Below are 42,207 nucleotides of genomic sequence, written 5' to 3'. Positions count from 1 at the left end.
AGCGCGGCCTCGGCGAAGGCCCGGCCGACGGCCGACGCGACCCGGCGCAACGAGGGATCTCGGCGCGCGATCCTGTCCGCCGCCTTCGAGCTGGCGGGCGAGATCGGCTACGACAAGCTGACCATCGAGGCGATCGCCGCCAGGGCCGGCGTCGGCAAGCAGACGATCTACCGGTGGTGGCCGTCCAAGGGCGCCGTCCTGCTCGACGCCTTCCTGATGCTCAGCGAGACCGGCGACGACGCGACACCCGGTCTGCCGAACACCGGCGACCTGGAAGCGGATCTGAAACTCGTCCTGCGCGCCACCGTCGCCGAACTGGCCGACCCCCGCTTCGATCTCCCCCTGCGCGGCCTGACCAGCGCCATCATGCACGACACCGCCCTGGCCGCGACTTACGTCGAACGACTCCAGGGCCCCGTCGACGACCTGAAACGCCGACGGCTGGCCGCCGCGCAGACCGCGGGCCAGATCGCCGCCGACATCGACCTCGACGTGGCCATCGCGATGATCTGAGGCCCACTGATGGACCGATGGCTACTGCGCACGGGCACACTGAACACCGACTTCGCCGATCGTGTGGTGGAGACCGCCCTGCGCGGCCTACGCGGCTGAATTCACGGAACAGGCTGTCCGGCAGGGATATTCGGCCGACTGGGCCGGGCCGACGAACGAGAGATCGCGTATTACCCGCGTAGCGACGCGGGCAGCGGGGAACGGTCGCCCGCGCCGGGGCCGTCCACCGGCTTCAGATCGCGGCCGTGGACCCGCTCCCCGCAATGCGAGCACACCGGCTCGATCGTGGCGACGTGGCCGCAGCCGCGATGCAGCGCCTCGACCGGGGCGCCGTTCGGGGCAGCCCATTCGTCGCCCCACTGACGCATCGCGGTCACCACCTGCCACAGGGAGCGACCCTTGGCGGTCAGGCGGTAGTCGTAGCGGACGGGATTGTCCTGGTAGGGCTCCCTGGTCATGATCCCGTGTTCGACCAGGCCCTCGAGGCGTTGGGTGAGCACATTGCGGGCGATGCCGAGCCGGTCACGGAAGTCGTCGAACCGGGTTACGCCGAAGAGGGCGTCGCGCACGATCAGCAACGTCCACCACTCCCCGACCACCTCCAGGCACTGGGCCATGGAGCAGTTCATGTCTTCGAAGCTGGTGCGCCGCATGACCCCAGCATAGTCGGTTGCATGAAAGAACTCACCGATCTAGCGTGAGTTGCATGATGAAACTCACCGGCGGTCTCGGCGCGCAATTCGCCCTCACTGCCACGGAATCCGGGCGGTGGCATGCCGTGGTCGACGATTCGTGGCGCGGCTGGACCGGCCCACACGGCGGCGCGCTCGCCGGGCTGCTGATCGAGGTCGCCCAGCAGGCGAGCTCGCGCGACTACCCCGTGCGGGCAGCCGATGTCCGGTTCCTCGGCAGACCGGCGACCGGCGCGTTCACCCTGCGCGCCACCGAACACACCGCCGGACGCAGCACGACGATTCTGGATGTGATCGCCGAACAGGACGGTGCGCCGGTCGCGGGGGCCACCATCACTCTCGGCGCGACCAGTGCGACAGCGATCCCGGCCCACAGCGCCCGGCCCGCGCCCGTCGTGGCGGCGCCACAGGACTGCGCGCTGTTCCAGCTGCCGCCCGAGATCGTCCCCGTCGGAACGCATTTCGTCATCCGACCCGCCGCGGGTCCATTACCCCTCAGCGGTGCGGACGAGGCGATGATGTGCGCCTGGATCGCACTCGACCCCGCGCTGCCCCTCGACGCGCCGAGTCTGGCCGTTCTCGCCGACGCGCTCCCGCCCGGCCTGTTCCCGCTGCTCACCGCGCCGGTCGCCGTCCCGACCGTCACCCTGTCGCTGCAACTACACGCCGATCTCACCCACCCCGGCGACACGCCCGTGCTGGTCCGCGCCGCGAACGTCAGTTCCGGTGGCGGCTGGTCGGTCGACGACACCGATATCTGGGACGGCGAGGGCGTTCTGCTCGCCACCGCCCGTCAGACCCGCCGCGTCCTCGGCTGAACGAGAGCTCGATCATGAAATCCCTTGCCCCGTCGCGGGATACGAATCCACGCCTGGTGCTCGCCATCGTCTCCATCGGCGTGCTGTTGTCGAGCCTCGACCTGTTCATCGTCAATGTCGCCATGCCGGCCGTGGCAGCCGACTTCGGCGCCGGACTGACCGAGCTGTCCTGGGTGCTCAATCTCTATGCCATCGTCTTCGCCGCCCTGCTCGTTCCGGCCGGTCGGCTCGGCGACCGCAGCGGTAACCGCGGCACGTTCCTCACCGGACTGGCGATCTTCGTGATCGGGTCGGCACTGTGCTCGGCGGCCTGGAACGTGGAGTCGCTCATCGCTTTCCGTGTTGTCCAGGCCGTGGGATGCGCGCTCCTCACGCCGTCCTCGCTCGCGCTGGTACTCGCCGCGACGCCACCGGCGCGGCGCGCCGGCGCGGTTCGGCTGTGGGTCGCGTTCGGTGGACTCGGCGCCGCGCTCGGTCCGGTCCTCGGCGGGTTGCTGGTCGAACTCGATTGGCGCTGGGTCTTTCTCGTGAACGTGCCGATCGGCGCGGCCGCGTTCGCGATCGGCGTGCGAAAGCTGCCGTGCCCGCCCGCGGCGGGCGGTCCGCTGCCCGACCTGTTGGGCGCGGGGGCGCTGATCGGCGCGGTCGGATCGTTGATCCTGGCCGTCGTCGAAGGTCCCGAGTGGGGCTGGACCTCCGCCGGGGTCCTCGCTGGGTTCGGCGTCGCGATCGCGTTCGGTGTCGTTTTCGCGGTGAGCTCGGCCCGTCATCACAGCCCGATCATCGACCCGGCCCTGCTTCGGGTCCCGAATTTCACGCTCGCGGGGGCGAACTCGCTGGTGTTCCAGATCGCGTTCGCGGGCATGCTGCTCTCGGTCACGCTCTGGGCACAGAACGTGTGGGGGTGGTCGGCCTTGCAGACCGGTCTGGCGATCGCGCCCGGCCCAATGGTCGTCCCCTTCGTCGCCGTCGCCGCGGGCAAGCTCATCGCCCGGGTCGGCCCGGGCCCGGTGATCGCGGCAGGCGGGCTCGCCTTCGGCGGCGGGCTCCTGTGGTGGGCGCGCGCGGCCGAACTGTCACCGGACTACGTGGGTGGCCTGCTCGGCGGGATGCTGCTCACCGGCCTCGGCGTCGGGTTGACCCTGCCGACCGCCTTCGCCGTCGGCGCGGGAACCCTTCCCCCGCAACGCTTCGCGACCGGATCGGCTGTCCTGAGCATGGCCCGCCAACTCGGTCTCGCCATCGGCGTCGCGGTGCTCGTCGCGCTACTCGGTACCCCGAACACCCCGGCTGCCACGCTCGACGCCTTCCAGCGCGCCTGGTACGTGACCGCCGCGGTCGCGGTCCTGGCCGGGCTCATCGGCTTCGCCGTACGGTCCGGGCAGGCGGTCGAATCGCCCGGCGACGTCACCACTCCGGTGGCGACCGAGAACTCCGGGGACGCGGCAGTTTCCGCCTGACCCCGAGCGGTCGGCGACCACGATGTCGCCGGCCGCGTCCCTCGGTCCGCTCAGCCCCAGCTCGCGTGGTCCGGAACCGACGAATCGAAGATTACGTAGAAGAAGTGACCGGGGGTCAGTTCGTTCATGTCGTGCCAGCGACCCCATGGGTCTCGCTGGTAGTAGCGCTCCATCCCGGTGCCATCGTCGAAGCAGACGATGTTCGAGGTGCCGAACGGGCTCCAATAAACGTCGGTGCCGGGCCGCGGCGGTTCGAGCGGGGTGCGGAACAGGTGACTGCACGACGTGATGACGGGGTCGTAATAGGTGGGCTGGGCGGCGGCGGGTGCCTGCCCGGCGATCCCGGCGACCGTGACCGCGACGGCCGCGAAGCCGAGACGAACTATGGAACGCATCGCATCTGCCCCTCACCCGAGCGGAAAGGAAGGCCCTTCGTATCGCAAACGATATTACGCCCGCTCGCCAGGTTGCGCGGAAATCCGACCGTAGACGGATATGCCGAGCACCCGGTCGCGCTACCGTGGCAGGACCGGGCTCAGCGGAAAGTAGGAAAAGCTGTGGACAGCACGACGATTGCACGGCAATGCACACTGTGCGAGGCACACTGCGGAATTCTGGTCACCGTCGAGGATTCGCAGGTCACCCGCATCGAGGGCAACCCTGACGACGTGCTGTCGAAGGGCTACATCTGCCCGAAAGCGACAGCCATGGGCGGTCTGCACCACGATCCGGACCGGCTGCGGACACCGATGCGCCGCGTCGGCGACACCTTCGAGCCCGTCGGCTGGGACGAGGCATTCCGAGAGATCGGCCGACGTTTGCGCTCGGTGCGGTCCGCGCACGGTCCCAGCGCCACCGGGATGTACATCGGTAACCCCGCCGCCCACAGCTCCTCGGTGATGTACGGAGCGCTGCTTCGGACCGCCCTGCTGACCCGCAACTTCTTCTCCGCGTCCTCGATCGATCAGTTCCCGCAGGAATTCGTCGCGTGGCGGATGTTCGGCTCGAACATTCTCATGCCGGTCACCGATATCGACCGCACCGACCGACTGGTGGTGCTCGGCGCCAATCCCGCGGTATCCAACGGGTCGATCACCACCATGCCCGGCGCGAAGACGCGGATCAAGAACGTCCGCGCACGCGGCGGCACCGTGGTCGTGATCGACCCGCGCCGCACCGAAACGGCCCGGCTGGCGGACGAGCACGTGGCGGTCCGTCCCGGCGGCGATATCTACCTGCTGCTCGGGATGCTGCATGTGCTGATCGTCGAGGAACTGTGCGACGAACAGGCCGTGCGGTCGCTCTGCACCGGCTGGGACGAGCTCGCCGAACTGGTCGCCGATACCACCGCCGAACGCATGGCGCCGCTGGCCGGCGTCGACGCCGAGACCATCCGACGGCTGGCCCGTGACCACGCGGCGGCGCGCTCCGCGGTGTTGTACGCGCGGATCGGGGTGTGCCAGCAGGTGACGGGCACACTCACCCACTGGCTGGTCAACACGATCAACGCGGTGACCGGAAATCTCGATCGGGCGGGCGGTCAGATGTTCGCTTCCCCGGCCGTCGACGCCGCCCGCTACGCGAAGTACCTGCCGATGGGCCACGGCGCGTGGACCGACCGGTCCGGCGCGCACAAGTCGTTCCGCAGCGAACTGCCGGTCGCGGTCCTCGCCGAGGAAATCCTCACCCCCGGACCGGGCCAGATCAAGGCGATGATCACCTACGCGGGCAATCCGGTGCTCTCGACTCCGCAGGCGGACAAGCTCGACGCCGCGCTGGAATCATTGGATTTCTACGTGGCGGTCGATATGTACGTCACCGAGACGACCCGGCACGCCGACTTCATCCTGCCGCCCGTCTCGGCGCTGGAGCGCGAGGAACTGAGCCTGCTGTTCCCGATATTCAGCGTGCGCAACAACGCCCGCTACGACGCCAAGGTCTTCGATCCACCAGCCGACGGACTCGAGGACTGGCAGATCCTGGCCCGACTGGTGACCGAACTGGTACCGCTGCCGGGACGACGGTTCGCCGGACGCGCGCTCAACGCCGTGTTCGAACAGCTCAGTCCCCTGCGATTGACGGCGGCTGCTGTCGCGACAGGCCCCTACGGTGTCCTGCGCCGCGGGCGAAAAGGGTTGACGCTCGGCAAGATCCGCGACACACCGGGCGGTGTCGACCTCGGCCCGTTGCAGCCACGGCTGCCCGAGCTGATCGGCACCAGAGACCGCAAGACGCACTTGGTGCCCGAGGATTTCCTGGCGGCGGTGCGCACGGTCCTCGACGAGACGACCGCGACGCCCGAGCCCGGCTACGACCTGCAACTCATCGGACGGCGCCACCTGCGCAGCAACAACTCCTGGCTGCACAACATCCCGTCGATGGTGAAGGGCCGTGACCGTTGCACCGTGCTCATCCACCCCGACGACGCCGCCGCCCGTGGTCTTGCCGACGGCGATCCGGCGACGATCGAATCTCCTGTCGGTTCGATCGAGGTACCGGTGGAGATCAGCGGCGATATTCGCCCCGGGGTGGTGGCGATTCCGCACGGATGGGGGCATCGCGAACCCGGGGTCGGCTGGACCGTCGCGGCGGGACTGCCGGGCGCCAATGTCAACCTGTTGCACGACCCGGCCCGCACCGACCCGCTGTCGGGCACCTCAGCGGTCAACAGCACGTGGGTGCGAGTGAACCCGGTCGGGATCGAAATCCCGGACGCCACAGCGCGATCCGAGGTCGCCGCCGCGCCGCGGTGAACCCGATCAGGAATCCGGGTCCACCGCGCCGGGTTCAGCGAAAGCGCAGGTTCGCGGTCGCGAGACCGAAGATCTTGCGACCGCCGGACTTGGCGACGATGGCGATCACCGCGCTGCGGGTGGCCGGGTCCAGCGACTTCACGCGGCCGACGTATTCGACCTGGCCGCCTTCCCTGCCGACGATCGTGTAGGTCGACAGGCGAACGCCGTAGCGGGTAACGGCTCCGGGGTCGCCGGACCAGGTGGAGAGGAAGCCCGCGCCGAGGCCCATCGTCAGCATGCCGTGGGCGATGATGTCGGGCAGGCCGGCCAGCTCGGCGATCTTCTCGTCCCAGTGGATCGGGTTGACGTCACCGGAGACACCGGCGTAGTTGACGAGGTCGCCGCGCGAGATGCGGGCATCACGCAGCGGGAGTTCGTCGCCGACGGTCAGTTCGTCGAACGACATCGTGGTGTTCGGAACGCGGGCACCGCCCTCGACCGACAGCGGAACCTCACCCTCGGGACGCAGGGTGGTCTCCACGACGGCGTTCTTGTCGGCGCTGTAGATACTCACGCCGTGCACCATGATGTTCTCCACCGCGGCGGTGATCGCGGGATCGACCCCGTCGTCACCGGTGATACCCACGACAGTGGTGTGCATGATGTGAACGGTCTCGCCCAGGTCGTCGACGAAGGTGTTGGTGACGGTGATCAGGTCCTTGCCCGCGATCGTGCGCACCGAGGAGAGCTCCACGTCGACGACGAGGCGGTCGCCGGCCACGATCGGCTTGTGCTGTTCGAAGACCTGCTCGGTCTGCACGAACATGTCGTAGCCGACCACCACCGTTTCGAACAGCAGCCTGTTGGCCGCCATAGCGGGGATGGACACGAACGTCAGCGGCGCGACCAGACCCGGGTAGCCGAGGGCGGCGGCCGCCTCGTCCTCCCAGTGCGCGGGGTGGAAGTCCTGGACCGCGCGAGCGTATTCGCGGATCTTCTCGCGGCCGACCTCGTAGACACCCTCTACCCGGTAGTAGTGCCCTACCTTCGACGCAGTATCAGGGGCATCGACGGGCGGGACATCGACTACGGAAGTCACTATGAATCACCTTCGTTCGGGGAACGGACACCCGGCAGGCTAGTCGACGCGCAGGCGGAGCGGACATTCCTTGGCACAGTTCACAGTTCTGTCGCCTTCCTTCGCGCTCAGAAGGAGGGTACGTCGCTGGTGCTGGCATTGCCACCGATCGAGGGTTGCAGCGTGATCTCCCAGTCGGAGTCACCATCGAACGGGTCGTCGAACTTCTGGAACTCGCGCTCGCGGGTGAAGGCGAGCGTCGCCTCGTCCCAATCCTTTCCGGTCTTCAGATAGACGTAGTAGGTGCCGTCGATACCGTTGAGCGTGGCGTTGGATTTGCCCTGGACGTAGATGGTGGCCTGTGGCTTCTTGGGATCGCCGTTGGTGACCACGACCGCGAAGTCGTCGCTGTTGCCGTTGACGATGTCGAGCTTGCCCGCACCGACCAGCCCGTCCTGCTGGACCACCGCACCGTTCTCGCCGCGACGGTTCAGAACCGGCGCCGCGGGAGTGCTCGCGCGCACGGTCGTGGTGGCCTTCGACGTGCTGCTCGTCGGCGCGGCGTCGACGGACTGCCCCGACTCGCATCCACCTACCAGAAGGGCCGCCGCGATCGCGGACACGGCATTCCACTGACGACTCGACATTGTTCCCACCCCATGATCCTGAACCAGCCTCCCCGAGCCGGTCTCCCCGCCAGTATTGCGTGGATTGCCCGCGATGTCATCACAACTGATTCCGGAAAACCCTTCCCTCGTAATCTGGAATGAGTCATAATTTGGAATGTGTCCACCACATCGGACTTCGAACAGATGCTGCGTGCAGCCTCACTGCGCGTCACCGCGCCACGCCTGGCGGTGCTCACCGCAGTGCACCAGCATCCGCATGCCGACACGGACACCATTCTGAGCCGAGTCAGAGCCACCCTCGGGGCCGTCAGCCAGCAGGCCGTCTACGACGTACTGCGGGCACTCACCAGCGCCGGACTGCTCCGGCGGATCCAGCCGATGGGCACCGTCGCGCGCTATGAGACCCGCGTCGGTGACAACCATCATCACCTGGTGTGCCGATCCTGTGGGGTGATCGTCGATGTCGAGTGCGCCGTCGGCGACGCGCCCTGTCTGACTCCCCTCGACGACCGCGGTTTCGTCGTCGACGAGGCAGAAGTCATCTACTGGGGCAGGTGCCCCGACTGCACGACATCACCATCACTCTCCTGAAAGGATTCACCGTGCCCGAGGAACACCCACCTATCGCGGAAGCCAACACGGAAGCCGGTGACAGTGGTTGCCCCGTCATGCATCGTCCGTTCGCCTCCACCGACGCGCGCGGAGCGAACGCCGAGTGGTGGCCGAACCAGCTCAATCTCACACTGCTGCAGAAGAATCCGCCCTCGGTGAACCCGATGGGCGAAGACTTCGACTACGCGGCCGAATTCGCCACCCTCGACCTGGCGGCGGTGAAGGCCGATATCGAGCAGGTCATGACGACCTCGCAGTCCTGGTGGCCCGCCGACTTCGGCCACTACGGCCCGTTCTTCATCCGGATGGCCTGGCACTCCGCGGGCACCTACCGGGTCGGTGACGGCCGGGGCGGCGCGGGCGCCGGCCTGCAGCGCTTCGCCCCGCTCAACAGCTGGCCCGACAACGCCAGCCTCGACAAGGCGCGCCGCCTGCTGTGGCCGGTGAAGAAGAAGTACGGCCGCAAGCTCTCCTGGGCCGACCTCATCGTCTACACCGGCAATGTCGCGCTCGAGTCGATGGGTTTGCCGACCTTCGGGTTCGGTGGCGGCCGCGTCGACGCGTGGGAGCCCGAGGAAGACGTGTTCTGGGGTCCCGAGCGCACCTGGCTCGGCGACGAACGCTACACCGGTGAACGCAACCTCGACCGTCCGCTCGCCGCGGTCCAGATGGGCCTGATCTACGTCAATCCCGAAGGCCCCAACGGCAATCCGGATCCCCTCGCCGCCGCCGTCGACATCCGCGAGACCTTCGCCCGGATGGCGATGAACGACGAGGAGACCGCCGCACTCATCGCGGGCGGGCACACCTTCGGTAAGACCCACGGTGCGGGTGACGCGGACCTGGTCGGGGTCGAACCGGAAGCCGCGCCGCTGGAACTGCAGGGGCTGGGCTGGAAGAGCAGCTTCGGCACCGGCGTCGGCGAGGACGCGATCACCAGCGGCCTGGAAGGCATCTGGAACAGCACCCCCATCACCTGGGACAACAACTTCCTCGAAACCCTCTACGGGTACGAGTGGGAGCTGTCGAAGAGCCCGGCGGGCGCGCATCAGTGGATCCCGAAGGACGGCGCGGGCGCCGACACCGTGCCCGATCCGTTCATCGCGGGCAAGAAGCGCGCGCCGGTCATGCTGACCACCGACCTGTCGCTGCGGTTCGACCCCATCTACGGGCCGATCACCCGCCGCTGGCTGGACAACCCCGCGGAGTTCACCGACGCGTTCGCGCGCGCCTGGTACAAGCTCACCCACCGCGATATGGGCCCCGTCGTGCGCTACCTCGGCCCGCTGGTGCCGTCCGAGGAGCTGCTGTGGCAGGACCCGGTTCCCGCCCAGAACGGCCCGGTCATCGGCGACGCCGAGATCGCCGCCCTCAAGGGCCAGATCCAGGCCTCTGGCCTGTCCATCGCCCAGCTGGTGACGACGACATGGGCGGCGGCCTCGTCGTTCCGTGGCAGCGACAAGCGTGGCGGCGCCAACGGTGGCCGGATCCGGCTGCAGCCCCAGGCGGGCTGGGCGGTCAACCAGCCCGACGAGCTCGCCCAGGTGGTGCGGGTCTACGAGGGCATCCAGGACACGTTCAACGCCGGCGGCGGCGTGCAGGTGTCGTTCGCCGATCTGGTCGTCCTCGGCGGTGCGGTCGGTGTCGAACAGGCCGCCCAGGCCGCCGGTTTCCCGGTGACGGTGCCGTTCACGCCGGGCCGCACCGATGCGACCCAGGAGCAGACCGACGTCGAGTCGTTCGACGCGCTCGAGACCGCGGCCGACGGTTTCCGCAACTACGTGTCCAAGGACGCGCAGGTCCCCGCGGAGTTCTTGCTCATCGACAAGGCGAACCTGCTCACGCTCAGCGCGCCGGAGATGACCGTGCTGATCGGTGGTCTGCGCGTGCTCGGCGCGAACTACCAGTCCTCGTCGCTGGGTGTGTTCACCGAAACCCCGGGGGCGCTGACGAACGACTTCTTCGTCAACCTCCTCGACATGGGTACCGAGTGGACGCCGTCGGCCACCGACGACAACGTCTACGAAGGCCGCGACCGCGCCACCGGCGCGGTCACCTGGACCGGTAGCCGGGTCGATCTGGTGTTCGGCTCCAACTCGCAGTTGCGAGCGGTGGCCGAGGCCTACGCGACCGACGACGCGAAGGAGAAGTTCGTGCACGACTTCGTCGCCGCGTGGACCAAGGTGAGCAACCTGGACCGGTTCGACGTCACAGCCTGATCCGAACAGCGAAACACCCTGCGACGCACTGTGCGCCGCGGGGTGTTTCGCTGTCGTCAGGACTCGGCGAGCTCGGCCAGCCGGTCCACCGACGCCTGCAGCTTGTCGGCGGTCGTGGCCTTGGCCCGCACCTGACGCAGCTCGTCGTGCAGTTCGGTCCAGTCGTAGGTGTGGGTCACCCGGGTGTGGGTCCCGTCGATCGGCTCGAGCTCCCAGCGCCAGAGGTGTCCGGGCGGGGTCTTGTCACGCTCGGACGGATTCCACGCGATGCGACGACCCTCCTCGAACTCCACGATGTGGTTGTCGCGGTCGGCACCGTTGGTCAGCGTCGTGGTGAACACGTCACCGACCGCGCGGACCCGCTGGCCCGAGCTCGCCTGCGCGAGGTTGTCGTTGCCGTCCCAGCGGGGCTGCTGCTCGGGATCGGCGATCAGGTCGAAGATCGCGGCGGGGCTCGCCGCGACGTCGCGGGAGGCGTGGACTATGCGTGGCACGTCGATGGTTTCGGTCACCGGGCGATAGAACCAGCAGCTCACCCACCCCGGCAACCATTCCGCTCGAGGCAGCGACTAACTCGAGCGATACCCCGCGAATGGTCGTTGACAGCGTCCATCGTGGCACTCTCGTCGGATAGCTCCCCTGCCCCAACGATCTTGATGGGCCCCGCATTCCGGCGCTGTCCACGGCATATGCGCCGAAGTCGTGACGTACTCTAACGTTGCGGGGTGCTAGGACATTCACATGCGACGAGTGGGGCGCTGGCCTGGGCAGGTACTGCCGCGGCATTACCACTCACCGTCGCCGCTTTCCCCCTGTTCGACAGCGAGACAACGCGATTCGGCATCGCGGAGCTCATCATGGGCACGCTGCTCACCGCGGGTGCGGCGTTGCTGCCGGACGCGGATCATCCCAGCGGCACCATCTCCCACGTGCTCGGCCCGGTGTCACATCACCTGTGCCGCTTCATCTCCTGGGTGTCGGGCGGGCATCGTCACGGAACACATTCGCTGCTGTTCGTCGTCGTCGCGGTCGCGGCGACCTGGGCGGGCGAGCACTATCTCGGGCGGCCGTTCACGCTGGGCCTGGTGTTCTTCCTCCTCGCGCTGGCGGTGCGCTCGCTGCACCTGTGCCCGCCGGGCAAGAGTGTGCGGACCTACGGAACGGTGATCGTGCTGGCCACGGCGGGGACCTTCGCCGTCGATCACTGGATCGTCGATCGGCCGGTGTGGCTCCCGATCTGTGTTGGCCTCGGGTGTCTGGCGCACCTGCTCGGCGACTGCCTGACCGACCGGGGCTGCCGACTGCTGTGGCCGTTTCCGTTGCGTACCAGGGTGCCGCTGATCGAACGGACCGGGAACCGGGTCGAGACCTGGGTCATCTCCCCCCTGTTCGTGCTCGGCACGATGGGCGCGCTCTGGTACGCGATCATGCACCGGCCGTGATCGCCGGGACGGCGGGGCTCCCGCCGTCCCGAGCCCGGTCGGCGTAGCCGACCCCTCAGTCATCCTGGCGCGACTACATTCATTAATGCGCATATCGCTGTATCAACATTAATTTTGTGACCCACCCCAGACCCGGCGGCTCGGCATCGTCGCAGGTCTCGAAGCCGCCCCCAGATCTGACGCCTTTCAGTGCACAGTTGTACTCTCAAGACTGTGACGGAGCAGCTCCCCCAATCCCAGGCCGAAGTACAGGCGCTCACGCGGCTCGCCGGTGACGAGTTCGTCGGTGCGGTCGACGGGATCGCGGCCATCCACCGCGCCATCTCCGATCGGGTGTTCGCGGCGGTGCGGTTCGGCGTCGGACCGGCGGCGGCTCCGGTGAAGATCGTGCACGACGCCATCACCGACGGCATCTACGCGGCCGTCAGCGGCACCGGATTCGTCGTCGGCGAGGTCGCGAGCGCGGTGACGCTGCCCGGCGTCACCGCGCCGTCGCGCACGGTGTGGGGCTCGGGCGTACTGGCCGCGATCCAGGGGCTGATCGGTGACACCCTGGAAGACGAGACCCCGATCCTCTCCTCCCCCATGACCTTTCGCATCGACGGCGTCCCTGTTCCGCCCGAAGAGTTCGCCGCCCACGTCCCGGTGCCGACGACCAGACTGGTCGTGCTCCTGCACGGACTAGTCGAGACCGAACACTCCTGGCGCCTTGGTCACCGCCCGACCTATGGCGAGCGCCTGGAAGCCGATCTCGGCTACATACCGGTCTTCGTCCGCTTCAATTCCGGCCTGCACATCTCCGAGAACGCCGCCCAGCTCAGCGCCCTGCTGACCCGTCTGGTCGACAGCTGGCCGATGCCGGTGCACGAGATCTGCCTGGTCGGACACTCGATGGGCGGGCTGATCATGCGTAGCGCCTGCCATCAGGCCGAGGAGTCGGGCGAGGCGTGGGTGCGATCGGTGCGACAAATCGTCTGCCTCGGTTCCCCGCACCACGGTGCGCCGCTCGAACAGTTCGTGCATTACGCCTCGGCCGCACTGGACCGACTGCCCGAGACCCGGCCGCTGAGCACCTTGTTGCGTAGGCGTAGCGCGGGCATCCGGGACCTGCGTCAGGGTTCGCTGGTCGACGAGGACTGGCGCGACCTCGATGTGGACACCCTGCGCGCACGGGCGGTCAAGGAAGTGCCGCTGCTCGCCGGCGTCGATCACTACTTCGTCACCACGACCATCACCCACAGCCCGAAGCATCCACTCGGCATGATCATCGGCGACGGCATGGTTCTCACCGGCAGCGGGTCGGGACGCGGACGGACAAGGCGCCTGGATTTCGACGCGGTCAACGGCCTGCACATCCCCGGGGCCAACCACTTCAGCCTGCTCAATCACGACGCTGTCTACGATGCGCTGCACAGCTGGTTGTCGAGCACGCCCCGCCGCTCGCGTCAGGTGGATACGCTGTGGCCATGACTCTCGACCACGGCGATCCGGGCGACGCACCTGCCATTCCGCTGCCGACCGCTCCCCTGGCCAACGAGGCCCGCCCCTCGCCGGCCGAAGAAGCCAGAACAATCGCGGCCGGCACCAATACCGGCACCCTGGCCAGCCTCACCGCCGACGGCGCACCATGGGCCTCGTTCATCACCTACGGATTGCTCGACGGCGCACCGGTTCTGAGCGTGTCGCGACTGGCCGAACACGGCCGCAACCTGGCCGCCGATCCGCGCGCCAGCATCGCGATCGTCACGCCCGACATCCCCGCCGACCCCCTCGCGGGCACCAGGATCACCCTCGCGGGTTTCGTGGAACGGCCGACCGGCGCCGAGGCCGAAGCCGCCCGCGCGGCCCACCTGGCGGCGATCCCGGCGGCCAAGTACTACATCGACTACAGCGACTTCACCCTCTGGGTACTGCGGATCGAACGGGTGCGCTGGGTCGGCGGCTACGGCCGGATGGATTCGGCCTCGGCCGCCGATTACCTTGCCGCACAGCCGGACCCGATCGTCGCGCACGCAGCGCCCGGCATCGCGCACCTCGACGCCGACCACGCCGAGGCACTGCTGGCGATGGCCCAGCAGCTGGGTGGCTTCCCCGACGCCATCGCCGCCACCTGCGAGCGCGCCGACCGCTACGGCCTCGACCTGCGCGTGGAATCCCCCCGTGGAGTGGCGCGCACCCGGGTCGGCTACGCCGCCCCGCTGTCGGAGATCAGCGAATTGCGCGCGGCGACGGTCGAATTGACCCGACGGGCCCGCGCCACGAACTGATCACGCCTCGTACAGCTCGAGCGGCAGGTCGTCCGGATCGAAGAAGAAGGCCATCTGTTTGCCGGTGTGTTCATCGGTGCGCAGTTCCTCGGTCCGGACGCCACGCGCCCGCAACTCGTCGAGGGCAGCGGGCACGCTCGTCACCGCCAGCGCCAGGTGCCGCAGGCCCGCGGCTTCCGGCCTGCTCGGACGGGCAGGCGGGTCGGGGAACGAGAACAGTTCGATGCGGACCCCGCCGGGCAGCTCGATGTCGATCTTCCACGAATCGCGATCGGCCCGGTAGTTCTCGTCGAGGACGGCGCCGCCGAGGGTTTCGGTATAGAAACGCTTGGAGCGGGCGTAGTCCGTCGCGATGATCGCGATGTGGTGGAGCCCGAGAAATTGCATGTCGCTGTCGCGCTCAGGTCCAGAGAACCGCGACCAGCACATTCACGATCGCGAGGCCACCGGCGGCGTCGGTCATCCAGTCGATCTGCTTGCCCCGCTTCGCATCACCCCTGCCCATTTCGGCGAACGCGGCCACCGCGACCGCGACCGCCAGCTTCACCGCCAGCTTCGCCGTATCCGGCTCCTTGTCGAGCGAGTCGATGCCCGAAGCCATTCCGGCCAGGATCACGCCGGTGATCAGCTGCGCGCGAGCACCCCACACCATCAGCTCCGACACCACCGGGCGCCCCGCGACGTAGCCACCGACCACCGCGGCCATGCCGAGCAGATGGGTGACGACCACCAGGCTGTAAACGAATTCCATGGGTGCGAAGCGTAGTTCAGACGAAAACGGCCGGTACCCGAAGGCACCGGCCGGTTCAGACGAACTATTCCGTGGGGAGCTCAGACCACCTGCTGGTCCAGCAGATGCGCGTCCTTGCGGACACCGAAGGCGGTGATCACTTCCATGACACCGATGATGATCAGGAAGATGCCGACGACCCAGACCAGCGTGGACAGCGACGAGATCGGCCACACGATCAAGACGACACCGGCCAGCGCGCTGATGATGCCGTAGAAGATCTGCCAGCCGCGGCCGGGCACGCCCGGGTCCGAGATCGCGGCGAACAGCACGGCCACGCCCCGGAACAGCCAGCTGATACCGATCCACAGCCCGAGCAGCACGATCGAGGCCAGGTCGTCGCGGAAGCAGAAGACGCCGATGATCAGCGACAGCACACCGCTGATGAAGGACAGCACGCGAAAGCTGGTGCTCGGCAGGTGAGTGAAGGCGGCGATCAGCTGGAAGATGCCGCTGACAACCATGTAGATGCCGAACAGAATGCCCGCCACGAGCAGTGACGGACCGGGCCACACGAGCACGATGATGCCCAGGACCACCGCGAGGAGGCCGGTGACCAGAATTGTTTGCCAGGTCTTCTTGGCAAGAGCCGTCAACGGGCTCCCTAGCACGGTATTTGTCGTCATAACGAGATGTTATGCCCGGTCGCTCCGGTTTTCCGGACAATAGCTGGGGCTGTAATCGTGTCGCGATCGGGTGCCTCGCCCGCCGCGGCCATCGCACCGGCCCGTCACATCGTTGCCCTGGCGAAAAGTTTGGTCGGCGACCGTCTCGGGTAGATGAAGAATGTGTCGGTTGTACTCGTGCTGCAAGCTCGGGGCCTCGGTGAGCTTCTCTCCGCGGTCCCGGCTCTGCGTGCCCTGCGCCGGGCCGAACCACGCAAGCGGATCGTCTTGGCGGCCCCGCATCGGTTGGAGCAGATCGTCGACCTGATCTCCTCGGTCGACGAACTCGTCGCCACCGCCGATCCGGCCGCCTTGATCTGGGATGGTCCCGCGCCCGAATTGGCGGTGAACCTGCACGGCCACGACGGCGCCAGCGCACGAGCGCTGGCCGATACCGGGGCCGAGCGGATCATCGGCCATCGAACGCCCGCCCTACCCAAGCTCGCCGGTCCGCGCTGGGATCCGGAGGCGCATGTGGTCGACCGGTGGTGCCGTCTGCTCGAAGGCGAGGGCATCGACGCGGATCGACGTAACCTCGGGCTGGTTCCGCCGGTGGCCTCGATCAGCCGCCGCGACAGCATCGTCGTCCACATCGGCGCGGGCGCGCCCGCGCGCCGGTGGCCGCCGGAGCGATTCGCCGCGGTGGTGCGGCACCTGCTGGTGCTCGGCCGAGACGTTGTGCTCACCGGCGACCCGTTCGAGCACGACATCGCTCGACAGGTGGCCGCGCAGGCGGGCCTGCCCGACGACCGCGTCCTCGCGGGACGACAGAACCTCACCGATCTCGCGGCGACGGTGGCCGAAGCCGCCCTCGTGATCAGCGGCGATACCGGTGTCGCGCATCTGGCGACGGCATTCGGCACCCGCACGGTGCTTCTGTTCGGTCCGACGCCGCCGCGCCGGGGCGGCCCGCCCGCGCACCTGCTCGGCAGGCACGCGGTGCTGTGGGCCGGACAGGTCGGCGATCCCGACGGGCTCTCACCCGACCCCGGCTTGCTGCGGATCGGAGTGCCCGAGGTGATCTCGGCGGTCGACATGCAGCTGGACAAGCAGGCCTGGGCCGAATCCGGTAGGTCGCGCTACCGCCGAGTGGGCTGAGCCGGGTCGTCACCGACCGCGTCACGCAGCGCGGCGGCATGGGCCGCCAGCGCGCTCGGCCAGTATTTGTCGAGGTAGTCGCGGGCGTCGTTGAGGCCGCGGGGGTCCAGGGAGTAGAGGTGCCGGTTCCCGTCGCGACGCATACGGACCAGGTGGGCCTCCCGCAGCACGCGCAGGTGCTGCGACGCGGCCGAACTGGTGATTCCGGTGGCGGTAGCGAGGTCGGACACCGAACGGGGACCCTGCGGCAACGATTCGAAGATCGCGCGCCGGGTGGGATCGGATAACGCCGTGATGGCACGGACTCCGTTAGCGTCCACTGAATCAGTGTCCCCGGGATGCGATATTTCGGCAACGATCTTGACCAGCGACATTTCACCCGGTGAGTCCGAGGATGCCAGCTATCGTTAGGCTATTGTTATAGATCAACTGGGGTTTTGCCGCTTCGTGATCGCAGCCACAGGATTCGCCGCGAAGGTTACGGTTTAGCTACGTTCTAAAACATGTTCGTGACCAACCCGTTATCTGCTCGAGTCTCCGACGCCTTCGCAGGTCGTTGGGGAGGCGTGGTCGCGGGTGCGGTGGCTTTGTCCGCACTCGTGGGTACCTCCGTCGCCACTTTCAGTGAGCCCGAGAGCCCTGTCCCCACTACCACGATCGCCGCGGACGCCACCGAGGCCATCAACACGGGCCAGTCACCGTACCGCTTCACCGCGTACACCCCTGCCGAGGCCCAGGGCCCGCAGGGCGAGACCCCCGCCTCCGCCCCGATCCCGTGGGAAGAGCACCGCGAAGCGGTCGGCCTTGAACTGCCGGCGCTGCCGTTCATCGCTCCCCCGCCGCCGCCGCGCCCGCAGACCGTTCGCCCGGTCAGCGGCAGGCTGACCTCCTACTACGGCGCCCGCTGGGGCACCGCACACAACGGCATCGACTTCGGCGACCCGATCGGCGCACCGATCTTCGCCGTCACCGACGGTACCGTGATCGAGGCCGGGCCGGCTTCGGGCTTCGGCCTGTGGGTCCGCGTCCAGCAGGACGACGGCACCATCGGCGTGTTCGGCCACGTGAACGACATCCTGGTTCAGGTCGGTCAGCACGTCAACGCCGGTGACACCATCGCCACCGTCGGTAACCGTGGCAACTCCACCGGCCCCCACCTGCACTACGAGGTGCACGTGCCGGACGGCTCGCTCTACGGCGCCCCGATCGACCCGCACCCGTGGCTCGCCGCGCGTGGGATCGACGCCGGCGTCGCCCAGGACTGATCCTCACCCACTGATCGCCGCCCGACGCGCGATCAGAAATTCCCGAAGCCGCGCGACCGCGAGCGTCGAGTCATGGTCTCCCGAGACCAGGCCGACCTCGCGGTCGCGTTCGCCATCGATGGGGATCACCGCCAGGTCGGGATTGTCGACCTCGGCGGCAGGCAGGAGCGCGACCCCCTGCCCGAGCGCGACCAGGGCGCGCAGGGTCTCGAACTCGGTGATCTCGAATACCACTCGTGGTGTGAACCCCGCTGCGGCACACCAGGTGTCGAGCAGGGTGCGCAGCTGATAACTGGGCGGGTTCGCGATGAACGCCTCCTCGGCCAGTTCGGCGAGGTCGATGCGGGTGCGCCCGGCCAGCGGATGCGTGCGCGACACGTGCAGGTCGATGCGCTGACGTCCGAGGTCGACCGTCGGCAAGTCGGACGGGGGCGGGATCATCACCGCGAGGTCGAGCCTGCCGTCGCGCACCTGCTCGGCCAACGCCTCGCCGTGCGCCTGCACCAGATGCAGCCGGATTCGCGGCGCGCGGGTGTGGAACTGCGCGAGCAGCGAGGGAATGCTGACCGGACCCAGCGTGAGCGGGAACCCGAAACGCACCAGCCCGCTGTCGGGGTCGGCGTCGGCACGCACCCGGTGCACCGCGTCGTCGAGCGCGCGCACCAGTCCGCGCGTGCGTTCGTAGAGGTCACGCCCTTGCGGGGTGAGCGCGACGCCGCGCCCGACCGGCTGGAACAGGGCCACTCCGAGTAGCTGCTCCATCGTCTTGACGCGGCGGCTCAGTGAGGACTGCGGCACGCCGAGACGCTGGGCGGCCCGGGTGAAGTGACCTTCTTCGGCTGCCGCGTCGAAGGCGGAGAGAAGCGGGGCCAGCGCCTGCGCTCCCGACTCCGATGAATCATCCATATCCGGATCATATCCTCGGCAATTCCGTGTTGGACGGATCACTGCTCCCGGCGTGACGATAGAGGAACACAGCTCACGGGAGGTTCGACAATGAACGACACCACACCCCTCCGGCCCGAATCCGGCAGTGGCGAAGACATTCTCGACGCGGTGCTGATCGGCGGCGGCATCATGTCGGCCACGCTCGGCGCCCTGCTGAGCACGCTCGCGCCGGACTGGTCGATCGCACTGTTCGAGCGCCTCGGCGAACCGGCGGCCGAGAGCAGTCATCCGTGGAACAACGCGGGCACCGGGCACTCCGGGATGTGCGAGCTCAACTACATGCCCGACCCGAGCGAGGGGGCCAAGGCGGCCGTGATCGCCGACCAGTTCGCGCTCTCGCGCCGGTTCTGGTCCGCGCTGGCCCACCGTGGCGAGCTGGAACCCACCACATTCCTCACCCCGACACCGCATGTCACGGCGGTGTTCGGCGAGGCCGACATCGCCTACCTGCGGCAGCGCTACGCGACACTGCGGGAACTGCCCGCGTTCGCGGAGATGGAGTACACCGAGGACCGCGCGGTGATCGCCGACTGGGCACCGCTGCTCGTGCGCGGTCGGGCCGACGACGAGGCGATGGCGGCCACCCGGCACATCGCGGGCACCGATGTCGACTTCGGCGCGCTGACCAGGTCGCTGTTGTCGACGATGCGCGCGGCGGGCAACGCGGTGCGGATGCATCGTGAGATCACCGGCCTGACCCGAGGCAAGGACGGACTGTGGACCGTGCGCGGGCGCGATCTCGACAGCGGACGGCGGTTCCAGGTGCGAGCCCGGTTCGTGTTCGTCGGCGCGGGCGGATACGCGTTGCGGCTGTTGCAGCGGGCCGGGCTGCCGGAGGTGCGGGGGTACGGAGTGTTCCCGCTGGGTGCGCAGTTCCTGCGGACCGACAATCCCGAGGTCGTCGCCGAGCATCACGCCAAGGTCTACAGCCAGGCCGCGCTGGGCGCACCGCCGATGTCGGTGCCACATCTGGATCGTCGCGAGGTCGACGGCACGGGCGCGTTGCTGTTCGGTCCCTACGCGACATTCAGCACCCGGCTGCTGCGCCACGGCAAGCTCACCGACCTGTTCACCACCCTGCGACCGCACAATATCGTCCCGCTGCTCGCGGTCGGCCTGCGGAACTTCGATCTGGTCCGCTACCTCGTCACCGAACTGCTGGCCTCACCCCGGCGCAAGTTCGCACAGCTGCAACGCTTCTACCCGACCGCCGACCCCGCCGATTGGACCTTGATCCAGGCCGGGCAACGCGCCCAGCTGGTGAAACCCGATCGTCGACGCGGCGGAGTACTCGAATTCGGCACCGAACTGGTCTCCGGTGCCGACGGCAGCATCGCCGGGCTCCTCGGCGCGTCTCCCGGCGCCTCCATCGCACCGTCGATCATGCGGGATCTGCTCGAGCGCTGCTTCCCCGAACGCCGCTACGAATGGGCCCCACTGCTCGCGGAATTGCTCCCGCCTGCCGGAGCGACCACGGTTGCCTCGTAAGCGGCTGTCGCACAACTGAATCCGCACCCCGGCGGTAGTCGGGGTGCGGATCGCGTTCAGCGTGGGGCCGTCAGGAGAGCGCCGATCAGGCGGTGGCTGCGGGCGGTCATCTGGGCAGCCGTCTGATCGGGGTGGCGCAACCACCACAGGACCAGCGAGGTCACCGCGCCCATCCAGACATCGGTCAGCGCGGAAAGGTCGGTGGGGTCGGTGAGCTCGACGGCACCGATGGCGTCGGCGACACCGCGGGCGGCCTGGGCGGCGATCCGGCGACGGGCGGCGCGGACGGCGTCGGCGGCGGGTCCGTCGTCGGGGTGGGATCGATCGAAGAGCACGGTCCAGTCGTGCGGGCGCGGCTCCAGCGCGACGAAGATCGCGTCGAGGGTACGTTCGGCCTTGCTGAGACCACCCGCCCCGGCGATGGCGGACTCGATCGCGTCGAACAGCACACCCGCCGCCCGGTCCACGCAGGCGATGTAGAGCCCGTCCTTGGAGTGGAAATAGGTGTACACCAGCGGCTTGGACACTCCGGCGCGCTGCGCGACGTCGGCGAGGGAGAGCCCCGCGTAACCCACACGGCCGATTTCGGCGACAGCCGCGTCGAGGATCTGCTGTTCGCGCTCGGGGCGCGGGACGCCCTTGGTACCGGCTGTGCTCACCCAGCCATCCAACCATTGGACCCCCCGCCGGTTGACACCCAATTGGCCTCTTTGTAATTTACTATTAAGTAAATTCGCTGATCGTCCCCACCGCTCGACTCGACAGGAGTCCCCCGTGTTCGCCCAAGTCGCACAATCGGTGCTGCTCAACCCGCCCGCCCTCCCCGGCATGCTCGCGCGATGGGTCCGTGGTGAGCGGCAGGAGATCGCGGGCAAGACCATCGTGTTGACGGGAGCCTCCTCGGGCGTCGGTAAAGCCGCAGCGCATGCCCTCGGCCGGGAGGGGGCGCGGGTGGTTCTCGTCGCCAGGAACGCCGAACCACTGGCCGAGGTGCGCGACGCGGTCCGCGCCGACGGCGGCAATGCCGAGATGATCCCCTGCGACCTCGCCGACGCCGAGCAGAACGACGCACTGGCCAAGGCCCTGCTCGAGCAGTTCGGGACCGTCGATGTGCTGGTGAACAACGCGGGCCGTTCGATCCGCCGCGGCGCCGCCGACACCACCGACCGGTTCCACGATTACGAGCGCACCATGGCGCTGAACTACTTCGGGGCGACGCGGCTCACGATGGGACTGCTGCCGTCGATGCTCGACGCGGGCACCGGGCACATCATCAATGTCGCGACGTGGGGCGTGGCCGCCGGGTCGATGCCGCTGTTCACCGCCTATCACGCGTCGAAGGCCGCGCTGGGCGCGTTCGGACGCAGCCTCGGCGCGGAGACCAGGCGTCGCGGCGTGCACGTCACCACGATCGGCTATCCGCTGGTCCGCACGGAGATGATCGCACCCACCGGCAAATACGCCGACGCGGCGGCGCTGTCGGCCGAGGAGGCCGCCGACTGGATCACCACCGCGATCCGCACTCGCCCGGTCGAGCTGTACCCGACCTACACCCGCGTTCTGCAGGCACTCGCGCTCGTCTCCCCCCGTGCGGTCGATGCCGCGATCTGGCGCATGGGAATCTGAGACAACCCCTAGAACTCGGGTGGGACGACCCGTACCCCGGTATCGGAGTCGAACCGTTCCGCAGCGGGACGTGGTGTGGCGCACCGGATTTCTACCTTCGATCCATGGCGACGATCGATCTCACCCACACTCTTTCCCGGATCAGGTTCCACACCGCGCGCGATGGCACCGACCGCGTGCCCTGGCACGGCCCGCTGCTGGTGAATTCCGCGCTCATGGCCGCGTTGGTCGTGGTGTCGATCGTCGGGATGGTCGTCGACGACCGGCTGCTGCTCGGCGAGTCGGTGTGGCTCAAGCCTGCCAAGTTCGGCCTCGCCTTCGCCCTCTACGGCGTGACCCTGGCCTGGATCCTGCGGCTGCCACATCGCGGGCGGCGTGCCACCTGGTGGCTGGGCACCGTCTTCGCGATCACCGGCCTCGTCGATGTGGGGTTCATCGCAGTGCAAGCGGCACGCGGAACGTTCAGCCATTTCAACGACTCCGCCGATCCGGTCAACGAGATCGGGCAGCAGGTGTTCGCCTCCGGCGTGCCCGGATTGTTCCTCGCGAATCTCGTCCTGGCGGTGATCATTTCCTGGCAGAAGCTGGCCGACCGGCCGACCAGGATCGCGTTGAAGGCGGGGCTGTGGCTGGCGGTGACCGGGATGGCACTCGGATACCTGATGGGGCTCACCGGGCCGCAGCTCGTCCGCCAGGCCGATGGCACCGTAGTGGGATTGGTGGCCGGTCACACGGTGCGGCCCGGCGATACAGCACGTGACACTGCCGCGGGCATGCCGATCACCCACTGGAGCACCATCGGCGGCGACCTGCGCATCCCGCACTTCGTCGGCCTGCACGGCATCCAGGTGCTGCTCCTGCTCGCCGTCGTCCTGGTCGCCCTCGCGCCTCGATACGCCTGGTTGCGCACCGAAACGACCCGGGCCGCCCTGCTCGTGGTCGCCGTCCTCGGCTACTTCGGCCTGCTCACGCTCGTGGCCTGGCAGGCGCTGCGCGGACAGGCCCTCACCAGCCCCGACCTCGCGACCGCCGGCGCCGCCGCGGCCCTCGCGCTGTTCGTCGCAGGCGGCGTCACGGCCGTGTACCTGCGTTCGCGCGAGGCATTGTCGACCTGACGCCGTTGTCGCCCGCCCGATGCCGAGGCCCCGTGTCGCCCCACCGAATCACAGTGGGAAGCACGGGGTTTCGCGCATTCAGCGGAGCCGTTCCGCTTCCCTGGCCAACTGCACCAACGTCGCGCTCAGCTGCGCCAACTCCGCCGCGGAGGCACCCTCGCCCACCGCCGTCGCCACGTCCTCGGCCGCACACCGCGCCGCGAACCACCGATCCGCCAGATCCGCGGCTTCCTGCGCGGTCAGCACGACCGCGTCCTCGGGAATCCCGGTCCCCTTGAGACTGCTGCGGTGTTCATAGGCACGTTGGCGGCACGACTGGCGGCAATAGCGGCGACGCCGACCCGACTCCGAATCCACGATCTCCCGCCCGCACCACAGACAGGACAGCAGGCGACTGCGCGACATGATCGGAAACCCTATCGGCCCGTGCCGGTCTTCGCCGGTTCAGGTCTCGCTGAGCGGGCACCCTCGGCGATGTCGGCCGAGGCGACGCCGCGCGATTCGGGGGTCGACCGGCCTGTCCAGCCCTACGACTACAATGGAACAGTTCAGACTTCCCGTGCGTTGACGTAGTACTACGACGACCTGTTCTCGGCGAGTTCGGCGCCGAGAACAGCGGCGCAAGCCGCCGACAGGCACAGGAACCCGCGGCGCAAGCCGCCAAAAATTACAGGAGCACACATGGCAGATCGCGTACTCCGGGGCAGTCGGCTCGGAGCGGTGAGCTACGAGACCGATCGCGACCACGACCTGGCCCCGCGCCGGATCGCCCGCTACCGCACCGACAACGGTGAGGAATTCGACGTCCCGTTCGCCGACGACGCGGAGATCCCGCCCACCTGGTTGTGCCGTAACGGCCAGGAGGGGCAGCTCATGGAGGGCACCTCCGTGGAGACCAAGAAGGTCAAGCCGCCGCGCACCCACTGGGACATGTTGCTGGAACGTCGCAGCAAGGAGGAGCTCGAGGAGCTGCTCAAGGAGCGCCTCGACATCCTGAAGACCCGCCGCCGCGGGTAAGACGGTTCGACCGCACAACGCCGAAGGCCGCCTCCCCCACCGGGGAAGGCGGCCTTCGGCGTTCGAGGGCTTGTTCAGTGGCTCGCGACCTTGCGGTACTGCAGGAGGGCGGCCGGCATCGCGATGGCCAGAATGACCAGCGAGCAGATGATCGCGTAGAGGATGCAGTTCTCCGCGGCCCAGCCCGTCGCCGGGACGAAGGTGGGCGGTGAGTCGTTCTCGAAGAGCTTGCGACCCGCTGCCGAGACCGCGGTGATCGGGTTCCATTCGGCGATGGCGCGCAGGGGTCCGGGCAGCGTTTCGGCGGAGATGAACGCCGAGGAGATGAACGTCAGCGGGAACAGCCAGATCAGGCCCGCGCTCTGTGCCACTTCCACCGTCGGCGAGACCAGACCGGTCAGGGCGCCGACCCACGACATCGCGAACGCGAACAGCAAGATGATCGAGAAGGCGATCACGGCGTCGCCGAAGCTGCCGTGGATACGCCAGCCCACGATGTACCCGCAGATCGACATCACGCCAAGGCTCACGATATTGACGACCAGGTCCGACAGGGTCCGCCCCATCAACACCGCCAGCCGCGACATCGGCAGCGTCCGCATCCGGTCGATGATGCCCTTCTGCAGGTCACCGGCCAGCCCGACGGTGGTGAACGCGGCATTGAACGCCACGGTCTGGGTGAAGATGCCCGCCAGCAGGAATTCGCGGTACTGATCGCCGCCGAGCGAGGCACCGAAGATGTAGGCGAACAGGAACACGAACATCAGCGGCTGGATGGTGGCGGTGACCAGCAGCGTCGGCACTCGCAGAATGGTGAGCAGGTTGCGGTAGGCGACGATCGCGCTGTCACGCACGAACCGGGCCCGCGGTTCCATCTCCTCGGGGCCTGCCGACCGCGGGGTGGTCGACTGGACCGGCAGGTCGCGGGTTTCGTACTCGTCCACCGTGACCTCGGGGGCACTCACGACAGGACCTCCTCTTGCACATCGTCGGTTTCGGGTTCGGGGATCGGCTCGGCCGGGGTGCCGGTGAGCGACAGGAAGACATCGTCGAGCGTCGGGCGTACGACGGTCGCGTCGAGAACGCAGACCCCCGCGTCGTCGAGGCGGCGCAGCGCTTCGACCATCGTGCGTGACCCGTTGCCGACAACCACCGACACCTCGTCACTGCCGGGGTCGTGGAGGGGTTCGCCGACGCCCACCTGGTGCAGCACCGACATCGCGGGCCACGGGCTCTGCCCGGCGGCGAGGGTGACGGTGAGCCGGTCGCCGCCGATGGAGGTCTTGAGTTCGTCGGCGGAACCACGGGCGATGACGGTGCCCTTGTCGATGACGGTGATCCGGTCGGCGAGCAGGTCGGCTTCTTCGAGATATTGGGTGGTGAGCAGGACGGTGGTGCCGTCGTCGACGAGATCGCCGATCACCTGCCACATGTCGAGGCGACCGCGCGGGTCGAGGCCCGTGGTCGGTTCGTCGAGCACCACCACCGGCGGTCGCGCCACCAGCGCACCGGCCAGGTCGAGACGACGTGCCATACCGCCGGAGTAGGTGCCCGCCCGCCTGCCCGCCGCGTGGTCGAGCCCGAACGCGGTGAGCAGTTCCTCCACGCGGGCCACGGACTGCTTGCGGCCCATCCCGTACAGGCGAGCCACCATGCGCAGGTTCTCGTAACCGGTCAGGTTCGCGTCGACCGCGGCGTACTGGCCGGACAACCCGATCCTGGTGCGCGCGGTGGCCGGATCGGCCAGCACGTCGATACCGGCGACCCGCACCGAACCGGCGTCGGGTCGCAACAGCGTGGTGACGATCCGCACGGTGGTGGTCTTGCCCGCGCCGTTGGGACCCAACAGCCCCAGTACGGTGCCCGCCGGGATCTCCAAATCGATTTCTTTCAGGACGCGCACCTTGCCGTAACTCTTGGCCAGGCCACGCACTTCTACCGCGAGACTCACGGATGCATCTCCTTCTGGCCGCTGCCGCACACGGTGATCTCCGGGATTCCGTCGAGGTGGCGATGCAGCACGGGGCCGATCGCCGCCAGCGATTCCGGTGTGGTCATCGCCGCGTGCCTGCAGGGCAGGTCGTGGTTGTGGATGTTGCCGGTGACGAACGGCTGCCAGGCTTGGGCACACCGGCTCGGATCGGCGGCGTTGATCTCGTCCGCCGTGGCGGTGAAGAACACGAGATCGCCGTCGAAGGTGCGCGGCCGGAACCGGTTTGCCATGACGGTGCCGTCGGCATACCCGGTGTAGAGGCGTTGCAGGTGGTCCACCGAGAGCGCGGCGAACGGGCCCGCCTGTGCCCGTAGCAGATCCGCCGCGTCGTGCAGGTCGAGGTCGGCGGGCAACGGTGCGCCGTCGACCAGGTCGGCGCCGAACTCACCGAGGATATCGGCGACGCTGGGCATCGAGGTGTCGAGCCAGCGGTCGCCGAGTTGGTAGCTGTCCATCATCGCGAGCAGTGCGACGTCTTCACCCGCTTCCTGCAGTTGCACCGCGATCTCCTGCGCGATCAGGCCGCCGAGCGACCAGCCGAGCAGGTGGTAGGGACCGTGCGGCTGGATCGACTTGATATGGGCGACATAGTGTCCGGCGGCTTCGGGAATCGAGGTGAAGCTGTCGTCGCCGGACACGTGCGGGGCCTGCAGGCCGTAAACCGGGCGCTGCGGGGCGAGATGAGCGAGCAGTCCCGCATAGCACCAGGCCAGACCGATCGCCGGGTGCACGCAGAACAATGGGGTGTCGTGCGGGCTGGTGGACGGGCGGATGGGCAGCACCGGGCTGGTCGCCGCCTCGATCACCGCCTCCGGGTCGGCGCCGTCGAGCTTGGCCGCGATGGCCGAGGGGGTGGCGTCGCCGAACATCATCTGGACGGGCATCTCGTAGCCCTGTTCACGCAGTGCCGCAACGACTTTGGTGGCCAGCAAGGAGTTGCCGCCGAGTTCGAAGAACCCGTCGTCCGCGCCGACCCGCTCCACCCCGAGCACCTCGGTGAACACCGCGCACAGTGCCCTCTCGGCGGCGGTCACGGGCGCGCGGTATCCACCGGACGCCGTGAACACCGGCTCGGGCAGCCGGGCGCGATCGAGCTTGCCGACCGGGCTCAGCGGTACCTCGTCGAGCAGCATGATCGCCTGCGGGACCATGTAGTTCGGCACGTGCCCGGCGACGTGGGCGAGCAGATCGGGCACGCTCGGCGCGGACCCGTTGCGCGCCTTCACATACGAGACGAGCGCGGTGACCCCGGCCTGCGTGGTGTGACCGATGGTGAGCGCCAGCTCGACATCGGCGTGCCGGGCGAACGCGACGTCGATCTCGCCGAGTTCGATCCGGAAACCGCGCACCTTCACCTGGTGGTCGGTACGGCCGACGTACTCCACGTCCAGCGCCGACCTCGCGCCGCTGCGCCAGCGCACCAGGTCGCCCGTGCGGTACATCCGTTCGCCCGGTGCGCCATAGGGATCGGCGACGAACCGCTGGGCGGTGAGACCCGGCCGGTTCAGGTAGCCGCGGGCCAGTGCCGAGCCGGCCAACTGCAGTTCACCGGTGACGCCGATCGGCGTCGGATGCAGTCGCCGGTCCAGCACGGTCGCCGCGACGCCACGGATCGGCCCACCGATGGTGATCGGCCCCTGCGGGTTCATCGCCTGCGGCATCAACGTGACGATCGTCGTCTCGGTGGGGCCGTACACGTTGTAGAAGTTGCGTCCCGGCGCCCAGCGGGCGAGCAGTTCCGGCGGCAGCGCTTCACCACCGGTGAGCACATGGGCAAGGGAATGCACGCCCGCCGGGTCGACGGTGCCGAGCGCGGCGGTGGTGACGAACGCGTGGGTGATCCGTTCCCGAATGAACACCTGCCGCAGATCCTCGCCACCGACCACCCCGGCCGGGGAGATCACCAGCGTCGCCGCACCACCGAGCGCGAACAGGATATCCAGCATGGCGGCATCGAAGCTCGGGGTGGCGAAGTGCAGCACCCGGCTGCCGGGTCGCACGTCGAAACGGTCGGCGGTCTCGGCGGCGAAATTCGACAGACCACCGTGGGTGACGACGACGCCCTTCGGTGTCCCGGTGGAGCCCGAGGTGTAGATCACGTACGCCGGATTGTGCAGGCGCAGTGGGCGAATGCGTTCGGCGTCGATGATCGGCGAGTCGTCGGTGCCGAGCACGGTGGCCCTGGTCTGCGGATCGTCCAGGACCAGCCAGCGGGTGTCGGCGGGCAGCCGATCACGATGCTCGAGCAGCGTCAGACCCAGTGCCGCATCGGAATCGGTGAGCATGTGACTGATCCGCTGTGCCGGGTAGTTCGGGTCGACGGGCACGAACGCGGCGCCCGCCTTGGCGACGGCGAGCATGGTCGCCACCGATTCCACCGAACGCGGAATACCCAGTGCCACCAGGGTTTCCGGCCCGACGCCCTGATCGATGAGAACGCGGGCGAGCCGGTTGGTCCACCGGTCGAGCGCGTCGTAGGTGACCACCGTGTCGCCGGCGCACAGCGCGACGCCGTCGCGCGAGCGGGCCACGGCGGCACCGAAGACCTCGGGCAGTGTGACCGGCTGCTCGGCGCGGGCCCCGTGCACCGGCGCCAGCGCGGTCCACTCGACCGCGTCGAGCAAGGCCAGGTCGCCGACCGCGGTGTTCGGGTCGGCGGCCACGGCGGTGAGCAGCCGGACCAGACGGTCGCCGAGCCGACGCGCGGTGACCTCGTCGAACAGGTCGGCCGCGTAGTTCACCGACAGGTTGATGCCGTCGCCCACCCGGTCGGCGGTCTGGGTTTCGGTGAAGGTGAACTGCAGGTCGAACTTGGCGATACCGGCGTCGGCGTCGACCGCTTCGATCCGCAGGCCGGGCAGTTCCAGCATGCGCACGGGACTGTTGCGCACCGAGAGCATCACCTGGAACAGCGGGTGATGTGCCTGTGAGCGCGCCGGGTTGACCACTTCTACGAGCCGTTCGAAGGGCAGGTCGGCATTGGCGAAGGCGTCGAGGTCTCCGTCGCGCACGGTGCGCAGCAGGTCGATGAACGCGCGCTCGTCGGCCACCTCGGTGCGCAGCACCAGGGTGTTGACGAACATGCCGATCATCGCGTCGAGCGCGGGATGCCCACGGCCGGCGCTGGCGGTGCCGACGGCGACGTCCTCGGTGCCGGTGACCCGGTGCAGCAGTACCGCCAGGGCCGCGTGCAACACCATGAACATACTGACGTTGTTCGCGGTGGCGATGCCGCGCAGCGCCCGGTGGGTCGCCGCGTCGACCGCGCAGTCGACGGTGCCGCCCCGATAGGAGGGCACCGGCGGGCGCGACCGATCGGCGGGCACGGTGAGCAGTTCGGGCAGGCCGTCGAGCACGCCGCGCCAGTGCTCGAGCTGCTTGCTGATCAGCGAATCGGGATCGTTTTCGGTGCCGAGGAGGTCCTGCTGCCACAGCGTGTAGTCGGCGTACTGGATCTGCGGGATCTGTTCGCCGAACGGTTCACCGATCTGGATGCCACGGTAGGCGGCGGCCACTTCGGCGGCGAGCGGTTCCAGCGACCAGCCGTCCATCGCGATGTGGTGCACGACCAGCACCAGCACATGCTCGGTGGACCGGGCGACGGCGAACTTGGCCTTGGTCGGCGCCGACTGCCCGGTGTGGTCGACGCTGATCAGCGCCGCCCGCATCGGCACCGAGGCCGACAAGTCGAATCCCGGGGTGACGAAACGGGTCACGGCCGTTTCGACCTCACCGGCGGTGGCCGTCGCGTGGAACAGGGTGACGGCGGCGATCGCCGGGTCGAGCACCAACTGCTCGGGCTCCCCCGAGCTTTCCGGGAACACCGTGCGCAGCGTCTCGTGCCGACGCTGCACCGTGTGCAAAGCGGCGATGAGTGCATCGAGGTCGACGGTGCCGTGCAGACGCAGTACGACCGGGATGTTGTAGGCCCCCGACGATTGGCTCTCGCCCTGCGCGCCCGCGTTGAAGCGGTTGAGGAACCACAGCCTGCGCTGCGCCGCCGACAGCGGAATCCGTTCCGGTCGACGCTGCGGCACCAGGTCCGGCCGGTACTCGTCGCCGGACGGTCCGGATTCGATGAGCGCGGCGAGCTCGGCGACCGTCGGCGTAGCGAACACGGTGCGCACTTCCAGGCGCACATTGCTGGCCGCGGCCAGGCGGGCCACCAGTTGGGTGGCCAGCAGCGAGTTGCCGCCGATGTCGAAGAAGCTGTCGGTGGCGCAGACCTCGCTCGCCCCGACCAGATCCTCGAACACCCGCGCGACGGTCCGCTCGGCTTCGGTCTGTGGCGCCCGGCCCGCGGTGGCGGTGAATTCCGGATCGGGCAGCGCGGTGCGGTCCAGCTTGCCGACCGGCGTGAGCGGCACCTGGTCGATCAGGTTCAGCGACGCCGGAACCATGTGCCCGGCCAGCCGGACCATCGCATGACGCTTCACCCCGGCCACTTCGGCCGGGTCGATGCCCTCGTTCAGCTGGATCCAGGCGACGATCCGATCGTCGCCGGCGATCCGGCGCACCTCGGTGTGCGCGAAGCGGACCTCGGGATGGCTGCCGAGGACGGCGCTGATCTCGCCGAGTTCGATCCGGAAACCACGCACCTTGACCTGATGGTCACTGCGACCGAGGTAGTCGATCTCCCCACCCGCGGTCCAGCGCACCACGTCGCCGGTGCGGTACATCCGGCTGCCCGCCGGGCCGAACGGATCGGCGATGAATCGTCCGGCGGTCAGGCCGTAGCGCTCGTGATAGCCCTGGGCGATACCGGCGCCACCGATGTAGAGCTCACCCGGCACTCCGGTGAGGACCGGCCGCAGCCGTTCGTCGAGCACGAGGGCCCGCGAACCGCGCACCGGCGTTCCGATGGCCACCGGGACACCCACCCGCAGCTCCGACATCGCGGCGATGACGGTGAACTCGGTGGGCCCGTAGGCGTTGACGAACCGCCGGCCCGGCGCCCAGTTGTCCACCAGGTCGGGTGGCACCGCCTCGCCACCGGCCATCAGACCGCGCAGCATCGGCAGCGGGTGGCGGGTGGCATCGATGGAGGCCAGCACCGCGGGCGTCAGGAAGGTGTGGGTGATCTGCTCGTGTTCGAGCAGGGCCCCGAGTTCGTCTCCGCCGTAGATGTCGATCGGGCCGATCACCATCTCGGCGCCCGAGTAGACGGCAAGGAGCATGTCCAGCACCGAGACGTCGAAACTGGGCGTGGAGAAGAAGAACGTCCTGGAGAACCGATCGAGACCCATGCGTTCGCGCAGGTCGAGCGCGAGGCTCGTGAGACCGCTGTGGGTGACGGCGACACCCTTGGGCAGGCCGGTGGAGCCGGATGTGTAGATCTGATAGGCCAGGTCGGCGGTGCGTACCGGACGGATCCGCTCGGCATTGCTGATCCGGACCCCGTCGTAGCCCGCCAGTTCGGCGTTCAGCTCGTCGTCGTCCATCAGCAACCACTGGGTGTCGATCGGGCCCGCGGCCTCGCGTAGTGCGTCCGCGTCGGCGCGCACGGTGATGACCGCGCCTGCACCGGAGTCGGTGAGCATGTGCCGCACCCGGTCGGCCGGGTAGCGCGGGTCGACGGGGACGAACGCCGCACCCGAGGCCGCGACGCCGAAGATGGCGAGGGCGCAGTCCAGAGAACGGGTCAGACCGACCGCCACGCGGTCGCCGGTGCCGATCCCGCGAGCGATCAGAGCCCGACCGAGCCGGTGTGCCCGGTCGGCGACTTCGGCGTAGTCCAGCTCGCCCACTTCCCCGCTGACACTGCCCCCGGCGAACCAGCGCAGCGCGGGCCGACGCGGATACATCGTCGCCGCGCCGTCGAGAATGTCGGCCAGGATGACCGGCGTGACCGCGGCCGGTCCCTGGGCCGGGACGTGATCGCGATGTTCGAGCACGGTGAGCGGGTCGAGATCGGACACGAGCCGCCGCGGGTCGGCGGTCACCTGGGTGAGGATCTGCACGAACCGATCGGCGAGGGTGTCGATGGTGGCGGCGTCGAACAGTTCGGCGGCGTAGACGAACTCGAACCGCAGCCCGTCCTCGTCGGCGGGCGCGACCCGCAGTTCCAGATCGAACTTGGCCAGCGCGATGTCGAGCTCGCGCGCGTCCAGCCGCAGACCGGGCAGTTCCAGCGTCGGCGTGCGGTTGTCCTGCATGCTCAACGCGACCTGGAACAGCGGGTGCCGGTTGCTCGCCCTGCTCTCCCGGCCGAGCGCGTCGACGACGCGTTCGAACGGCACATCGGCATGGGCGAGGGCGGCCAGTTCGCTGTCGCGGTCGGCGTGCAGCAGTTCGGTGAAGCTGCGGTCGGGGTCGACATCGGAGCGCAGCACCAGGGTGTTGACGAACATGCCGACGAGGTCGTCGAGCTGGATGTCGGTGCGCCCGGCGACCGGAGTACCGATGGGGATGTCACGTCCGCCGGTGATGCTGCGCAGCAGCACCGACAGGGCAGAGCGCACGACCATGAACAGACTGACACCGGTATCGGCTGCCAGCTCGGCCAGTGCTTGTTGCAGCGGCGCCGAAACCTGGCAGGTGACGGTGCCCGCCGCCCCCGTCGGTTCGACCGGACGGGGGCGGTCGAACGGCAGCGGCAACTCGTCGGGCAGCTCGGACAGGGTCTCGCGCCAGAACGCGAGCTGGGTGGCGGTGATGCTGTCCGGATCGTCCTCGGAACCGAGCACGGCCCGCTGCCACAGGCTGAAGTCGGCGTACTGCACGGGCAGCGGCGCGTGCTCGAAGGCGGTGCCGCCGGTCCGCGCTACGTACGCCATGGCGAGATCACGCGTCAGCGGGCCGAGCGACCAGCCATCGGCGGCGATGTGGTGCACGACGACGCCGAGCAGGTGCTCGTCGGATGCGGTGCGCTGCAACGACACTCGCAACGGCGTCTGCCGGGTGAGATCGAAGCCCTGGCGTGCCAGCGCGGTCAGCGCCGCCTGCGCCCGATCCGGTGCGGAGTCGACGACCTCGATCACCGGCATCGCCTGCGCGAGCGGCAGGATCACCTGCTGGGCGCCGGAGAGGTCTTCCGGGAACACCGTGCGCAGTACTTCGTGACGCTCCACCAGGTCGGTGAGGGCGCCCCGCAGCGCGTCGACGTCCAGATCTCCGCCGATTCGCAAGACGAATGCGATGTTGTAGGCACTGGATTCGGGGGACAATCGGTTCAGGAACCACAGTCGTTGCTGCGGCAACGACAGTGGTATGCGTCCCGGGCGCGGGGTGTGTACCGCCAGCGCCACCCGCTGCGTCCGGGGCGCTTCCGTGATCAGCCGGGCGATGCCCGCCACGGTCGGCGCCTCGAAGATCTGACGGACGGGCAGGTCCACCTCGAAGTCGGCGTGCAGCGCGGCGGCGAGCCGGGTGGCCAGCAGCGAGTTGCCGCCGATGTCGAAGAAGCTGTCCTCGGCGCCGGGGATCGGGCGACCGAGAATCTCGGTGAACACCGCGGCCACCCGCATCTCGAGGTGTGTGCGCGGCGCGCGCGACCCTCCGTTGACCACGAATTCCGGTGCGGGCAGCGCCTTTCGGTCCAATTTGCCCGCGGGGGTGACCGGCATCGCGTCGAGCACCGCCAGCGCGGCGGGCACCATGTAGCCCGGCAGCCTGCCACGGGCGGTGTCGAGCAGGGCGGCCGGTTCGACCGGGCCGTCGGCGGTGACATAGGACGCGAGCCGCTGCTGCCCCTGCTCGTCTACGTGGACAATGGTCAGCGCGGACCGCACGCCTGGGTGTTCGCGCAGCACATGGTCGATTTCGCGCAGTTCGACCCGGAAGCCACGGATCTTGATCTGATCGTCGGCGCGGCCGAGGAAACGCAGGCGGCCGGTCATATCAGCGACCACGAGATCGCCTGTGCGATACATCCTTTCGCCGACTCGCCCGTGCGGGTTGGCGACGAATCGCTGCGCGGTGAGCGCCGACTTGCCGAGGTACCCGCGAGCCAGACCGGGCCCGGAGACGTACAGCTCGCCCGGCGTCCCCGGCGGCACCGGGTTCATCCTGCCGTCGAGGACGAACAATCGCATGCCGCGCACGGGTGCGCCCAGCGGCACCGGCTCCCCCGGCACCATGGCCGCGCTCGCGGTGACCGCCACGGTGGCCTCGGACGGGCCGTACATGTTGTGCATCCGGTATTTCGTGGCCCAGGCCTCGACGAGCTCGTCCGAGCATGCCTCGCCGCCGACGATGACCGTGCCGAGGGCCGGGAACTCACCCGCGGGCACCGTGGCCAGCGCGGCGGGGGTGATGAACGCGTGGGTGATGCGTTCCGAGCGCAGGAAACCGGCCAGTTCCGCGCCGCCGTAGAGATCGGCCGGGGCGACCACGATCGTCGCGCCCGCGGCGAACCCGAGCAGCAGTTCGAGCACCGAGGCATCGAAGCTGGGCGAGGAGAAGTGCATGGTGCGCGCGTGCTCGGTCACCTTGAACAGTTGGGTCTGTTCGCTGGCCAGCGAGGCGATACCCGCGTGGGTGACCACGACGGCCTTGGGGATGCCGGTCGAGCCCGAGGTGTAGATGAGGTAGGCGGGCTGACCCGCCCGCATCGGATTCCTGCGGTCGGCGTCGGACAGCGGGGTCGCGGAGCGGACCGCGCAGTCGGCCTCGAAATCGGCCGTTCCGAACACCATCCACTCCGGTGACCGCCGGTGCTTGCCGGTGATGGTGGGCAGCGCGGCGAGGTGTTCGGGCAGGGTGAGCCCGAGCGTGGCGCCGGAGTCGCCGACCATGTGCGCGATGCGTTCGGTCGGGTAGGCGGGATCGACGGGCACGTACGCGGCGCCGGTTTTGGCGACCGCCCAGATGGCGATGATCGACTCGAGGCTGCGCGGCAGCGCGACGGCCACCACCGATTCGGGGGCCGCACCGTGCGCGATCAGGCTGCGCGCCAACCGGTTCGAGCGTTCGTCGAGCTCCCGGTAGGTGGTGTCGAAACCGAGGTAGCGCACAGCCACCGAGTCGGGCAGGTGTTGCGCGGTGTCGCTGAGCAGCCGGGCCAGCGTGCCAGCAGGCTCGGCGGGCGCGCCGGCCACCGGAACCAGTCGGGCGATCTCGCGGCGGTCGAGCACGTCGAGGTCGCCGACGGCCGTGTCGGGGGTCGCGACGGCGGCGGCCAGCAGCGTGGTGAACCGCCGGGAGATGGCCTCCACCGTGGCGCGATCGAAGACGTCGGTGGCGAAACCGAATTCGGCGTGCAGTGGTCCGTCGTCGTGGTTGTCGCGCACCTCGAGCTGAAGATCGAATTTGGCGACACCGATCTCGATCGGCACCAGTTCCGCTGTGACACCGGGCAATTCGACGCTCAGCTCGGGAGTGCGGTCGTAGGACAGCATCACCTGGAACAGCGGATGTCTGCTGGTCGAGCGATCGGGGTTGACCAGTTCCACGAGTCGTTCGAAGGGCACGTCGGGGTTGGCGAAGGCATCGAGATCGGTCTCGCGGACCAGGTCGAGCATGCGGTCGAACCCGGCATCGAGGTTCACGTCGGTGCGCAACACCAGGGTGTTGACGAACATGCCGACCAGCTCGTCCAGCGCCGGATCGGACCGGCCCGCGATGGGCGTACCGATGGTGACGTCGGTACTCGCGCACAGCCGGGCCAGCAGGGTGGCCAGCGCCGCGTGCAGCACCATGAACATGCTCACCCCGCGACCGGTCGCGAGTTCGGCTGCCGCACGCCGGGTTTCGGCGTCGATGACGAATTCGACGGTATCTCCGCCGGTGCCACGCTGCATCGGCCGCGGCCGATCGAGCGGCAGGTCGAGCTGATCGGGCAGCCCGGCCAGCGCGCCGCGCCAGTGCCCGAGCTGACGCGCGATGGGCGCTTCGGGGTCGGTTTCCTCACCGAGCAGTTCGCGCTGCCACATCGCGAAATCGGCGTACTGCACCGGCAGCGCCGCCCACTGGGGTGCGGCGCCGCCCGCGCGCGCCGACACCGCGACCATCAGATCCCTGGCCAACGGGGCGACCGACCAGCCGTCACCGCTGATGTGGTGCAGCACCACGAGCAGCAGGTGATCCTCGGGGCCCACCCGGTACAGCGCGACCCGCAGCGGTGTCTCGGTCCGCAGATCGAAACCGCGCCCCGCCACCTGCGCTGCCAGCGCGGGAATCTCGGCGGCGGACACGTCCACCGGCGTGAGTTCGGGTTCCACCCCAGCCGCCGGGTGGATGAGCTGGTACGGGCCGTCGGGGCCCTCGGGGAAACTGGTGCGCAGGCTCTCGTGACGGTCCAGCACGTCACGCAGACCCGCGCGCAACGCGTCGAGGTCGAGATGTCCGGTGAGCCGCAGGGCCAAGGGCATGTTGTAGGCGGCGGCGTGTTCGGCGAAGCGGTTGAGGATCCACAGCCGCTGCTGGGCCAGCGACAGCGGCACCAGTTCGGGCCTGCGCACGGGAACCAGTTTCGGCGTGGAGGTTTCGGGCCGATGGGTGCTGATGTAGGCGGCCAGCGCGGCGATGTCGGGCGACTCGAACATTTCCCGGATGGTGAGGTTCGCGTCCAGGGTGGTGTTGATCCTGGCGACCGCACGAGCGGCGACCAGGGAGTTGCCGCCGAGGTCGAAGAAGCTGTCCTCGACACCGATCGCGGTGCCGTCCAAGGCGAGAACCTCGGTGAAGATCTCCGCGAGTGCGCATTCCAGTTCGGTCCGCGGCGCCGCGGCGCCTGCGGTGACCCGCACGCCCACCTCCGGCGCGGGCAGCGCTTTGCGGTCGACCTTGCCGTTGGCGTTCAACGGCAGTTCGTCGAGCACGACCAGCGCCGAGGGCACCATGTAGGACGGCAGGCCGCGGCGCAGTGCCGAGAGCAGGGCGGTGGGCTCCGGCGCCGAGGCGCCCCGCGCGGCGACCACGTAGGCGACGAGTTCGTCGTCACCGGTACGCCCGGCGCGAGCGACGCAGACGGCGCGGGCGATCCCGTCCTGGGCGAGCAACGCAGATTCGATCTCGCCGAGTTCGATCCGCAGTCCGCGGATCTTCACCTGGAAGTCGGTGCGGCCCAAGTATTCCAGGACACCGCCGGCGATCTGCCAGCGCGCCAGGTCACCGGTGCGATACATCCGCTGCCCCGGTGTGAACGGATCGGCGACGAACCGGTCGGCGCTCAGGTCGGGGCGGCCGAGGTAGCCGCGAGCCAGCTGCACGCCGGCCAGGTACAACTCGCCCGCGACACCGGGCGGCACCGGTCGCAGATGCGCGTCGAGCACGTAGGTCTGGGTGTTCCACACCGGCGAACCGATCGGCACCGTGGTGGCGTCGGCCGGGCACGGCCAGTAGGTGACGTCGACCGCGGCCTCGGTGGGCCCGTAGAGATTGTGCAGTTCCGGTCCCCCGTCGGGACCGTGCAGCGCGGCATGGAAATCGCGAACGGTGGCGCCCGGTAGCGCCTCGCCACTGCAGAACACCCGGCGCAGTCCCGCCCCGCCGCGCACGCGCGGGTCGGTGACGAACAACGACAGCATCGACGGCACGAAATGTGCTGTGGTGATAGCCCTTTCGGTGATGATCCGCGCCAGGTAGGCCGGGTCGCGATGCCCTTCGGGAGCGGCGACCACCAGGCGCGCACCGACCTGCAGCGGCCAGAAGAACTCCCACACCGACACGTCGAAGGTGGCCGGGGTCTTCTGCAGGACCGCGTCGGTGTGATCGATGGGGTATTCGGCCTGCATCCAGCGCAACCGGTTCACGATCGCGGCATGCGTGACGCCGACGCCCTTGGGCTTACCGGTGGAGCCGGAGGTGAAGATGACGTAGGCGAGGTGCTCGGGCCGCAAGGGCGCGCGACGGTCGGCATCGGTGATCGGCGCGACATCGTTGCCGCTCACGTCGAGGGCGTCCAGATCGATCCGGACCGTGCCCGCGGGCAGCCGGACACCGTCGCGATCCGCGGTGAGCACACACACCGGATCCGCCTGTGTCACCACCGCTTCGATGCGATCCACCGGATGCTCGGGATCCAGCGGCAGATAGGCCGCGCCGGTCGCGAGCACCGCGTAGATCCCGACGACCAGATCGATACTGCGGTGCAGGCACACACCGACGGTGGTCTCCGGGCCCGCGCCGCGGGCGATGAGTTCACGCGCCAGCTGGTTCACTCGGTCGCCGAGTTCGGTGTATCCGATGGTGCGGTCACCGAATTCGAGACCGACGGCATGCGGGCTACGGCGCACCTGCTCCTCGAACAGCGAGACCAGGGTCGCGGCCTGCATCGGCATCTCGGTGCTGTTCCACTCCCGCAGCACCCTGTCGTTCTCCGCGGCGGTGATCGCGGTGAGCGTGTAGGTGGGGGTGGTCGGCTCGGCAGCGAGGAAGCGCGCGAGGAAGTCGAGGTAGCGGGAGTGGTGGGCAGCGTTCTCGGACTCGCCGTAGAGCTTCGGGTTGGCCTCGAAGTCGAGTTGGATGCGGCCGCCGTCGCCGTTGTAGATGTTGATCGAGAGGTCTTCGACGGGTCCGGTGGCGAGAACGTTGACCTGACCGGCGATATCGTCGAACTTCAGCTCGTCGTGGAACAGCATGATGTTGACCATCGGCCCGAAGAAACCACGCGCGTCGCGGGAGTAGCCGCAGTCGCGACGGATGTCGTCGGAGCGATAGCGCTGGTGCCGCAGCGCGCCGGTGATCTGCAGTTCGGTCTGGCGCACGACGTCGGCGACGGTGGTGTGCTCGTCGAACCGGACCCGCAGCGGCACCACGTTCGACACCACGCCCGCCGAACGGCGCAGCGCGACCGTGGTACGGGCCGAAACCGGCAGGCTCAGTACGACATCGGGGTCACCGGTGACCGAGCGGACGTAGGCGGCGAGTGCGGCGACGATGAGCGCCGAGTTGGCCGAACCGTGGGTGGCGATCGCGTCGGTGAGCAGGGTGTCGAGGTCGGTGTCGAGCACCGCGGTGGCCCGGTGGCGACCCGCGGCGTGGCTATCGCCCGCGGCGGTGACCGACGACAGTGTCATCGGTTCGCCCACGCCGGCGAGCTGTTCCATCCAGTACTCGCGGTCGGCGCGGAATCGGGTGGACTCCCGGTAGCGGGATTCGTCGGCGTAGAGGTCGACGAGCGCGGCGGCCCTCGACACCGACGGTTCGCGCTGCTCGCCGACGGCGGTGTAGATCTCGGCGGTGCGCGAGAGCGCGTTCATCGCACCGTAACCGTCGATGACGATGTGGTGTCCGCGCTCGTACCAGAACCATTCCCGGTCACCGACCCGCAACACCACATTGATGGTGAGGGGCTCGTGCTCCATGTCGATCGGGGTGCTGGCGTGGGAGTTCATCCATCCCAGCGCGGCAGCGCGCGGGTCGGATTCGCCGCGCAGATCGAGCCGAGCCCAGCCGGGCCGCCAGGTCGGATCCACTCGCTGGTGGGGTACGCCGTCGATCTCGAGTAGGCGGACATGTCCCACTTGGGATTCCGCGCCGTAGCGCTCCACCGCGTAGAGCAGCCTCCCGACATCGAGATCACCGCGCAGTTCGACGTAGTGAGCGATGGTGAGCGGGATGTCGGGCCGGATCCGTTGCGCGTACCACAGTGCTGTCTGACCGGGTGAGAGGGCGAACGGTTGGCCCGGGTCCTCGTCGGTGACGCTCGAGCTGACGTGGTCGGTGGCCAAAGAACTCATCAAGCACTCCGTTTCTGCCTTGTGTCACAACTCCCCGAGCAGCGCCCGGGCACACGAGGACCCAGGGCGTGGCTTTACCACGCCCATGATTCGGAGTACTCCGGCAGCCGGATGGCTACCGAGATGGATTTATTTTGATCTCTTTGGATTACGCCCCTGCAGCTGCAACTTGGTGCCGCTTCCCCCGGGTTGAAACAAACCGCTTATTCAGAATTGTCCGAAATCCGCACAGACTTCGTCGGATTCACTCGGCGGCGTCGAAGAAATACCAGCCCGACGCCGATCGCGGACAGGATAACGGACGCCAGTTCAGGCCATACACCGATTCGGGTAGCGATTGTCGTAGCGTCGCGCAAAGGTAGCTGAGCCACCAGCGCGGCGGGGACGACCTGCTCGGTGCGCTGCCTGAGCACGCCGTCAGCAGTGATGATCCCACTGACTCCCGTGGTTGCTGCGACCACCAGCGCGCGCCCGTGTTCGACCGCGCGCACCCGCGACATGGCGAGTTGCTGATAGGTCATCTCGCTCTCACCGAACGTGGCGTTGTTGGTCGGCACTGTCAGCAGTTGGGCGCCCGCGGCGAGAGATTCCCGAAATGCTCGATCGAAAGCGACCTCGTAGCAGGTCGCCACACCGATCGGAACACCGGCGGCCGTCACCGTTCCGTCACCGTTACCCGGCACGAAATAGCCCGCACGATCAGCATAGGAAGAGAACAAACGGAAGAAACCACGCATCGGCAGGTATTCGCCGAACGGCTGGATGATCTTCTTGTCGTGTCGCTCGCCCGGGCCGGCCGTGCCGTTCCACACGATCACCGAGTTGGTGGTCGTGCGGTCACCATTCACCAGGACTGCGCCGACCAGGATCGGGGCGCCGATCTTCACCGAGGCTTCGGTGATCTCCGCGGCGGCGTCGGCATTACGCAGTGGATCGATATCGGAGGAGTTCTCGGGCCAGATCACGATGTCGGGCCGTGCGGCCTGTCCGCGGGTAACGGCGTCGGCCAACTCCTCGGTGCGCCGGACGTGGTTGTCCAACACCGCACGGCGCTGGGCGTTGAAGTCGAGCCCGAGCCGCGGCACACTGCCCTGGATGGCGGCGACCGTGATCGTCCGGGTGCCCGCATCCGGGTCGGGCAGCGTCGGCCGCAGGATCACTCCGGCCAGGGGCATGATAGCCACGGTCACCACGGCGGTGGCAAATCCCATGCGCGCGGCGCGGGTATTCGCGCGCGGCGCGGGGGTGCGCGCCCAGGCGAGCAGGCGCAGCGAAAGGGCAGCCAGGCCTGTGCCGGTCAGCGCCACCGCGAAGCCGACCAGCGGCGCGCCACCGTAGGCAGCCAGCGGCAGATACCAACCATCGGCTTGCCCGAACGCGACACGTCCCCACGGGAATCCACCGAACGGGAAACTCGACCTGACCCATTCGCTCGCGGTCCACGCCAGCGCGAGCCACACCGGCCAGCCCGGCAGCGCGCTCAACCACCGGGCGAGCACGCCCCACAGCCCGAAGTACAACGCGCACACCGTCGAGAGCGCCAGCCACGGCACCGGCCCCACATAGATCCCGGTCCAGGGCAGCAGCGGCACGAAGAACGCCAGCCCGCCGAGCATCCCGTGGCCGAACCCACCACGCAGCTTGCCCGGCCCGCGCACCGCGAGGGTGAGCAGGGCGATGGCGACCGGCGCGAGGAACCAGAACGGGCGGGGCGGGAAGCTGCCGAACAGCAACAACCCGCCCGCCGTCGCCAGCAGCATCCGCAGCATCATCGTGGAGTTCTGTCCCTTGTCCGTGTCGGCGACGTCGGACGTCGTAGCGTCGGGATGGGTCGTAGCGGGGTCGATCATGGTGTGCTGCTCCGTGATTCGTTGCCGGCGTGGTGCCGACGGCGGGTCAGGCGGTGTAGATCGTGGTGCCGTTGTGCACGGTGCGCAGGCAGGTCGGCAACTCGGCACCCGGGTCAAGGCGTGGGAGCCCGGGGACCCGGGAGCGGGGGTCGGTGGACCAGCGCTGCACGGTATCGGCGGCCGCGGCGACGACGAGGTCGCCCGCATCCCAGACGGCGTAGGAGGCGGGGGCGCCGGGGACCAGCGTGCCCGCCATGCCGTCGCG

The 42,207-nt window shown here is 68.7% G+C and carries 31 protein-coding genes and 1 pseudogene; 15 read left to right on the top strand and 17 right to left on the bottom strand.

Annotated features, from left to right (window positions below):
* Positions 1–513, top strand: a 513-nt coding sequence (locus NS1_RS37245; RefSeq protein ID WP_307620583.1) for a TetR/AcrR family transcriptional regulator, incomplete at its 5' end; no start/stop codon positions are given.
* Between the two features lie 170 nt (positions 514–683).
* Here NS1_RS37245 and NS1_RS37240 read toward each other — a convergent pair.
* Complete coding sequence (locus tag NS1_RS37240; protein WP_062992249.1) at positions 684–1,166, bottom strand: winged helix-turn-helix transcriptional regulator; 483 nt, start codon at positions 1,164–1,166, stop codon at positions 684–686.
* Between the two features lie 53 nt (positions 1,167–1,219).
* Here NS1_RS37240 and NS1_RS37235 point away from each other — a divergent pair, with 53 nt between their 5' ends.
* Positions 1,220–2,023, top strand: a complete 804-nt coding sequence (locus tag NS1_RS37235) for an acyl-CoA thioesterase (protein WP_062992247.1) — start codon at positions 1,220–1,222, stop codon at positions 2,021–2,023.
* 14 nt (positions 2,024–2,037) lie between these two features.
* Positions 2,038–3,483, top strand: coding sequence for an MFS transporter (locus NS1_RS37230; protein WP_063816376.1), 1,446 nt, complete (start codon positions 2,038–2,040; stop codon positions 3,481–3,483).
* A gap of 50 nt (positions 3,484–3,533) precedes the next feature.
* Here NS1_RS37230 and NS1_RS37225 read toward each other — a convergent pair whose 3' ends face one another.
* Entirely contained in the window at positions 3,534–3,878 is a 345-nt protein-coding gene (locus NS1_RS37225) for a hypothetical protein (RefSeq protein WP_062992245.1), read from the bottom strand.
* A gap of 162 nt (positions 3,879–4,040) precedes the next feature.
* Here NS1_RS37225 and NS1_RS37220 point away from each other — a divergent pair, with 162 nt between their 5' ends.
* Positions 4,041–6,236: a molybdopterin oxidoreductase family protein gene (locus NS1_RS37220; protein ID WP_062992243.1), complete on the top strand. Its 2,196-nt coding sequence runs from the start codon at positions 4,041–4,043 to the stop codon at positions 6,234–6,236.
* Positions 6,237–6,270: 34 nt separating this feature from the next.
* Here the strand turns inward: NS1_RS37220 and NS1_RS37215 are convergent, their stop codons facing one another.
* Both NS1_RS37215 and NS1_RS37210 read right to left on the bottom strand, forming a co-directional pair.
* On the bottom strand, positions 6,271–7,317 hold the full coding sequence (locus tag NS1_RS37215; protein ID WP_062992241.1) for a fused (3R)-hydroxyacyl-ACP dehydratase subunits HadA/HadB: 1,047 nt from the start codon (positions 7,315–7,317) through the stop codon (positions 6,271–6,273).
* A gap of 107 nt (positions 7,318–7,424) precedes the next feature.
* Positions 7,425–7,943, bottom strand: a complete 519-nt coding sequence (locus NS1_RS37210; RefSeq protein ID WP_157125607.1) for a hypothetical protein — start codon at positions 7,941–7,943, stop codon at positions 7,425–7,427.
* A gap of 165 nt (positions 7,944–8,108) precedes the next feature.
* Here NS1_RS37210 and NS1_RS37205 point away from each other — a divergent pair, with 165 nt between their 5' ends.
* Positions 8,109–8,516: a Fur family transcriptional regulator gene (locus NS1_RS37205; RefSeq protein ID WP_387218796.1), complete on the top strand. Its 408-nt coding sequence runs from the start codon at positions 8,109–8,111 to the stop codon at positions 8,514–8,516.
* Positions 8,517–8,527: 11 nt separating this feature from the next.
* Complete coding sequence (katG, locus tag NS1_RS37200; protein ID WP_062992263.1) at positions 8,528–10,756, top strand: catalase/peroxidase HPI; 2,229 nt, start codon at positions 8,528–8,530, stop codon at positions 10,754–10,756.
* A 56-nt stretch (positions 10,757–10,812) separates the two neighbouring features.
* Here katG and NS1_RS37195 read toward each other — a convergent pair whose 3' ends face one another.
* A complete protein-coding gene (locus NS1_RS37195; protein ID WP_062992261.1) occupies positions 10,813–11,268 on the bottom strand; it encodes an SRPBCC family protein in 456 nt (151 codons plus the stop codon).
* A 213-nt stretch (positions 11,269–11,481) separates the two neighbouring features.
* Here NS1_RS37195 and NS1_RS37190 point away from each other — a divergent pair, with 213 nt between their 5' ends.
* The 3 genes from NS1_RS37190 to NS1_RS37180 all read left to right on the top strand — a co-directional run bounded on the left by NS1_RS37190 (position 11,482) and on the right by NS1_RS37180 (position 14,465).
* Positions 11,482–12,198, top strand: a complete 717-nt coding sequence (locus tag NS1_RS37190; protein WP_062992237.1) for a metal-dependent hydrolase — start codon at positions 11,482–11,484, stop codon at positions 12,196–12,198.
* 213 nt (positions 12,199–12,411) lie between these two features.
* Positions 12,412–13,668 carry a lipase family alpha/beta hydrolase gene (locus NS1_RS37185; protein WP_062992235.1) on the top strand — a complete coding sequence of 419 codons (1,257 nt, stop codon included), beginning with the start codon at positions 12,412–12,414 and terminating at the stop codon, positions 13,666–13,668.
* Positions 13,665–14,465 carry a HugZ family pyridoxamine 5'-phosphate oxidase gene (locus tag NS1_RS37180; protein ID WP_062992259.1) on the top strand — a complete coding sequence of 267 codons (801 nt, stop codon included), beginning with the start codon at positions 13,665–13,667 and terminating at the stop codon, positions 14,463–14,465. The genes NS1_RS37185 and NS1_RS37180 overlap by 4 nt, the downstream gene beginning before the upstream one ends.
* On the opposite strand, the gene gloA2 is transcribed toward NS1_RS37180, so the two are convergent.
* The 3 genes from gloA2 to NS1_RS37165 all read right to left on the bottom strand — a co-directional run bounded on the left by gloA2 (position 14,466) and on the right by NS1_RS37165 (position 15,881).
* Complete coding sequence (gene gloA2, locus NS1_RS37175) at positions 14,466–14,852, bottom strand: SMU1112c/YaeR family gloxylase I-like metalloprotein (RefSeq protein WP_062992233.1); 387 nt, start codon at positions 14,850–14,852, stop codon at positions 14,466–14,468.
* Between the two features lie 13 nt (positions 14,853–14,865).
* Positions 14,866–15,216, bottom strand: coding sequence for a hypothetical protein (locus NS1_RS37170; RefSeq protein ID WP_062992231.1), 351 nt, complete (start codon positions 15,214–15,216; stop codon positions 14,866–14,868).
* Between the two features lie 80 nt (positions 15,217–15,296).
* Positions 15,297–15,881: an HdeD family acid-resistance protein gene (locus NS1_RS37165; protein ID WP_062992229.1), complete on the bottom strand. Its 585-nt coding sequence runs from the start codon at positions 15,879–15,881 to the stop codon at positions 15,297–15,299.
* Between the two features lie 153 nt (positions 15,882–16,034).
* Between NS1_RS37165 and NS1_RS37160 the strand changes: the two genes are divergently transcribed.
* On the top strand, positions 16,035–17,018 hold the full coding sequence (locus NS1_RS37160) for a glycosyltransferase family 9 protein (RefSeq protein WP_056809762.1): 984 nt from the start codon (positions 16,035–16,037) through the stop codon (positions 17,016–17,018).
* Here the strand turns inward: NS1_RS37160 and NS1_RS37155 are convergent.
* Positions 17,000–17,338 (bottom strand): ArsR/SmtB family transcription factor, encoded by a 339-nt coding sequence (locus NS1_RS37155; protein ID WP_062992257.1) that lies wholly within the window; start codon positions 17,336–17,338, stop codon positions 17,000–17,002. The genes NS1_RS37160 and NS1_RS37155 overlap by 19 nt on opposite strands.
* 183 nt (positions 17,339–17,521) lie before the next feature.
* On the opposite strand from NS1_RS37155, the gene NS1_RS38705 reads away from it, so the two are divergent.
* The gene (locus NS1_RS38705) at positions 17,522–18,283 is read left to right on the top strand and encodes a M23 family metallopeptidase (protein ID WP_084504791.1); all 762 of its coding nucleotides are present in this window, start codon (positions 17,522–17,524) and stop codon (positions 18,281–18,283) included.
* Between the two features lie 3 nt (positions 18,284–18,286).
* Here NS1_RS38705 and NS1_RS37145 read toward each other — a convergent pair whose 3' ends face one another.
* A complete protein-coding gene (locus NS1_RS37145) occupies positions 18,287–19,189 on the bottom strand; it encodes a LysR family transcriptional regulator (RefSeq protein WP_062992227.1) in 903 nt (300 codons plus the stop codon).
* A 90-nt stretch (positions 19,190–19,279) separates the two neighbouring features.
* Between NS1_RS37145 and mqo the strand changes: the two genes are divergently transcribed.
* Complete coding sequence (gene mqo, locus NS1_RS37140) at positions 19,280–20,719, top strand: malate dehydrogenase (quinone) (RefSeq protein ID WP_062992225.1); 1,440 nt, start codon at positions 19,280–19,282, stop codon at positions 20,717–20,719.
* A 56-nt stretch (positions 20,720–20,775) separates the two neighbouring features.
* Here mqo and NS1_RS37135 read toward each other — a convergent pair whose 3' ends face one another.
* Entirely contained in the window at positions 20,776–21,378 is a 603-nt protein-coding gene (locus tag NS1_RS37135; protein WP_062992223.1) for a TetR/AcrR family transcriptional regulator, read from the bottom strand.
* A gap of 115 nt (positions 21,379–21,493) precedes the next feature.
* Between NS1_RS37135 and NS1_RS37130 the strand changes: the two genes are divergently transcribed.
* Complete coding sequence (locus tag NS1_RS37130; protein WP_084504790.1) at positions 21,494–22,345, top strand: SDR family oxidoreductase; 852 nt, start codon at positions 21,494–21,496, stop codon at positions 22,343–22,345.
* Between the two features lie 104 nt (positions 22,346–22,449).
* The gene (locus NS1_RS37125; RefSeq protein WP_062992221.1) at positions 22,450–23,460 is read left to right on the top strand and encodes a hypothetical protein; all 1,011 of its coding nucleotides are present in this window, start codon (positions 22,450–22,452) and stop codon (positions 23,458–23,460) included.
* A 78-nt stretch (positions 23,461–23,538) separates the two neighbouring features.
* Here NS1_RS37125 and NS1_RS37120 read toward each other — a convergent pair whose 3' ends face one another.
* Positions 23,539–23,865 carry a hypothetical protein gene (locus NS1_RS37120; protein WP_062992219.1) on the bottom strand — a complete coding sequence of 109 codons (327 nt, stop codon included), beginning with the start codon at positions 23,863–23,865 and terminating at the stop codon, positions 23,539–23,541.
* Positions 23,866–24,141: 276 nt separating this feature from the next.
* Between NS1_RS37120 and NS1_RS37115 the strand changes: the two genes are divergently transcribed.
* A complete protein-coding gene (locus NS1_RS37115) occupies positions 24,142–24,477 on the top strand; it encodes an RNA polymerase-binding protein RbpA (RefSeq protein WP_056809774.1) in 336 nt (111 codons plus the stop codon).
* A gap of 74 nt (positions 24,478–24,551) precedes the next feature.
* Here the strand turns inward: NS1_RS37115 and NS1_RS37110 are convergent, their stop codons facing one another.
* The 5 genes and pseudogenes from NS1_RS37110 to NS1_RS37090 form a co-directional block, all read right to left on the bottom strand.
* The gene (locus tag NS1_RS37110) at positions 24,552–25,352 is read right to left on the bottom strand and encodes an ABC transporter permease (protein ID WP_056815247.1); all 801 of its coding nucleotides are present in this window, start codon (positions 25,350–25,352) and stop codon (positions 24,552–24,554) included.
* 86 nt (positions 25,353–25,438) lie between these two features.
* Positions 25,439–26,428 (bottom strand): ATP-binding cassette domain-containing protein, encoded by a 990-nt coding sequence (locus NS1_RS37105; RefSeq protein ID WP_056809776.1) that lies wholly within the window; start codon positions 26,426–26,428, stop codon positions 25,439–25,441.
* Positions 26,425–40,092 (bottom strand): non-ribosomal peptide synthetase, encoded by a 13,668-nt coding sequence (locus tag NS1_RS37100; protein ID WP_169812884.1) that lies wholly within the window; start codon positions 40,090–40,092, stop codon positions 26,425–26,427. Before NS1_RS37100 ends, NS1_RS37105 begins: the two co-directional genes overlap by 4 nt.
* A gap of 203 nt (positions 40,093–40,295) precedes the next feature.
* Complete coding sequence (gene lnt / locus NS1_RS37095; RefSeq protein WP_062992251.1) at positions 40,296–41,864, bottom strand: apolipoprotein N-acyltransferase; 1,569 nt, start codon at positions 41,862–41,864, stop codon at positions 40,296–40,298.
* A gap of 124 nt (positions 41,865–41,988) precedes the next feature.
* Positions 41,989–42,207 (bottom strand): annotated as a pseudogene (locus NS1_RS37090) (amidohydrolase); the annotation flags it as partial.

It is taken from the genome of Nocardia salmonicida NBRC 13393, from assembly GCF_001613085.1.
GTDB lineage: Bacteria > Actinomycetota > Actinomycetes > Mycobacteriales > Mycobacteriaceae > Nocardia > Nocardia salmonicida.
This window is presented reverse-complemented; position numbering and strand designations above follow the sequence as displayed.

Bases quoted from the DNA above. Each gene is read 5' to 3' on its own strand.
- NS1_RS37240 (WP_062992249.1), bottom strand. From the start codon at position 1,166: ATGCGGCGCACCAGCTTCGAAGACATGAACTGCTCCATGGCCCAGTGC.
- NS1_RS37235 (WP_062992247.1), top strand. From the start codon at position 1,220: ATGATGAAACTCACCGGCGGTCTCGGCGCGCAATTCGCCCTCACTGCC.
- NS1_RS37230 (WP_063816376.1), top strand. From the start codon at position 2,038: ATGAAATCCCTTGCCCCGTCGCGGGATACGAATCCACGCCTGGTGCTC.
- NS1_RS37225 (WP_062992245.1), bottom strand. From the start codon at position 3,878: ATGCGTTCCATAGTTCGTCTCGGCTTCGCGGCCGTCGCGGTCACGGTC.
- NS1_RS37210 (WP_157125607.1), bottom strand. From the start codon at position 7,943: ATGTCGAGTCGTCAGTGGAATGCCGTGTCCGCGATCGCGGCGGCCCTT.
- NS1_RS37205 (WP_387218796.1), top strand. From the start codon at position 8,109: ATGCTGCGTGCAGCCTCACTGCGCGTCACCGCGCCACGCCTGGCGGTG.
- NS1_RS37180 (WP_062992259.1), top strand. From the start codon at position 13,665: ATGACTCTCGACCACGGCGATCCGGGCGACGCACCTGCCATTCCGCTG.
- gloA2 (WP_062992233.1), bottom strand. From the start codon at position 14,852: ATGCAATTTCTCGGGCTCCACCACATCGCGATCATCGCGACGGACTAC.
- NS1_RS37170 (WP_062992231.1), bottom strand. From the start codon at position 15,216: ATGGAATTCGTTTACAGCCTGGTGGTCGTCACCCATCTGCTCGGCATG.
- NS1_RS37165 (WP_062992229.1), bottom strand. From the start codon at position 15,881: ATGACGACAAATACCGTGCTAGGGAGCCCGTTGACGGCTCTTGCCAAG.
- NS1_RS37160 (WP_056809762.1), top strand. From the start codon at position 16,035: ATGAAGAATGTGTCGGTTGTACTCGTGCTGCAAGCTCGGGGCCTCGGT.
- NS1_RS38705 (WP_084504791.1), top strand. From the start codon at position 17,522: ATGTTCGTGACCAACCCGTTATCTGCTCGAGTCTCCGACGCCTTCGCA.
- NS1_RS37145 (WP_062992227.1), bottom strand. From the start codon at position 19,189: ATGGATGATTCATCGGAGTCGGGAGCGCAGGCGCTGGCCCCGCTTCTC.
- mqo (WP_062992225.1), top strand. From the start codon at position 19,280: ATGAACGACACCACACCCCTCCGGCCCGAATCCGGCAGTGGCGAAGAC.
- NS1_RS37125 (WP_062992221.1), top strand. From the start codon at position 22,450: ATGGCGACGATCGATCTCACCCACACTCTTTCCCGGATCAGGTTCCAC.
- NS1_RS37120 (WP_062992219.1), bottom strand. From the start codon at position 23,865: ATGTCGCGCAGTCGCCTGCTGTCCTGTCTGTGGTGCGGGCGGGAGATC.
- NS1_RS37115 (WP_056809774.1), top strand. From the start codon at position 24,142: ATGGCAGATCGCGTACTCCGGGGCAGTCGGCTCGGAGCGGTGAGCTAC.
- NS1_RS37110 (WP_056815247.1), bottom strand. From the start codon at position 25,352: ATGGAACCGCGGGCCCGGTTCGTGCGTGACAGCGCGATCGTCGCCTAC.
- NS1_RS37100 (WP_169812884.1), bottom strand. From the start codon at position 40,092: ATGAGTTCTTTGGCCACCGACCACGTCAGCTCGAGCGTCACCGACGAG.
- lnt (WP_062992251.1), bottom strand. From the start codon at position 41,864: ATGATGCTGCGGATGCTGCTGGCGACGGCGGGCGGGTTGTTGCTGTTC.